Raw genomic sequence first — 57,671 nt, forward strand, 5'->3', positions numbered from 1 at the left:
GGCGGTGGAGGTTGCCTTCGCCGACCAGGGCTACAGCGGCGAGTCGGCGGCCCGGCAGGCAGAGGCGCATGGCATCCAGCTGGAAGTGATCAAGCACACGGAAGCGAAGAAGGGCTTCATCCTGCTGCCCCGGCGCTGGGTGGTCGAGCGCAGCTTCGGCTGGATGGCCCGCTTTCGAAGACTGAGTCGGGATTACGAGCGCCTGGCCTCGACGCTGGCGGACTTTCACTTCATAGCCTTTGTTTGCCTGATGTTGCCGACTGCTCTCAAGGCCTTGGCAACACTCGGCTGATCAAGAAACGAACGGGTTAATAACAGGCTCTAGAGCGACCAAGCCATGATGTGATCCGACGCAATTTGCCGTTACGCCAGTCGGGCAGCGATGCGCCGGATTTCCCGCATGAACCAGTGAATCAATTCGGGTATATCAGGACTATCAGCCGCTGGATAGTTTTTTGGGGAGCCAGGGTGTTGGCCTGAGGCCACACTCAGGCCAACAGGGCAAAGGCCAGTATCACCTGCGACACATGGCGATGCCAGCCATGCCAGGAACAAGTCTCGCTGTAATTCAAGCCAGTTCGCCTTTGACTGCTTCAAAAGCGCTCTCGATCGACCAGCGATGACCCTCTACCCAGGCCAGCCTCTCCAAAAAGGTCCCAGCCGGTGCCCAAATGGTGAAATAGGCCAGTTCTCTATCAACCCGAGCGACAGATCAGCAGGCCCCATGCCCAGAACCCATTACAGATAAGGTCATAGTCACTGACCTCCAGACCCACCAGCCCCAGTCAGGCCCACTCATCTTGTGGGCACTGGAGTTGTCCAGCATCAAGAGCAATACCAAATCGGACTGCGCGGCTTGCTCAATGATGGCCAGGAAGTAGCGGAACTCAAGGCTGAGTGCCAGGCAATCACTCTGCCTTCAGAATAATCTTGGCAAAAGCCTTCTTACCCGCTTGACAGACATGCTCTGTACCTCGCTGAAACACGAAGCCCCGATCAACCACCCCACCATCCACTCGCACCCCTCCAGAACCGAGCAGATCACGTGCCATAGCAGCATTCTTGACCAAGCCTGACTTATTCAGCACAGCAGCGATTGGCATATCCTCTGTTGAGAGCAACTCAATCACAGGCAAATCCTCAGGCAGCTCGCCTGCTCGCATGCGGTTTCCAGCCGCACGATGAGCATTAGCAGCTGCCTCTTCGCCATGGAAGCGAGCAACTATTTCTTCCGCTAACTTGATTTTAATATCCCGCGGATTGCCCCCCGATCAATATCGGATCGAAAGGCATTGATCTCATCCATCGAGCGAAAACTCAGAAGCTCGAAATATCTCCACATCAAGGAATCGGGAATCGACACCAACTTGCCATACATAACACCAGGCGACTCCTGAATACCAACATAGTTACCCAATGACTTAGACATTTTCTTCACGCCATCCAACCCCTCAAGAAGAGGCATAGTGACTATGCATTGGGTCTTCTGGCCGTAGGCGCGCTGCAATTCACGCCCCATTAGCAAATTGAACTTCTGATCCGTACCACCCAATTCAACATCGGCATGCAAAGCGACCGAATCGTATCCCTGCATCAGCGGATAAAGAAACTCATGAATTGCAATTGACTGATTAGCCGCATAGCGCTTGCTAAAATCGTCACGCTCGAGCATACGAGCCACCGTGCAATGAGAAGTAAGCCGGACAAAGTCAGCAGGAGTTAACGTCTCAATCCAGGCAGAATTGAATACTACCTCCGTTTTTTCCGGATCAAGGATTTTAAAAACTTGTGACTTGTAAGTCTCAGCATTCTTCAACACTTGATCACGAGTCAGAGGCGGGCGAGTGGCGCTTTTACCACTGGGATCACCAATCATCCCAGTGAAGTCGCCAATGAGAAAAATTACTTGGTGACCTAGATCCTGAAACTGACGCAGTTTATTAATGAGTACGGTATGCCCGAGGTGCAGATCCGGAGCAGTAGGATCAAAACCAGCCTTAACCCGCAACGGCTGGCCGCTTTTGAGCTTCTCGACCAGCTCCGCTTCGACCAATACTTCCTCTGCACCGCGCTTGATCAGCGCCAACTGCTCTTCAATCGACCTCATGAGAACCCATCAGCCACAAAAGGAAAAGGTAGCAACATACAAGATTGCTCATGAATTACAAGGCTCAGCCAGTCCCTCTCCAGAAGGCCAACCCCAAAGCATATTATTTGACAGTTCGTGAATATCCCGCAGAGCCGTTCCCTTCCCTTACAAAGCACAAGGCCCGCACGAAGCGGGCCCTGCGTTGTCAACGGAGCGTGCGCACTGGTCAGTTGACCTTCGCCGCCAGCTCGCCCTTGGCATAGCGCTGGAACATGCCTTCTAAGGAGATCGGCTTGATCTTCGAGGCGTGGCCGGCAGTGCCGAAGGCTTCGTAGCGGGCGATACAGATGTCGCGCATGGCCTCGACGGTCTTGGCCAGGTACTTGCGCGGGTCGAACTCGCTGGGGTTCTGGCCCATGAAGCGGCGAATCGCGCCGGTGGAGGCCAGGCGCAGGTCGGTGTCGATGTTGACCTTGCGCACGCCGTACTTGATACCCTCGACGATTTCCTCGACCGGCACGCCGTAGGTTTCCTTGATGTCGCCGCCGTATTCGTTGATCACCTTCAGCCAGTCTTGCGGCACGGAGCTGGAGCCGTGCATCACCAGGTGGGTATCGGGAATGCGCTTGTGGATTTCCTTGATGCGCTCGATGGCGAGGATGTCACCGGTCGGCGGCTTGGTGAACTTGTAGGCGCCATGGCTGGTACCGATGGCGATGGCCAGGGCGTCGACCTGAGTTTCCTGGACGAAGCGCGCGGCCTCTTCCGGGTCGGTCAGCATCTGGCTGTGGTCCAGGGTACCCTCGGCGCCGACACCGTCTTCCTCGCCGGCCTGGCCGGTTTCCAGACTGCCCAGGCAGCCCAGCTCACCCTCCACGGACACGCCGCAGGCATGGGCGAAGGCGACGGTCTGCTTGGTCACTCGCACGTTGTACTCGTAGTCGGCCGGAGTCTTGCCGTCCTCACGCAGCGAGCCGTCCATCATCACCGAGCTGAAGCCCAGCTGGATGGAGCGCTGGCAGACATCCGGACTGGTCCCGTGGTCCTGGTGCATGCACACTGGGATATGCGGGAATTCCTCGATGGCGGCGAGGATCAAATGGCGCAGAAAGGGCGCACCGGCGTATTTGCGTGCGCCGGCAGAAGCCTGGACGATCACCGGCGAATCGGTCTTGTCGGCCGCTTCCATGATGGCGCGCATCTGCTCGAGGTTATTGACGTTGAAGGCCGGCACGCCATAGCCGAATTCGGCGGCGTGGTCCAGCAGCTGACGCATGCTGATAAGTGCCATCTTTGTACTCCCTAATGATGATCGTTTGATCGCTGCCCGGCTGACCGCAGGAACGGGCTGGGTTCAAGTGCCCGGAGCCGGGCGTAGGGTGGAAAACTCGCGCAGCGACTTTCCACCGTAGCCATGAGGTGGATAAGGCTGTGCCGTTCCCACCCTACGTTACTCAAGCCTTGGCGCGCTCTTCCAGCACCGCCACGGCCGGCAGCACCTTGCCCTCGACGAACTCGAGGAAAGCGCCACCACCAGTGGAAATGTAGGAGATCTTCTCGCCCACACCGTACTTGTCGATGGCCGCCAGGGTGTCGCCACCACCGGCGATGGAGAAGGCCGGGCTCGCGGCGATGGCCTGAGCCAGAACCTTGGTGCCATTGCCGAACTGATCGAACTCGAACACCCCGACCGGACCGTTCCACAGGATAGTCTTGGAAGATTTCAGCAGTTCGGCGAACTGCGCGGCGGTCTGCGGGCCGATGTCGAGGATCATATCGTCGTCGGCTACCTCGTCGATGGCCTTGATGATGGCCTCGGCGTCTTCGGCGAAGGCCTTGGCAACCACCACGTCCACCGGCAGCGGCACGCTGACCTTGGCGGCGATGGCCTTGGCAGTGTCGACCAGATCGGCCTCGTAGAGCGACTTGCCAACCTTGTGGCCGGCCGCGGCGAGGAAGGTGTTGGCGATGCCGCCACCGACGATCAGCTGGTCGCAGACCTGGCTCAGGGAGTTGAGCACGTCGAGCTTGGTGGACACCTTGGAACCAGCGACGATGGCAGCCATCGGGCGCTGCGGGTTGCCCAGCGCCTTGCCCAGCGCCTCCAGCTCGGCGGCCAGCAGCGGGCCGGCGCAGGCGACCTTGGCGAACTTGGCGACGCCGTGGGTCGAACCTTCCGCGCGATGGGCGGTGCCGAAGGCGTCCATCACGAACACGTCACAGAGGGCGGCGTACTTCTGCGCCAGCTCGTCGGCGTTCTTCTTCTCGCCCTTGTTGAAACGCACGTTCTCGAACAGCACCACCTGCCCCGACTGGATCTCCACGCCGTCGAGGTAGTCCTTGAGCAGCGGTACCTCGCGGCCGAGGGCCTTGCTCAGGTAGTCGGCGACCGGCTGCATGCTGTTCTCGGCGGAGAATTCGCCCTCGGTCGGCCGGCCCAGGTGCGAGCAGACCATCACCGCCGCGCCCTTCTCCAGCGCCAGCTTGATGGTCGGCAGCGAGGCGAGGATACGCGCGTCGCTCTTCACCACGCCGTCCTTCACCGGCACGTTGAGGTCTTCGCGAATGAGTACGCGCTTACCTTTGAGGTCGAGGTCGATCATCTTCAACACGGTCATGCAGTCGGTCCTTCCAGAGAGGCAGGGAGTTTATTGTCTTGCTGCAGCGACGCTCAGCCAGTGCGCGGCGACGTCGAGCATGCGGTTGGCGAAGCCCCACTCGTTGTCGAACCAGGCCAGCAGGTTGACCAGCCGGGGGCCGGAAACGCGGGTCTGGCTGCCATCGACGATGGCCGAATGGGGGTCATGGTTGAAATCGCAGCTGGCGTGGGGCAATTCGGTGTAGTCCAGCAATCCCTTGAGCGGACCCTGCTCGGCGGCCTGGCGCAGCACACGGTTGACTTCCTCGGCCGAGGTGTCGCGGGCGGTCTGCAGGGTGATGTCGAGACAGGAGACGTTGAGCGTCGGCACGCGCACCGCTTTGGCCTGGATGCGTCCGGAAAGTTCCGGCAGCAGGCGCTCGATGCCGCGGGCCAGGCCGGTCGACACCGGGATCACCGACTGGAAGGCCGAGCGCGTGCGGCGCAGATCCTCGTGGTGGTAGGCATCAATCACTGGCTGATCGTTCATCGCCGAATGGATGGTGGTGATGGAGATGTACTCCAGACCGATGGCCTCGTTCAGCAGCTTGAGCAGCGGCACGCTGCAGTTGGTGGTGCAGGAGGCGTTGGAAACCAGCAGCTCGCCGCCTTCGAGGCGCTGCTGGTTGACCCCATAGACGATGGTGGCGTCGACGTCGTGCTCGCTGGCCATCGGTTGGGAGAACAGCACCCGCGGCGCGCCGGCGCGCAGAAAGCGCTCGCCGTCGGCGCGGCTGTGATAGACGCCGGAACACTCCAGCACCAGATCGACGTCCAGCGCCCTCCAGTCGATCCCCTCTGGCGTCGAGACGCGCAGTACCTGCAGCCTGTCGCCGTTCAGACATAACCGGTCGCCCTCCACCCACACCTCGCCAGGGAAGCGGCCGTGGGTGGAGTCGAAGCGGGTCAGGTATTCGATGCTGGCCCGATCGGCCAGATCGTTGAGCGCGACGATGCGGAACTCCGACGACGCGCCCCGCTCATAGTGGGCACGCAAAACGCAGCGGCCAATGCGGCCATAGCCGTTGAGGGCGATTTTGTATGGACGGATGGACATGAGCGTTCTTTGCCGGGCTGGGCGAGTGGAAAACCGCCACGCGGGCTTTCCACACTGCGGAGAATCGGGCTGGCTGGGGTGGACGACCAAGTTCGTCCACCCTTGGTCTGCATCAGTCCTCGAGCAGTTCCCCGGCGACGGCCAGCACGTTGTCGAGGGTGAAACCGAAGTGCTCGAAGAGCGCGCCGGCCGGGGCGGACTCGCCGAAGCTGGTCATGCCGACGATGCGTCCATCCAGGCCGACGTACTTGTACCAGAAGTCGGTATGGGCGGCCTCGATGGCGATCCGCGCACCGACCTGGAGCGGCAGCACCTCCTGTTTCCAGGCGGCGTCCTGGCGGTCGAATACGCTGGTCGAGGGCATGGAGACGACGCGCACCCGATGGCCCTCGGCGCTCAGCCTGTCGAAGGCCTGTACGGCCAGGGCGACTTCCGAGCCGGTGGCGATGAGGATCAGCTCAGGCTCGCCGGCGCAGTCCTTGAGCACGTAGCCGCCGCGGGCGATGTCGGCCACTTGGCGGGCATCGCGCGCCTGGTGCGGCAGGTTCTGGCGACTGAACACCAGGGCGCTCGGGCCGTCCTGGCGCTCGATGGCGGCTTTCCAGGCCACCGCAGACTCCACCGCGTCGCATGGACGCCAGGTATCGAGGTTCGGCGTGCTGCGCAGACTGGCCAGTTGCTCGACCGGCTGGTGGGTCGGGCCATCCTCACCAAGGCCGATGGAGTCGTGGGTGTAAACGAACAGCACGCGCTGCTTCATCAGCGCGGCCATGCGCACGGCGTTGCAGGCGTATTCCATGAACACCAGGAAGGTGGCGCCGTAGGGAATGAAGCCGCCGTGCAGGGCGATGCCGTTCATGATCGCGCTCATGCCGAACTCGCGCACGCCGTAGTGCAGATAGTTGCCGGAGGCGTCGTCCGCCTTGAGCGCCTTGCAGCCCTTCCACAGGGTCAGGTTGGAGCCGGCCAGGTCCGCCGAGCCGCCCAGGAACTCCGGCAGCAACGGGCCGAAGGCGTTCAGTGCGTTCTGACTGGCTTTGCGGCTGGCGATGGTTTCGCCCTTGGCGGCGACTTCAGCGATGTATTCGGCAGCCCGCACGGCGAAGTCCTCCGGCAGCTCGCCGCGGCTGCGGCGCAGGAACTCCGCGGCCAGCTCCGGGTACTCGCCCTGGTAGGCGGCGAAGCGCTGGTTCCAGTCGGTCTCGCGGGCAGTGCCGGCAGCCTTGGCGTCCCACTCCGCGTAGATCTCGGCGGGAATCTCGAAGGGCGCATGGCTCCAGCCCAGCGCGGCACGGGTCAGGGCGACTTCCTCGGCGCCCAGTGCGGCGCCGTGGCACTCCTCCTTGCCCTGCTTGTTCGGCGAGCCGAAGCCGATCACCGTCTTGCAGCAGATCAGGGTCGGCCGCTCGCTCTTGCGCGCGGTCTCGATAGCAGTCCTGATCTCGGCGGGATCATGGCCGTCGACGTTGCGGATCACCAGCCAGCCGTAGGCCTCGAAGCGCGCCGGGGTGTCGTCGGTGAACCAGCCATGCACCTCGCCGTCGATGGAGATGCCGTTGTCGTCGTAGAAGGCGATCAGCTTGGAAAGGCCCAGGGTGCCGGCCAGCGAGCAGACCTCGTGGGAGATACCCTCCATCAGGCAGCCGTCGCCGAGGAACACGTAGGTGTAGTGATCGACGATGCGGTGCCCGGGCCGGTTGAACTGAGCGGCCAGCACCTTCTCCGCCACAGCCAGGCCGACGGCGTTGGCCAGCCCCTGGCCGAGCGGCCCGGTAGTGGTCTCGACGCCGGCGGTGTAGCCGTACTCCGGGTGGCCCGGGGTGCGACTGCCAAGCTGGCGGAAGTTCTTCAGGTCGTCGATGGAGAGGTCGTAGCCGGTCAGGTGCAGCAGCGAGTAGATCAGCATCGAGCCATGGCCGTTGGACAGCACGAAACGGTCGCGGTCGGCCCACAGCGGGTTGCCCGGGTTGTGGCGGAGATAGTCGCGCCACAGCACTTCGGCGATATCCGCCATGCCCATGGGGGCGCCGGGGTGGCCGCTGTTGGCTTTCTGCACGGCATCCATGCTGAGGGCACGAATGGCATTGGCACGCTCACGACGGCTGGGCATCGCTGAATCTCCTGCGGGGGGTACTGAATCGAAAAAGTCGGCTATTTTCGCCCAGCCGCACGGGCAGCGGCAATCGCAGATGGTCGAAGTGGCCATAACCCGCCAGATTAGCAGCCTGATTCAGCCCCGCCTGCCATCCTGCCCACGCGCCTGACGAACGCCCCCTTTTCCGTGAGCGCCGACTGCAATATCAAAACTTTTTGATACAGCCTTGCTGGACGAAAATCGACCGACTAGACTGCCTGCCCCATGAACCTGCGTGTCCCCACCCTCCGCCGCAACGACGACTGCGACGAGCTGGCCGCCCTCTGCAAAGCCGGCGGCGATGCGCTGCGCCTGAAGGTACTGCGCGTGCTGGCCAGCGACTCCTTCGGCGTGCTGGAACTGGCGCAGATCTTCGCCATCGGCCAGTCGGGCATCAGCCACCACCTCAAGGTGCTGGCCCAGGCCGGGCTGGTGGCGACGCGCCGCGAGGGCAACGCGATCTTCTACCGCCGCGCCCTGCCGGCCGCCGCCGGCTTCGGCGGCATGCTGCGCACGGCGCTGCTGGCGGAGGTCGACGCCCTGGAGCTGGAGGACGCCATCCGTGCGCGGATCGGCGAAGTGCATGCCCAGCGGGCCGCGATCAGCCGCGACTTCTTCAGCCGCATGGCGGACAAGTTCCAGGCCCAGCAGGACCTGATCGCCGGCCTGCCGCAGTACCGCGACAGCCTGCTGGCCCTGCTCGACGCCCTGGGCTTCGCCGACTCGGCCTGCGCGCTGGAGGTCGGCCCCGGCGACGGCGCCCTGCTGCCGGAGCTGGCGCGGCGCTTCGCGAAGGTGACGGCCCTGGACAACAGCCCGGCGATGCTCGAACTGGCGCGCCAGCGCTGCGCCCGGGACGGCCTGGAGAACGTCGAGCTGAAACTCGCCGATGCGCTGCAGGACGAACAGGAGCGTGCCGATTGCGTGGTGCTGAACATGGTGCTGCATCACTTCGCCGCGCCGGCCGAAGCGCTGAAGCGGCTCGCCGCACGGGTCAGGCCGGGCGGCAGCCTGCTGCTGACCGAGCTGTGCCGCCACGACCAGGCCTGGGCCCGGGAGGCCTGTGGCGACCTGTGGCTCGGCTTCGACCAGGAGGAGCTGGCGCGCTGGGCCGCGGAGGCCGGCCTGGAGCCCGGCGAAAGCCTGTACATCGGCCTGCGCAACGGTTTCCAGATCCAGATGCGGCACTTCGCCAAGCCTCCGACGGACGCCGACGAACGACAGCGCCCCCCATTGAACATTGCATGACACGGCCGCGAGGCCGACTCAGCCACCGGTAAACAACAGGAACCGATCGATGAGCGAATATTCCCTTTTCACCTCCGAGTCCGTGTCCGAAGGCCATCCGGACAAGATCGCCGACCAGATCTCCGATGCGGTGCTCGACGCCATCATCGCCGAGGACAAGCACGCCCGCGTGGCCTGCGAAACCCTGGTGAAGACCGGGGTGGCCATCGTCGCCGGCGAGATCACCACTTCCGCCTGGGTCGACCTCGAGCAGTTGGTGCGCGACGTGATCGTCGACATCGGCTATGACAGCTCCGACGTCGGCTTCGACGGCGCCACCTGCGGCATCGTCAACATCATCGGCAAGCAGTCGGTGGACATCAACCAAGGCGTCGACCGCGCCAAGCCGGAAGACCAGGGCGCTGGCGACCAGGGCCTGATGTTCGGCTACGCCAGCAACGAGACCGACGTGCTGATGCCGGCGCCGATCGTGCTGTCCCACCGCCTGGTCGAGCGCCAGGCCGAGGCGCGCAAGAGCGGCCTGCTGCCGTGGCTGCGCCCGGATGCCAAGTCGCAGGTCACCTGCCGCTACGAGCATGGCAAAGTGGTCGGCATCGACGCGGTGGTGCTGTCCACCCAGCACAACCCGGAGATCAGCCAGCGCGACCTGCAGGAAGCGGTGATGGAGCTGATCATCAAGCACACCTTGCCGGCCGAGCTGCTGCACAAAGACACCCAGTTCCACATCAACCCGACCGGCAAGTTCGTCATCGGCGGCCCGGTGGGCGACTGCGGCCTGACCGGCCGCAAGATCATCGTCGACTCCTACGGCGGCATGGCCCGCCACGGCGGCGGCGCCTTCTCCGGCAAGGACCCGTCCAAGGTCGACCGCTCGGCCGCCTACGCCGGCCGCTACGTGGCCAAGAACATCGTCGCCGCCGGCCTGGCCGAGCGCTGCGAGATCCAGGTGTCCTACGCCATCGGCGTGGCCCTACCGACCTCCATCTCGGTCAACACCTTCGGCACCGGCAAGATCAGCGACGAGCGCATCGTCCAACTGGTCCGCGAGCACTTCGACCTGCGTCCGTACGCGATCACCCGCATGCTCGACCTGCTGCACCCGATGTACCGTCCGACCGCGGCCTACGGCCACTTCGGCCGCACCCCGGTCGAGATGACCGTGGGCGACGACACCTTCACCGCCTTCACCTGGGAGCGCACCGACAAGGCCGAGGCGCTGCGCGCCGCCGCCGGCCTGTGACGCCCCGACGACCGCCGTCACACTGGCGGCGGTCGTTGCCTTCCCCCTCTGCAGCCGAGGGCTACAATCGGCTAAGATCGCCCATCGATGCCTCCAGCCCAGGCCGCCGTGTACGTCAAGCGACGAGCGCCCTGCGGAGATCGTGACTCGATCCTTGACGATCGCGTCAACATGGACATCCCAAATTCCGCTTCGGCGTGGCCGATCCGACAGGCCCGGACCCCGGACCGCACCACGGATCGGCAATCTGGCAGTGACCGGCCCCCAATTCCGGAGCCTGCAATTCTCTTGCGTGAGGAGTTTTCCGAGCTATGTCTCGCTTACCTGTCATCGTTGGTTTTGGTGGTTACAACTCAGCCGGTCGCAGCTCCTTCCACCACGGTTTCCGTCGCACCGTCATCGAGTCCCTCGCCCCCCAGACCCGCCAGGAGACCCTCGCCGGACTGGCCGTGATGATGAAGCTGGTGAGCGTGGTCGACGGCGAATACCGCGACAGCGATGGCTCGCCTCTCACCCCGGCGGAGATCGAGCACCGCCACGGCGAGCAGATCCTCGCCGCCACCCTGATCCGGCGCATCGAGAAGCAGCACTTCGACGTCGACGCCGCCCACTGGCACAAGAGCCTGACGCTGTCCGGCGAAGCCGAGCCGCTGCACTTCACCACCAGTGCCAAGCAGTTGCCGGAACCGCTGCCGGCCAACTGGAGCGTCGAGCCCCTCGAAGGCAGCCAGGTACGGGTGACCATCCAGGGCAGCTGCGAATTCAAGGTCGACAGCTACCGCGAGCTGCCGGTGAAATCCGCCGGCCAGCTGCCCACCGGCTTCGAGCCGGGAGAGCTTTACAACTCACGCTTCCACCCGCGCGGCCTGCAGCTGTCGGTGGTGGCCGCCACCGACGCACTGCGCTCCACCGGCCTCGACTGGCAGACCATCCTCGACCACGTGCAGCCCGACGAAGTGGCGGTGTTCTCCGGCAGCATCATGAGCCAGCTCGACGAGAACGGCTACGGCGGCCTTCTGCAGTCGCGCCTGAAGGGGCATCGCGTTTCCGCCAAGCAGCTGCCGCTGGGCTTCAACAGCATGCCCACCGACTTCATCAACGCCTACGTGCTGGGCAGCGTCGGTACCACCGGCAGCATCACCGGCGCCTGCGCCACCTTCCTCTACAACCTGCAGAAGGGCATCGACGTCATCACCTCCGGCCAGGCGCGGGTAGTCGTCGTCGGCAACGCCGAAGCGCCGATCACCCCGGAGATCGTCGAGGGCTACGCGGCCATGGGCGCCCTGGCCACCGAGGAAGGCCTGCGCCACATCGAAGGCCGCGACGAGGTGGATTTCCGCCGCGCCAGCCGACCCTTCGGCGCCAACTGCGGGTTCACGCTGGCCGAGGCGGCCCAGTACGTGGTGCTGATGGACGACGCCCTGGCCCTGGAGCTGGGTGCCGATATCCACGGCGCGGTGCCGGACGTGTTCGTCAATGCCGACGGTTTCAAGAAGTCCATCTCCGCCCCCGGCCCGGGCAACTACCTGACCGTCGCCAAGGCAGTGGCCAGCGCGATGCAACTGGTCGGCGAGGACGGCGTGCGCCAGCGCAGCTTCATCCATGCCCACGGCTCCAGCACGCCGGCCAACCGGGTCACCGAATCGGAGCTCCTGGACCGCGTCGCCGGAGCCTTCGGCATCGCCGACTGGCCGGTCGCCGCGGTCAAGGCCTATGTCGGCCACTCCCTGGCCACTGCCAGCGGCGACCAACTGATCTCCGCGCTCGGCACCTTCAAGTACGGCCTGCTGCCGGGCATCAAGACCGTCGACCGCTTCGCCGACGACATCCACGACGAGCACCTGCGCCTGTCCACCCGCGACGTGCCCCGTGACGACCTGGATGTCTGCTTCATCAACTCCAAGGGCTTCGGCGGCAACAACGCTACCGGCGTGCTGCTGTCGCCGCGGATCGCCGAGAGGATGCTGCGCAAGCGCCACGGCGAGGCGGCCTTCGCCGACTACTGCGCACGCCGCGAGGCCACCCGCGAAGCCGCCCGTCGCTACGACGAGCAGGTCCTGCAGGGGCGCTTCGACATCCTCTACAACTTCGGCCAGGACATGATCGACGACCACGCCATAGAACTGAGCGAGGAAGGGATCAAGGTACCCGGCTTCAGGCAGGCGATCCGCTTCAAAAAGGACGAACGCTTCAGCGACATGCTCGACTGAGGCACGCCTCACCCGGCGGGGTCCCGCGTCCCCGCCCTCCCCTCACTCCAGTGTCCGCGCCAGTTCGAGCAGCCCGCCGCGCCAGTCGGCCATCCGCGGCAGGGCCAGGAACGACGGGTTGAGGTAATCGGCGCGCGCCGCGTAGTCCAGCGCCCGGCCCTGCAGATCCAGCACTTCGCCGCCGGCGCCCTCGAGCACGCCTTGGGCGGCGGCGGTGTCCCACTGCGAGGTCGGTGCCAGGCGCGGGTAGAAGTCGGCACGCCCCTCGGCGAGCAAGCAGAACTTCAGCGAGCTGCCGACGCTGGTCAGCTGCAGGTTGCCGAAGCGCGTACCGAGCCCCTGTAACAGACGTTCCTGGGCCGGGCTGCTGTGCCGCCGGCTGGCGACCACGGTGAAGGCCTCGCCCGGTGCGCTGCGCACGCCGATCGGCCGCTGCAGGCCCGGCCCGTCGCTGCACCAGGCACCGAGCCCGGCGCCGCCGAAGTAGCAGCAACCGGTCGCCGGCACGCCGACCACGCCGAACAGCACCCGTCCCGCCTCGATCAGCGCCACGTTGACGGTGAACTCCTCGCTGCCGGCGATGAACTCCTTGGTACCGTCCAGCGGGTCGACCAGCCACCAGCGACGCCAGCCGGCGCGCTCGGTCAGGGGAATCGCGCAATCCTCTTCGGAAAGCACCGGGATCGCCGGTTCGAGCGCCTGCAATCCGGCGCAGAGGACCCGATGTGCGGCCAGGTCGGCGGCGGTCACCGGCGAGGCGTCATCCTTCTCGTGAACCTCGAGGCTCATGTGCCAGTACGGCAGGATGGCGGCACCGGCCTGGCGCACCAGATCGATCAGCGGGGCGAACGGGACGCCGCTCATAGGGCCAGGACTCCGCGCTGGACCAGCAGATCGCGTGCCAGATAGAGCGCGGCCAGGGCGCGGCCCTCGCTGAATTGCGGATGCCGGACCAGACCGGACAGCTCGCGCAGGTTGACCCGCTCGACCCGCATCGGCTCCGGCTCGTCGCCCGGCAGGCGCTTTTCGTACAGGTCGCGGGCCAACACCACCTGGATCTTCTGGGTCATGTAGCCGGGCGACAGGGACAGCTCGGTGAGGTACTCCAGGTAATGGGCGCCGTAGCCGGCCTCCTCCTTCAGTTCGCGGTTGGCCGCCACCAGAATGTCCTCACCCGGCTCGATCAGCCCCTTGGGCAGGGACAGCTGATAATCGTCGGTGCCGGCGCAGTATTCCTCGACCAGCAGGGCGTGCTGGTCGTCGATCAGCGCAACGACCATCACCGCGCCGTAGCCGCTGCCGGTACCCACCAGACGCTCATAGGTGCGCTCGACGCCATTGCTGAAGCGCAGCTGCAGTTCCTCGACGCGAAACAGGCGACTGGTCGCGACGATCGCTCGAGCGAGTACGGTGGGTTTCTGGCGCATAGTCATTCCTCGACTGGATGGGAGGCCCGATTGACGTTCTTCTGGAGCCCTGTGACTGGGTATCATACCCCGGCTTGCGGCGCGGCTCGTCCTTGGCCGATGGCGCGCAGGTCCCGTGCATGTCACGCTTCCCGAAGCCTTCACCCGACAAGAGCCGCCATGTCCCCATTCCCCTGGAGCGAACTCGATACCGTCCTGCTCGACATGGACGGCACCCTGCTCGACCTGCATTTCGACAACCATTTTTGGCTGGAACACCTGCCGCAGCGCTATGCCGAGCACCACGGCATCAGCCGCACCATGGCCGAAGCGGAGCTGCTGCCGCTGTTCCGCGAGCATGCCGGCCGGCTGACCTGGTATTGTCTGGACTTCTGGAGCGCCGAACTGCAGTTGCCGATAGTCGAACTCAAACGCGAAGTCGCCCACCTGATCGCCCTGCGCCCGGACGCCGACCGCTTCCTCGCCGCGCTGCGCACGGCCGGCAAGCGCGTCGCGCTGATCACCAACGCGCACCGCGACTCGCTGTCGCTGAAGCTGGAGCGGGTCGAACTGGCCCCCTGGTTCGACCGTCTGATCAGCGCCCACGACTACGGCTTTCCCAAGGAGGACCAGCAGTTCTGGTTCGCCCTGCAGCAGGACTTCGGCTTTGCCCCGGCGCGTACGCTGTTCATCGACGACAGCCTGCCGGTGCTGCGCAGCGCCCGGCGCTACGGCATCGCCTATTTGCTGGCCGTGCGCCAGCCGGACAGCCGGCAGGGGCCGAAGGACACCGAAGAGTTCATCGCCGTGGAAAGTTATCCGGCCTTGTGCGAAGGGCTTTGTTGAACGCCCGCCAAGGGGATGCACGGACGGGAGGACGGTGTTCGCGGGACACCGAAAAGAGCCCGTGAAGTCAATCCCTAGAATTAGATCGACCGTCCCGCTTGAAGAAAGTTCCCCTTAACAAACAACAGGTTACAAAGCAATAAAAATATCTGCAGATCGGCAGAAAATGCTTGCAAGACGCCTTCATGACAGCGAGGATCGCCTCGTCATCACCACTGAGGTTCTCCTCGTCATGAAGTACGCACCCATACTCCTGCTCTCTCTCGGCCTGGCCAGCGGCGCGGCATTCGCTGGCGGCAACACCGAGGCAGCTGTCGGCGGCGCACTGGGCGGTACACTGGGTTCGGTTGTCGGTGGCGCCCTGGGCGGCTCCACCGGCGCAGTAATCGGCTCGGGCGTCGGCGGTGCAGCCGGCGCCGGCATCGGCGCTGACCGCCGCAGCCGGACCGAAGCGGCCATCGGCGGCGCGCTCGGCGCGGCCGGCGGCAACGTCGTCGGCAACTCGGTCGGCGGCCGTACCGGCGGCGTGATCGGTGCTGCACTCGGCGGCGCCGGCGGCGGTGCCCTGGGTAACGCCTACGGCGACGATGACGACGACGACCACGGCGGTCGCGGTGGCCGCCGTTATGTCGAGCACCACCATCACCATCATGACAACGGCTACCACCGCGGCCATTACAAGCACAAGCATCACCGTCGCCATCGTGACTGAGCCGACGACCACCTGACGCAGAAAGAGCCCGCCCCATGGCGGGCTCTTTCGTATTCAGAGGATCGGCGAAATCAGTCGCGCCACCCGCATGCCGAGCCGCTTCAGCCGATGCGCCTGGCGACTCTCCTCCCTGTCCAGCTCTCGGGAGCGGCGGAAATCCTCCTGCAGCATGCCCTCCACCTCCCCAGCGAAGGCGGCATCGACGGTGAACAGGGTCAGCTCGAAATTCAGCCGGAACGAGCGATTGTCCAGGTTGGCGCTACCCACCGCCGCGGTATCGCCGTCGATCAGCAGTACCTTCTGGTGCATGAAGCCCGGCAGGTAGCGGAATACCCGGATACCCGCCTCGAGCGCCTCGAAGGCATACAGGCTGGAGGCGGCATAGACCACCCGATGATCGGCCCGCGCCGGCAGCAGAAGGCGCACCTCCAGCCCACGCAGCGCCGCCAGGCGCAGGGCCGCGAACACCGACTCGTCGGGCACGAAGTAGGGGCTGGCCAGCCAGATCCGCCGGCGCGCCGCATTGATCGCCGCGACGAATTGCAGCGAGCCGGTCTCCTGGGGATCGGCCGGGCCGCTGCCGACCAGTTGGCAGAGCACCCCGCCAGCCGGATAGCGCTCCGGCAGCAGCAACGGCGGCAACTGGCGAGTGGCCCAGAACCAGTCCTCAGCGAAAGACTCCTGCAGGCAGGCCAGCACGGGGCCGCTCAGCTCCACCTGGGTATCGCGCCAGGGCGAGAGGTGCGGATTGCGCCCGAGATAGTCGTCGCCGATGTTCATGCCGCCGAGAAAACCACGCTGTCCATCGACCAGCACCAGCTTGCGGTGGTTGCGGAAATTCAGCTGGAAACGGTTGAGCAAGCCGCTGTGTGCGGAGACCGAAAAGGCATGCATCGCCACTCCCCCCTCGCGCAGGCGCTGCACATAGTGGCGCGGCAGGGCGTGGCAGCCGATGCGGTCGTAGAGGAAAAACACCTGCACGCCGCTGGCCGCCAACTCCAGCAGCAGACGCTGCAGGCGCCGGCCGAGACGGTCGTCGCGGACGATGAAGAACTGCAGCAGGATCACCTGACGCGCCTGGGCGATGGCCTCGAAGATCGCTGCGAAGGCCTCCTCGCCATCGATCAGGAGGCGCACCCGGTTGTTCGCCAGGGGCGGCTGGCGGCCGAGGCGCGCCAACACCTTGAGGTTCTGGGCCGCCTCGCTGTCATGGGCCGTCAGGGCCTCCTCGACCCAGGGCCGCCAGTCCAGCTCGGCCATCGCCCGGTGCATCTGCAGGTCGGCTTGGCGCCTCGCCTCGATGTAGGCATCGAAACGGCTGCGACCGAATATCAGGTAGGGCAGCAGGGTGAGATAGGGCATGAACAGCAGGGAAATGGCCCAGGCGATGGCGCCCTGGGCGGTGCGCACGGTGAATACTGCATGGACGGCCGCAGCCACCCCAGCACCTGGATCAGCGCCAGCAAATAGCCCAAGAGCTGCAAGGCGCCCTGCTCCATGCCCATGCTTCACTCCATCGAGATACCGCTTCTGAGCATAACAGGCGAGCCTCGGGCAGGCGGCCATGAAAAAGCCGCCCGGAGGCGGCTTCTTCAGCAGACGCCGCAGCTTACAGCAGCGGGCCGGCGTCGCGGATGGCGTCGGAGACGTCGAACTTCTTGAAGTTCTCGATGAACTGCCTGGCCAGGGTACGCGCCGCCTCGTCGTAGGCGCTCTTGTCAGCCCAGGTGTTGCGCGGGTTGAGCAGCTCGGTGTCGACTCCCGGCACGACTTTCGGCACGTCCAGGTTGATGATCGGCAGGCGCTCGGTTTCGACGCCGATCAGTGCACCGCTCTGGATCGCCGCGATCACGCCGCGGGTGGTCGGGATGTTGAAGCGCTTGCCGATGCCGTAGCCGCCACCGGTCCAGCCGGTGTTGACTAGGTAGACCTTGGAGTCGTAGCCCTGGATGCGCTTGATCAGCAACTCGGCGTACTCGCCGGCCGGACGCGGGAAGAAGGGCGCGCCGAAGCAGGTGGAGAAGGTCGACTTGATGCCGCCGCCGGAACCCATTTCGGTGGAGCCGACCAGCGCGGTGTAGCCGGACAGGAAGTGGTAGGCCGCCTGCTCGTTGTCGAGAATGGACACCGGGGGCAGCACGCCGGTCAGGTCGCAGGTGAGGAATATCACCGCATTGGGCTCGCCGGCGCGGTTGTCCGCCACGCGCTTCTCGATCAGTTCGCGCGGATAGGCGGCGCGGGTGTTCTGGGTCAGGCTGCTGTCGGCGTAGTCGGGCTGGCGCGAACGCTCGTCGAGCACCACGTTCTCCAGCACGGCGCCGAACTGGATGGCCTTCCAGATCACCGGCTCGTTCTTCTCGGACAGGTCGATGCACTTGGCATAGCAGCCGCCCTCGATGTTGAACACGGTGCCCACGCCCCAGCCGTGCTCGTCGTCGCCGATCAGGTAGCGGCTCGGGTCGGCGGACAGGGTGGTCTTGCCGGTACCGGACAGGCCGAAGAACAGGGTCACGTCGCCCTCTTCGCCCATGTTGGCGGCGCAGTGCATCGGCAGCACGTCGACCTCCGGCAGCAGGAAGTTCTGCACGGAGAACATCGCCTTCTTCATCTCGCCGGCGTACTGCATGCCGGCCAGCAGGACCTTCTTGGCGGCGAAGTTGATGATCACGCAGCCGTCGGAATTGGTACCGTCGCGTTCCGGCACGCACTCGAAATAGGGCGCGTTGAGGATCTGCCACTCGCTCTTGCCGCTGGGGTTGAACTTGTCCGGATTGATGAACAGGCAGCGGCCGAACAGGTTGTGCCAGGCCGTTTCGGTGGTCATCTTGACCGCCAGGTAGTATTCGGGATCGGCACCTACATGGACGTGCGAAACGAAGCGATCACGCTCGGCGAGATAGGCTTCGACACGCTGCCAGAGGGCGTCGAACTTGTCGTTGGGAAAGGGACGGTTGATGCTGCCCCAGGCAATCTTGTGCTGGGTACCCGGCTCCTCGACGATGAAGCGGTCGCTCGGGGATCGCCCGGTGCGATGGCCGGTCCGAACCACCAGCGAACCGTTGGCGGCCAGCTCGCCTTCTCCGCGGCGGATGGCTTCTTCTACCAGTTGGGCAGCGCTGATGTCGGTAAACACGGCTTGAATGGCTTGCGTCATGTGCGTCCCATCGGCTTGTGGCCGATTCCTCCATACGTTTTTTGTAGCGCGACATCCGGTCGCGCTACAGAGAAAAAATAAAAAAAGTGCGTCGATCATACCAGAAAAGCCGACGACACAGTAGGAGCCGCTAGTCTGGCAAAGGTTCCATAAGCCACCGGCTCGACCGTGCCAATCCTTGCCGAGGGCCGGCACGGCCGGGATTTTTCGCGGGAAAGCTGCTCCCCGGCCTTGTCAGAGCAAGCCCTTCGCGGAAAATTCCTTGTATCCAGGCCGCCCGGTCGCAGGCGGCCGGCCGCTCAATGCCGGGTAGCCGAAGGCCCTTCGCTGCCGCCGCCGGCGAACAGCTGGGCGATGTCGCTGGCATCGAACTCGTAGCGCTGGTTGCAGAACTGGCAGTCGACCACCACCAGGCCGCTGCGTTCGCGCAGCAGCTGCTCGGCGTCCGCATGCCCCAGGCTGGACAGGGCGTTCGCCGAACGCTCGCGCGAACAGCTGCAGCGGAAACGCAGCGGCAGCGGCTCGAACAGGCGCACCGCTTCCTGGTGGTAGAGCCGGCGCAGCAGGGTTTCGTTGTCCAGCCCGAGCAGCTCCTCGGCGGTCAGGGTGTCGGCCAGGGTGACTAGGTGCTCCCAGCTGGCCGCACGCGCCTCGGCGTCTTTCTGGCGATCGCCGGGCAGCTGCTGGAGCAGGAAACCGCGGGCGCGCCGGCCGTCGGCATTGAGCCAGAAACGCGTCGGCAGCTGTTCCGAATTGGCGAAATAACCGGACAGGCAGTCGGCCAGACTCTCGCCCTGCAGTTCGACGATGCCCTGGTAGCGCTGGCCCTGGGCGGGATCGATGGTCAGGGTCAAAAGGCCCTCGGACATCAGCTCGCGCAGCCCGGCGCCGGGCTCGATCTGCTCGGCGTGGTAGCGGGCGATGCCGCGCACCTCGCGGTCGCTGGAGCACTCGACCATGAGCAGGGGCACCGCGCCCGGGGAACGCGCCTGCAGCACCAGCAGGCCATCGAACTTGAGGGTGCCGACCAGCAGCGCGGCGGCGGCGAGCATCTCGCCGAGCAGCTGGGCGACCGGCTCGGGATAGGGGTGCTTGGCCAGCACCTCGGCATAGCTGCCGCGCAGATCGGCCAGTTCTCCGCGTACATCGGTGTCATCGAAGAGAAAACGTTGAGTGAAATCGAAATCGGGCATCTCGGCTGGCCATGGCAGGAAACAGAGCTGGCCTACAGCCAGTCCTCGGAGTCGGTAAAGGCGCCACAAGGGCTCGACTCGCAGGGAAATTCTAGGAAGAAAGCCGCAAATCTCCAAGTTTCCCGATTGTTTCCGCTTGGCTCGCGGCATACCGCCCGTCGGCTGAAATGATAATTTCCCGCTCCTAACCAATACTCCAACAGCCCAGAAAAATATAAGGAATTGAATAGGTTACAGGGGACAGGCGGCCACCATAATGCCATCTAAACAATGGCAAACAGATATCGCCCCACTTGCTTGACAGTGTCCTTGTGCGACCGCCTATACCTGTATCATTACCGCATTTCCCCTCAACAACGAGGCACGCCAAACATGGACGTGAGCGTTTTCGGTACCGGATACGTCGGCCTGGTGCAGGCTGCGGCCCTGGCCGACGTCGGCCACCGGGTTCTCTGTGTCGACATCGACGAGCTGAAGATCCAACAGCTGCAGCGGGCGGTTCCGCCCATCCAGGAACCCGGCCTGTCCGCCATGATCGATGACAACCTGCGCGAAGGCCGGCTGTCCTTCAGCACCCAGGCCAGCGATGCGGTGATCCACGGCCAGCTGATCTTCATCGCCGTCGGCACTCCGCCGGACGAGGACGGTTCCGCCGACCTGCGCCACGTGCTGGGGGTGACCCGCGAGATCGCCAGCCACATGCAGGCCGACCGCACCCTGGTGATCAAATCCACCGTGCCGGTGGGTACCGCCAGCCAGGTGGAGGCGGTCGCCCGCGACGAGCTCGACCGCCTGGGCAAGGGCCATCTGGCGGTCCGCGTGGTCTCCAACCCGGAATTCCTCAAGGAGGGCAGCGCGGTCAACGACTGCATCCGCCCCGACCGCATCATCGTCGGCAGCGAGGACGAGCAGGCCCGCGCCCAGCTCGCCGAGCTCTACGCGCCCTTCTGCCGCAGCCGCGACAAGCTGATCTTCATGGACAACCGCAGCGCGGAGCTGACCAAGTACGCCGCCAATGCCATGCTGGCCACGCGCATCAGCCTGATGAACGAGCTGGCCAACCTGGCCGAAACCCTGGGCGCCGACATCGAGGCGGTGCGCAAGGGCATCGGCTCCGACCCGCGCATCGGCTACCACTTCATCTACCCGGGCTGCGGCTTCGGCGGCTCCTGCTTTCCCAAGGACCTGCGCGCCCTGCTGCACACCGCCAGCAGCACCGGCCAGCCGCTGCGCCTGCTGCAGAGCGTCCAGGAGGTCAACGAGACGCAGCGCCTGGTACTGTTCCACAAGCTGCAGAAGCTCTATCCCGAGGGACTGTCCGGCAAGTCCATCGCCCTCTGGGGCCTGGCCTTCAAGCCGAACACCGACGACATGCGCGAGGCGCCCAGCCGCTACCTGATGGAGGCGCTGTGGCGCGAGGGCGCGACGGTGCGCGCCTTCGACCCCGAGGCGATGTCCGAATGCCGGCGCCTGTACGGCTACCGCGACGACCTGGTGCTCTGCGCCACCCGCGACGACACCCTGCAGGACGCCGACGCGCTGGTCATCTGTACCGAGTGGAAGGCTTTCCGGGTGGTCGACTTCGAGATGCTCGCGCACAAGCTGCGCGACCGCCTGGTCGTCGACGGGCGCAACCTCTACAGCCCCAGCAGGCGGCGGCCGCCGGCCTGCGCTACCTGGGCATCGGCCTGCCGCAGGTCGACCCGCAGGGAGAAGCGCAATGAAGGTCCTGGTCACCGGCGCGGCCGGCTTCATCGGCGCCCACTGCGTGCGCCGGCTGCTGCTCGACGGCCACGAGGTCATCGGCCTGGACAACTTCAACGACTACTACGACCCGGCCCTGAAAGAGGACCGGGTGCACTGGGTGTGCCGGGAGGCCGGCGACTTCCCGCTCTGGCGGCTGGATCTCGGCGACGCCGCCGGCGTCGCCGAACTCTTCGCCAGCCAGCGCCCGGACGTGGTGGTGCATCTGGCCGCCCAGGCCGGCGTGCGCCACTCGCTGAGCCATCCGCACGCCTACGTGCAGAGCAACCTGAACGGCTTCCTGAACATTCTCGAAGGCTGCCGCCAGCACCCGGTGCAGCACCTGGTCTACGCCTCGTCCAGCTCGGTGTACGGCGCCAACCAGCACACCCCCTATTCCGTGCAGGACAACGCCGACCACCCGCTGTCGCTGTACGCCGCGACCAAGAAGGCCAACGAGCTGATGGCGCACAGCTACAGCCACCTGTTCGGCATTCCCGCCACCGGCCTGCGCTTCTTCACCGTCTACGGCCCCTGGGGCCGGCCGGACATGTCGCCGATCCAGTTCGCCCGCGCCATCGTCGACGGGCAGCCGGTGCGCCTGTTCAACCACGGCCAGCACCGGCGCGACTTCACCTACATCGACGACATCATCGAAGGTCTGGTGCGACTGCTGCCGCAGCCGCCCCAACCCGACCCGCACTGGGACCGCGAGCGGCCCCGGGCGGACAGCAGCATGGCGCCCTGGCGCCTGTACAACATCGGCGGGCATCGACCGATCGCCCTCACCGACTACATCGATACCTTGGAAAGGCATCTGGGCCGCAAGGCCCTACGAGAATTGCTGCCTTTGCAGCCCGGGGACGTGCTCGACACTTATGCCGACGTCTCGGAATTGCAACGGGACACCGGCTTTCAGCCCCAGGTAAGTCTCGAAGAAGGTCTCGCCCGCTTCGTATCCTGGTTTTGCCACTACTACAGGATCGGCAGCCCCGATGCCGCGGCGACTTCATCCGCCGCCAGGGACGGGGGACTGCCGCATGAGGTAATGCGCAATGAATGCCCCGGGAAACTCGTTCCAACAACCCAGCTTCGCTAAGGACAGCCACCCCTACAGGCTCCAGGAAAAACGCACCGACCCCACGCAGCGCGAGAAGATCGAGAACGCGCTCTGGGTCCACAACCACGGCTGGTTCAGCGGCCGCCAGGGCGGCCGCCCCTGGACCCTGTCGCGCACCAAGCGCTATGCCGAAGCGCTCGCCGCCCTCCTGCTCCTGCTCCTGCTCTCCCCCCTGCTGCTCGGCATCGCCCTGCTGATCAAGCTGGGTAGCCCGGGGCCCGTACTGTTCGTCCAGCAGCGTACCGGCTTTCGCGGGCGCCGCTTCGGCATGTACAAGTTCCGCAGCATGGTGGCCAATGCCGAGGCCCTGAAGGAGTCGCTGCGCCACCTCAACAAGCACGGCCCCGACGCCATCGACTTCAAGATCGACGCCGACCCGCGGGTGACCCCGATCGGCCGCTGGCTGCGCCGCACCAGCCTGGACGAGCTGCCCAACCTGCTCAACGTGGTGCGCGGCGAGATGCGCCTGGTCGGACCGCGGCCCACCTCGTTCAACGCCAGCCGCTACCGCCAGCACCATCTCGGCCGGCTGAGCATCTACCCCGGCATGACCGGCCTCTGGCAGATCTCCGGACGCAGCGACGTCGGCTTCGACGACCGGGTCGAGCTCGACATGGCCTACATCCGCAGACAGGGCCCCCTGCTGGACCTCTGGATTCTCCTGAAAACCCCCTCGAAGTGTTCTACGGCCACGGCGCCAGCTGAACCTTCATTTCCTTCAGGCAGCACGCCTCAGGAGTCAGCCCATGACCATGCTCCGTTCCGAGCAAACCGCGCTCTTGCTGGAACAGGACCAGCGCGTCCTCAATCCCAGCGAAGTCAACCTGGCGGCCACTCTACTCGACCAGACCTGCCGGACCCTGCTGATGATTGCCCCGACCAGCGGCTGCGGCACCACCACCAGTGCCCTGAGCATGGCCCGGCAACTGGCCCAGTCGGCCAAGGGCAAGCTCCTGCTGGTCGACGCCAGCCCCTCGGCCACCGGCCTCAGCTCGCGCCTGGGCATGGCCGCCGACCCGGGCCTGTTCGAACTGCTGCACAGCCAGAACCCCGAAGGCGAGCTGCGCCACTGCATCCAGCAGCACCCCGAGCTGCCCTTCGACCTGCTGCCGCTCGGCCAGCCCTCGCCGGCGGCCGGCCGCTTCACCGCCGAGGACCTGCAGGACCTGCTGGGCTGCCTGGCCAGCCGCTACCGCTTCGTGGTGATCGACGCCGAGGCCGTCTACAGCGGCAACAGCGGCCTGACCCTGGCGGCCATGGCCGATGCCGTGGTGCTGGTGGTGCGCGCCGAGGAAACCCGCTGGGAAGTCGCCCAGGCCGCCGTGCAACGCCTGCGCCAGGCCAACGCCAAGCTGCTCGGCAGCGTGTTCAACGCCCGCCGGCTCTACATGCCGAACTGGCTCTACAAGTTGCTCTGACCAAGGATCGCCCCCACAGGACGGACGCCACCATGCACAAGCCCATACTCCCCCTGCTCGCCTTCCTGGCCCTGGCCGGGTGCAGCAACCAGCGCTCGATTCCTGCCTACATCCTCACCGCCCCCGAGGAGCAGGCCAAGCAGAGCGAGCTGATCCGGTGACCCAGGTGCTGCGCCCGCAGGACGTGCTCGACGTGATCTTCCACATCGAGATGGACTCGCCCAACGCCTACCGCATCCAGCCCGGCGACCAGCTGGAAATCCAGTTCGTCACCGCCAAGGGCCTGAGCGGCAGCAAGACGGTGATGCCCGACGGCACCGTCAACCTGGAGTACGTCGGCAGCCTAAAGGTCGCCGGGCTGACCGTCGAGGAAGCCCAGGCGCAGATGGTCGAGCGCTACCGGGAAACCCTGCGCACGCCGCTGATCACCGTTTCCGTGGCCAAGGCGCAGACCCGCGCCCAGCACCTGCGCGACACCCTGTTCAACCCCAACAGCGGGATGAGCCGGGACATCACCATCGGCGCCGACGGCCGCGCCACCTTCCCGATGCTCGGCAGCATCCGCCTCAGCGGCATGAGCCGCGACGAACTCGAGAAGCTGCTGAACGACCGCTACCGCGAGGAGGTCGGGCCGATCCAGGTCGACGTGCTGCTCAAGGCCACCGCCGCCAACGAGGTCTACGTGCTCGGCGAGGTCGGCCAGCCCGGCGCCTATCCGGTGCGCCGGCCGATTTCGGTGCTCGAGGCGCTGACCATGGCGCGCGGCCACAACCCGGTCACCGCCGACCTGGACTCGGTGCTGGTCCTGCACCGCCAGGGCGACAAGGTGGTGTCGCGCACCTACGACATCGAGGAGCTGCTCGACAACGACGCCGACAGCATGGCCTACCTGCAGCCGGACGACCTGCTCTTCGTGCCGCGCAGCGGCCTGACCGGCGCCGGCGACACCATGCGCCAGCTGGCCGACGTGATGCTCTTCAGCGGCTTCAACTTCGGCTTCTCCTATCAGGTCGACAACAAGGACGACGAGAACTAGCGATGAATATTCTCAAGTACGAAAACCCGCTCTATCCCTTCTTCTACATGCTGTGCGCCAACCGGCGACTGATCAAACGGGTGTTCCTGGCCTTCGCCGCCCTCGCCCTGCTGCTGCCGTTCCTGCTCAGTCCGGCGTACGACATCACCGCGGAAGTCCTGGTGCAATCGAAGAAGCTCGCCCAGACCGAGGTCAACAGCACCCTGCAGCAGGAAACCGACAAGTTCCTGCCGCCGACCCTGGCCGACATGGAAACCGAGAGCAGCATCCTGCGCTCGCCCGAGCTGGTCCGCGAGACCCTCGACAAGCTGCGCCAGGAAGGCCATTTCGCCGACGAGGAGGGCCTGCTCGAGCAGTGGCTGCTCAACCCGTTGCGCGACTACCTGATCGTGCCGCTGCAAGAGCGAGTGCTCGATCCGCTGCTCGGCGCCCTCGGCTTCGAGGCCGAAACGCCCCGCGACAGCCGCCTGGACAACCTGACCCTGGCCACCCTGGAGGACCTCGAGATCGTCCCGCTGCCCGGCTCCAACGTCATCGCCGTGCACTACCGCGCCGCCGACCCGGCCCTCGGCACCCTGTTCGTCAACCGCCTGCTCGACACCTACCTGATGCGCCGCCACGCGCTGCACTCCAACGACCTGCCGGAAGCCTTCTACGAACAGAAGAAGACCCAGTACCAGAACCAGCTGGACGACCTCGAAGGCCAGCGCCTGGCCCTGCTCGAGCGGATCAACGCGGCCAACCCCGAGGAGGAGATCACCTTCCGCCTCAACGCCATCAACCAGGAAGAGCAGGCCCTCAACCAGTACCGCGACCGCCTGCTGGAGAATCAGCGCTGGGTCGACTACCTGCAGAGCAGCCTGGCCGTGGCGCGCAAGGCCAAGCTGACCGACTACGGCTTCCCCTACACCTTCGCCAGCACCATCGACAAGGTCGCCTTCGAGGACCGCGAGATCCGCCAGCTGGGCGACCGGCTGATCGAGCAGATCGGCCAGTACGGCGCCGAAACCGACGTCTACAACCCCAACAGCGAGCCGATGAAGAACCTCTACGCGCAGATCAGCCGGACCCGCCAGCAGTTCCTCCAGGTGATCGGCAACCGCATCAGCGAGCGTAGCAAGGAGCTGGAAGTCATCTCCGGCGTGATCGCCCAGAAGACTGCGCGGATCGAGGAATACCAAGGCCGCATCCGCGAGCTGCAGGACGCACAGAGCGGCCTGCGCCAGCTCAACACCGAGATCGAGGCCCTGCACCAGGCCTTCTTCACCTACACCCAGCGCTACGAGGAAAGCCGAAGCCGTGCCCTGCTCGACGGCGGCCTGTCCAACGCCAAGGTCCTCAGCCGGCCCTTCGAGCCCACCGCGGAGAGCTTTCCCAAGCCGTTGCTGATCGTCCCCCTCGGCCTGCTCACCGCCGCGCTGCTGGCCATCGCCGTGGGCTACATCCGCGAGCTCTTCGACCATCGCTTCAAGCATCCCGAGCAGTTGCTGAACCAGCTCGGCCTGCCGGTGCTGATGACCATCAACGCCGCGCAGGCCGCCCTGCCCAACCCCCACAAACCCGGGAGCCTGCCATGGATTCGACACTGGGCCAGCGACTGAGCGCCCACCCGCAGGAGGCGCCGCTGCGGATCGTCCACCTGCTCAGCAGCGGCGGCTTCTACGGCCTCGAACGGATGCTCCTGGAGCACTGCCAGTACGCTCCCGGCCAGCACCGGTGTTCCTGCTCGACGGCCCGGAGCCGCTGGCTCAGCGCTTTCGCGAGGCCGGCGTGGAACTGACCCGCTGCAGCGGCCTGGGCAACCTGCTGCGCCAGCTGGGCCGAGCGGGCGCGCGGCCGACGCTGCTCAACGGCCACGGCTTCAAGGGCCTGGTCTACGGCTGGCTGAGCGCGCTCTGCCTCGGCCTGCCGCTGATCGTCACCCAGCACGGCTTCACCCCGCGCAGCCGCAAGCAGCGCTTCTACGCCTGGCTCAGCCTGCGCCTGTGCCGCACCGCCCAGGTGCGCGCGGTGGTCTGCGTGGCCGACAGCATCGCCCGCCTGCACCGCCAGGCCGGAGTGCGCGCCAACAAGCTGCATGTGCTGCCCAATGGCCTGCCGCCGGCGCCCGCGGTCACCTACCTGCGTCCGCCGGCGGCCCCCGCTGCCCCGCTGATCGGCTTCATCGGCCGCCTCAGCGCGGAGAAGGGTCCGGACCTGTTCGTCGAGCTGGCCATCGCGCTGTGCAACCGCGACGCCCGCCTGCATGCCGTGCTGCTCGGCGAGGGGCCGCAGCAGCAGGCCCTGCAGCAGAGCGTCGACGACGCCGGACTGCACGGGCGCATCCTCCTGCCCGGCTACCGCAAGGACCTGCCGGCCTGGCTGCGCGCCCTCGACGTGCTGGTGATCAGCTCGCGCACCGAGGGCACGCCGATGGTCCTGCTGGAAGCCATGCAGGCCGGCGTGCCGGTGGCCGCCTTCGGCGTGGGCGGCATTCCCGACGTACTCGACCACGAGGTCACCGGCCTGCTCGTCCCGCCCGGCGAGGTCGAGGCGCTGGCCCGCCAGGCGGCGCGCCTGCTGCTCGACAAGGCGCTGTGCCGAACGCTGACCGAACAGGCCCGGCTCGCCCAGCTGCGCCATTACCACCTGCCCGCCCAGGCCGAGCGCTGGCGGCAGCTGTACCGCACTGCGGTCGGAGGCTGATGCGATGGTCCTGACGTTGCCCCTGGCACTGCTGCTCGGCCTGGCCTGCCTGTTGTTGCTGGCCAGCCCCTGGCCCTATCTGGCGCCGCTGGCGTTTCCCGCTCTCGCCGCCCTCGCCGTGCTCTACCGCAAGCCGGTGTGGGGTCTGCTGGCGATGCTCGCCCTGGTGCCCTTCGAGGGGCTGTTCTCCGCCGCCGACGCCGCCGACGGCGGCGGTGGTGGCGGCGGCAGCTTCACCCTGAACAAGCTGCTCGGGCTCGCGCTGATCGCCATCGCCGCCCTGCAGCTGCTGCTGCGCCAACTGCCGGCGCAACGTCTGCGCAGCAACCTGTGGCCGCTGCTCGCGGCCTTCCTCGCCACCTACCTGCTCAGCCTGGCGTTCAGCAGCCACCTCGGCCTGTCGCTGCAGCAGCTGCGCCAGCTCGCCGTCGGCCTGGTGCTGTTCAGCCTCGCCGTGCTGTTCGGCCGCGACCTCGATCTGCCGGCCCTGGCCCGCGTGCTGGTGCTGTCGGTGACCGCCACCTGCGTGGTCGCCCTGCTCTCCACCAGCACCCAGCCCGACAGCCGGGCCATCGGCCTGCTCGCCGACGCCAACTACTTCGCCCTGTTGATCAGCATCGCCCTGCCGCTGGTGCTGCTCCTGGTGGTGCGCGCGCCGCGCTGGCCGCAGCGGCTGTTCTGGCTGGCGCCACTGCTGTTGCTGCTTGCCGCCCTCGGCCGTACCGGCTCGCGCTCCGGCCTGCTGGTGGTGCTGCTTACCGCCGCCATCGCCGCCTGGCACTACCGCGCGCGCCTGAAACACCTGCTGACCCATCACCTCGGCGGGCTGATCCTCGCCGGGGCGATCGCCGTGCCGCTCGTCCCGGCGCTGCTGCCGGACAGCTTCATCCAGCGCTTGGAGGTCCTCGCCAGCCTGAAGTCCGGGGTCAAGGCCTACGCCGACCCCTCGCTGGCCCGGCGCAGCGCCTATCTGCTGGTGGGCAGCCAGATCATCGCCGAACACCCGCTGCTCGGCAGCGGCCCCGGCACCTTTCCCCTGGAATTCGCCAAGACCGGCTACGCCATCGCCTTCGCCAACCGACCGCATCCCAACGACCTCTACCGCGAGGCGCACAACACCTACCTGGGCATGTTCAGCGAGGTCGGCGTGCCGGGCGGCCTGCTGTTCGCCGGCCTGATCCTGCTCAGCCTGCGCAACTGCCAGCTCGCCCGCCGCCACTGGCTGAGCCGCGGCGACCCCGAGCGGGCGGCGCTGGCCACCCATTTCGGGCTGTCCTGCCTGGCGCTGGGCTGTTTCCTGTTCTTCCTCAGCGTGCCGAGCCACAAGTACCTCTGGGCGATGCTCGGGATCGCCAGCCTGCTGCGCCTGCAGGCCGACGAGGACGCTGCCGGAGCCGGACCATGAAGCGCATCTCCATCATCGTGCCGACCCTCGACGAGGTCGAGCGCCTCGGCCGCACCCTGGAAGCCGCGCGGCGCGCCGCCGAGCAGGCCGGCCTCGACTACGAGCTGATCGTCCCCGACAACGGCTCCCGCGACGGCAGCCAGGCGCTGGCCCGGCGCCTCGGCGCGCAGGTGCTGGACTGCCCCGGGCTGAGCATCGGCGCCCTGCGCAACCGCGGCGCCGCGGCGGCCAGCGGCGACTGCCTGGCCTTCCTCGATGCCGACATGGAGATGCCCGCGGACTGGCTGACCACCTGGCGCGCGGTGCGCGCCGAGGACCGCGCCGACGTGCTCGGCCTGCTTCACCAGGCGCCGCCCGAGGCGCCCTGGTACGCCCGCGCCTGGCTGCAGCGGCTGGCCGCCGAGCGCGACCGCCCGGCGCTGCTGGACTGGCTGCCGACCGCCAACCTGTGCCTGGAGCGCGCCTGGTTCGAGCGCGTCGGCGGCTTCGACGAACGCCTGCGCAGCGGCGAGGACAAGGACCTCGGCCTGCGCCTCGGCCAGGCCGGCGCACGCCTGCTCAGCCTGCCGCGGCCGACGGTGCTGAACTGGGGTTTCGAGGAGAGCTGGAGCGAATGGCTGGGCAAGGAACTCTGGCGGCAGAGCAGCCAGGCCCAGCTGCTGCGCAAGGGGCGCGCCAGCCTGCGCCTGCTGCGCTTCCCGCTGCTGGCGGCCGGGCACTGGGCGCTCGACGCGCTGGCGCTGCTCTGCCTGCTGCTCGGCCAGCCGGCCGCCGCCCTCGGCGCCTTCGCCCTGGGCTGGGTGCCGGCCGGCCTGCTCAGCCTGCGCCACCGCTACACCCGCCAGCGCCCGCTGCTGGCGGCACGCCTGGCACTGTTGCACTGGCTGCGCCTGCATGTCGCCGGTATCGCCCTGCTGATGGGCCTGACCAACCTGAACGCTCGGAGACCTTCCCGTGGCTGAAGCGATCTTCTGGCTGTGCCTGCTGCTGCCCGTCTACGCCTACCTGGGCTATCCGCTACTGGTCGCCCTGCTCGCCATGGCGTCGCGCCCTCGTCCTGCCCCGGCGCCTCCGGAGCCGCCTACGGTCAGCGTGATCGTCGCCGCGCACAACGAGGCCGAGCACATCGGCGCCAAACTGCGCACCCTGCTCGGCCAGGACTATCCGGGCGAGCACCTGCAGGTCCTCGTCGCCAGCGACGGCTCGACCGACGCCACCGTGGCCGAAGCCCGGGCCGTCGACGATCCGCGCATCGAGGTGCTCGAGCTGCCGCGTCAGGGCAAGGCCGCGGCGCTGAACGCCGCGGCGGTGCGCGCCAAGGGCGAGATCCTGGTGTTCACCGACGCCGACAACCGCTGGATGCCGGACTGCCTGGACGAACTGATGCAAGCCTTCGCCGACCCCCAGGTGGGAGCGGCCGGCGGGCACATCGAGATCGCCGACGGCGGCCCACACCTGGGGATCGGCGACCAGCTCTATCGCCGCTACGAAACCTGGCTGCGCCGCGCCGAGAGCCGCGCCGGCTGCCTGGTCGCGGTGGACGGCGCCTTGCTCGCGCTGCGCCGCGAGCTGTTCCGTCCGGTGCCGGCGGAGGCCAATGACGACTTCTTCCTCAGCACCTGCGCGCCAGCGGCCGGCCGGCGCATCCAATTCGCCGAGCGGGCCCGGGTACTCGACCGCGGCGTCGACGAGGCCGGCAAGCAGTTCCGCCGCCGCCTGCGGGTCACCGTCGGCGGGCTGCAGAGCCTGGCCTGCCGGCGCGCCCTGATGAATCCCCTGCACCACGGGCGCTACGCCATCGCCCTGCTCAGCCACAAGCTGCTGCGCCGGCTGGCGCCGCTGCTGCTGATCCCGCTGCTGGCCAGCAACCTTTGGCTGTGGGACGCCGGCGCCTTCTACCGGGTGCTGCTGCTCGCCCAGCTGGGCGGCTACGCCCTGGCCCTGGCCGGCCTGCTCGACCGCGGCCGGCGACTGCCCAGACCGTTTCGCCTGGCCGCCTTCCTGCTGGTGACCCTGGCCGGCATGACCCTGGGGCTCTGGCAGTTCCTTCGCGGACAGCGCTACAGCCTGTGGACGCCACAACAGAACCGCTAAGGAGGTCTCGTGCCCTTCACGCAGCTGATCAAGGCCGCTACCGGCTGGCTCTGCCTCGACACCCCCGCGGGACGCCGCCTGCTGCGCGGGACCGGCACCATCCTGATGCTGCACCGGGTGCTCGCCGAGGATGCGCAGGCGGCCCTGCCGCACCGTAACGCCCTGTGCGTCGGCAAACCGGCCTTCGCCAACCTGCTGGACTGGCTCGAACGCCACTTCGACTGCGTGCCGCTGGAGGCGCTGCTCGACCCGGACGGCCCGGCGGACGGGCCGCCGCGCCTGGCCCTGACCTTCGACGACGGCTGGCGCGACAACGCCCTGCACGCCTTCCCGCTGCTGCAGGAGCGCGGCCTGCCGGCGAGCATCTTCCTGTCCACCGACTTCATCGGCAGCCCGCGGCGCTTCTGGTGGGAAGCCATCGGCGAAACCCTCTGGGGCAGCTTCGGCGAGGAGGCCCGCCAAGAGATCGGCGCCCGCCTGAGCCGGCACCTGAGCCTGCCGGAAGAGCTGCGCACGACGCACCCCGAGCGACGCCGCAGCCTGGCCCTCGCGCAGCTCCTCGAGCGTCTGAAGGACCTGCCGGCGACCACCCTGCAGGCGCTCGCCGACAGCTGCCCGAGCCCGCACGAGCCGCACGCCCTCGACTGGCTGCAGGTGCAGGCGCTGGAGGACTCCGGGCTGGTACGCTTTGGTCCCCACGGCGCCAGCCATGCGATCCTCACCGGGCTCGACGCCGCCGGCCTGGAAGCCGACCTGCGCCGCTCCCACGAGGCCCTCGCCACGCACTGCCGCCGGCCGCTGCCGGTCTATTGCTACCCCAACGGCGACCACGACGCGCGGGTCCGCGTCGCACTTGGACGGCTGGGCTATGCCCAGGCGCTGACCACCCGGCCCGGCCTGCAGCGCAGCCGGCAGGCGGCCTCGCTGTCGCTGCCGCGCATTGACGTCAGCCATCGGGTCGCCTGCCGGCCCGCCCTGCTCGGCTGGCGCATTCTGCAGGGAATCCGCCACCAGGGTGCCGGGCAGGCAGCACAGGCCGTCGGCCTGCAGGAATTTCAGAATGAAGTCCAGTGACTACATCCGCCATCTGCTGCTCAGCATCGGCACCAACCTGGCGATGCTGGCTCTGCGCCTTTTGCGCAACATCCTGCTGGCACGCCTCCTCGGCCCCGCCGACCGCGGCCTGTTCGCCCTGCTCAGCACCCTGCCGGAGCTGATCGGAGCGGTCACCAGCGGCGGGCTGAACACTGCCGTTGGCTACCAAGCGGCGCGACAGCATCCGATGGGGCTGCTGCTGACCCTGATTCTGCTCTACGGCTGCCTGATCTCGGCGCTGGCCACCCTGCTCGGCCTGCAGGTGCTGGACGTCTTCGCCCAGGAGCTGGCCATCACCCAGCAGCTCGCTCCCTTCGCCGGGGTGCTGCTGCTGGCCGTGCCGCTGTACGTGTTGAAAAGCACCCTGCTCACCCTGCACAACGCCGACGGCCGGGTCGGCACCTTCAACGGCCTGCGTCTGCTGGAGTCTTTGACGCCGCTGCTGCTGCTCCTCGCCCTGCTCTGGATGTGGCCACACGCCGCGCTGAACGCCGCGCTGGTCAGTTGGATCGGCAGCCTGGCCCTGGTGGTGGCGGTCGGCCTCTGCCTGCTCGCCCGCTACCACAGCATCCGCCTGCGCTGGGACCCGGCCAGCCACGGCGAGCTGCTGCGCTTCGGCGGCCGCAGCCATCCCGACGTGCTGTTCCAGCAGGTGCTGATGCGCGCCGACTACCTGCTCATCGGCCTTTTCCTCGACAGCAAGGCGCTGGGCTACTACGCCATGGCCACCGCCGCCGCCGAGCTGCTGTTCATCGTCCCCGAGGCAGTCACCACGCCGCTGATGAAGCGCCTGCTGCAGCAGGGCGAGGGCATCGAGCGGCTCACCCCGCTGGCGCTGCGCCTGACCGGCACCGCGATGCTCGCCGCCTGCCTGGGCATGGCGCTGATCGGCGAGTGGCTGATCGTGCTGCTGTTCGGCGATGCCTTCCGCCCGGCCTACCCGGCCCTGCTGGCCTTGCTGCCCGGCATATTCAGCCTGTGCTACTCGAGCATCCTGCGCCTGGACCTGCTCGGCAAGGAACGGCCCGGCAGCCTGTCCATCCTCGCCGGCGGCGCCGCGGCGCTGAATCTGCTGCTGGCGCTGCTGCTGATTCCGCACTGGGGCATCGTCGGCGCCTCGGTCGCCTCGTCGATCGCCTACAGCGCCCTGGCCCTGGCCATGCTGCTGCTCTACTGGCGGGTCAGCGGCGTCGGCATACGCCAGACCCTGCTGATCCTGCCCAGCGACCTGCGCCTGCTGCGCGCACAAATGGGGGCGGCAACATGAACGGACGACGCGCGTTGCTCGGCGGCCTGCTGTTCGCCGTACTGCTACCCGGCGCACGGGCCCAGGAATGGCCCGGTATCCGCGACGGCGCCCTGTACCTGCGCGCCCCGCAGGGCGACAGCCTGCAGGTCGAGTGGCAGCCGGCCTGGCAGGCCGAGGCCAACGCCGAGCGTCTTTACCTGCAGGCCGGCGACGGGCGCCTGCTGGCCCGCCGCGACATCGCCGCCGAGGAAGTCCGCGGCCGCCAGCGCTGGGCGCTGCGCCCCGAGGACGGCGACCTGCGCCTGGAGATCCCCGGCTACAGCTTCCGCCGCTACCGGGTCCGGCATGCCGACGACACCGCCGCGCTATTCGAACCGGTCAAGCTGCACTTCTGCGCCGAACTGCCGGCCGGCACGCGCCTGTACTTCCGCGTGCGCGGCGGCGAGCGCGCAGTGCTCGCCGGCAAGTACCACGGCGGCGTCGACGGCCTGTACACCGAACGCCTGAGCGACGGCCACAGCCTGTACCTGCCGCTGTCGCGCGATCTCCACTACACCCAGAGCGACCGCGTCGACCTGCCGGTGTCCGCCGAGAACCAGATCTGGAGCCTGCGCCTGCGCGGCGCGGCAAGGCCGCCTTCTGGCTGGACGGCAGCGCCAACCTGTTCGCCCAGCGACCCGAGCACCTGTTCGAGCCCGCCCTGCCTCCCGGCCAAGTCGGGCTGGCCCTGCACGACGAGGTCCTCGGTCCGACGCCGAAGCTCGGCGTGGCCCTGCCCTACACGCCGCCGGAAGCGCCCGCGCTGCTCGCCAGGCTGGCGCCGCGCGCCGCCAACCACTACAGCTTCGTCGATGTCATGGCGCGCAACCCCCGGCACGAGCGCAGATTCCGGCCGCTGTACCTGCACGACTACGGCATCCGCACCGACAGCACCCTGCTGGCGCAGACGGGACGACGCGCGGTGCTCGCCGACGACGACATGAACCGGACCGGGATCGCGGCCTGGATCGAGGGTGTCCGCGAACTCGGCAGCAGCGGCACCCACTACATCGCCTTCGCCGACGAGCCCAATCTCAACTATCCCGACTACGCCAGCTTTGCCGCCCATTTCGCCCGCCAAGCCTCGCTGGTACGCGCCCATCCGGGCGCCCGCGAGGCCGGAGTGCGCATCGCCGCCCCCTCCTCCTCGCGGCTGGTCAATGGCCCGACCGCCGAGAACTCCGGCACCCGGCGCGGCCTGGACTGGGCACAGCGCCTGCTGACCGAGCACGGCGACTGGATCGACGCGCTGTCCTGGCACGAGTGGATGGTCCGCGACCTGCGCGACACTGGCACCTACCGCGACAACGTGCGCCAGGCCGCGCAGCTGGTCGGCCTGGACGAGCGCGGCCGGCCGCGCAAGGCGTTGCTGCTGGAACAGACCAACCTGTCCAGCGGCAACGACGTCAGTCCCTACGAGCAGGAAACCGGGTTCGCCGCCCTCTGGTGGGCCTCAGTGGCGGTCAACGCGGCCCGGGATGGTCTGCTGGAGATGCTCAATTGGTTTCTCGCCACCGACGACGAAGGGCACTTCAAGGGCATGATCGGCCGGGCCGGCGACGGCCGCTATGCGCTCAAGCCGGTCGGCAAGGCCATGGCCTTCATGCAGCAGCATTGGCAGGAAAAGGTCCTGCGCCTGGACAACGACGCCTTCGAGGTGGATGTCCTGGCCATGCGTTCCGGCCCGCGGATCGTGCTGTTCGGCGTGAACAAGACGCCGCGCCATCAGGAAGTACGGCTACGCGGCGAGCCGCTGACCTGCCGCGGTCACGATCCGCCCCGCCTGCACCTGCTAAGCGCGACGGCGGAGCCCGGCGAGGGCCGCCTCGACTGCGCACAGCAACCCTGGCGCTTCAGCCTGCCGGGCGAAACCCTCTTCGTCCTCGAGTGGGAGGAGCCATGAGTCCCTGGAATCTGAAGGCCAAGGTACGGCGCAAGGGCCTGTCCGGCATCCTGCGCCATCTCTGCACACGCTATCTGTACGTCCAGCGGCGCCTGCTCTGGATGGAGCGCGACCTGAGCCTGGAGCCGCCGAAACTGCAACGCCCGCACCAGTGGCGCTACCCGTCGATCGACTGCGCGCTGCTGCCAGCCTTCGAGCGCCACTTTTCCCAGCATGGTCAGGTGATCGACGATCTGCTCGCAGAGGCCGGCGTGCAGGGCCTGGCCGCCCTCGACGACGAAGGCCATGTCTGCGCCTTCGTCTGGTACAGCGACCGCGACTACTACGACCGCCACTACTACCGCTGCTGGTTTCCGGTCAGCGCGCCGGGCGTCTACCTGTTCGCCGTGGAGGTCGCCCCCGGCCACCGCGGCAGCGCGCTGATCCTCGGCGGCCAGGAACTCCTCTGGGAACGCCTGCGCGCGGCCGGCCACCTGCATGCCCGGGCGGTGGTCGATGCGCGCAACGCGCGGGCCCACAAGCTGCTCGCGCACCTGGGCTTCCAGCCGCTGGGCTGGCAGACCCGGGTGTTCACCCTGTTCGGCTGCCTGCGCTTCTGCCATCAGCCGCCGGCCGTGCGCGACCAGCTCGCCAGCCGCTCGGGCCGCCCGACGGCTGCTACGCTGCCTTAGGAGCAGGCCACCCACCGAGAACGGACCTCACCATGGACTATCGCTTGCAATGGACGACCAGCCTCTGCGCCGCCGACTTTCCCTATGAGGCCTACGCCAGACTCCAGGCCCAGGTGCCGCAGGCCACCCCGTTCAACCACCTCGGCTGGCTGCAGGCCGCCGAACGCGCCCTCGCGGCGGACCAGCGGCTGCAGGTGCTGCTGGCCTGGGCCGGCTCCGAGCTGCGCCTGTGCCTGCCGCTGGTCAGTGCCCGCGAACGGCGCTTCGGCCTGCGCTGGACGGTGCTGCGCCACCTCGGCCATCCGCTCAGCGACCGCATCGCCCTGCTCTGCCGGCTCGACGCCGACGGCCGCCGCCAGGTACACGAGGCCATCCACCGGCGCCTGCCGCACGCCCTCCTGCAACTGCACGAGCTGGTCGAGGGCGGCGAGCAGGAGGCCCTGCTCGCGGACTGGGCCGCGGCCAGCTCGACCCACGAGCGGCGCCCGAGCTGCCGGGTGCCGGTGCACGCGCTCGACGAGAACGACCGCTACGAGCCGTCCGGCGACCTGCGCTACAAGCTGCGCCGGGCGCGCAAGCGCGCCGCCGCCTGCGATGCCCGGATACGTCGCCTGAGCCCGGACGGCGCGAGCATCGGCGCCGCACTGGAGGCCATCGCCGCGGTCGAGCAGGCCAGCTGGAAGGGCGAGCAGAGCGTCGGCATCTTCTCCGGCGAGCGGCGCCGGCAGTGGATGCGCGAGGCCTTCGGCGCGCTGGCCGCGGCCGGCCTGGTGCGCATCGTGCTGCTCGAACACCAGGGACGCTGCATCAGCTACCGCCTCGGACTCTTGGAGCGCGGCCGACTGTACGACTACAACCTGGCCTTCCTGCCGGACTACGCCGAACTCGGCAGCGGCCGCCTGCTGCTGGACGAGTGGATCCGCTGGGGCCTGGAGGACGGCTGGCAGTACGTCGACGCCTCGCGGGTCAGCCTGCACGGCTCCAGCCATCAGTTGCACGAGCGCATGACCGGCGAGGTCCTGCAGCTGCGCTGGAGCCTCTATTCCCGGCGTCCCGAGGGCATCGCCCTGGGCCTGGCCCATCGTCTCTGGCGCGCCGTCAAGGCACGCCGCCAGGCCGGCACCGCCCAACCCTCGCCCAGCGCCGGAGAACGCCCATGCCCAGCCGAGTGATCATCAATGCCGACGATTTCGGCCTGAACCGCGAAGAGAACGCCGTCATCGTCCGCGCCTTCCGCCGCGGCCTGATCAGCTCCGCCACCCTGATGGCGAACATGCCGGCGTTCGCCCACGCCTGCGCGCTGATCCACGCCGAAGGCCTGCACGGCCGGGTCGGCCTGCACGTCAACCTCACCTACGGCCGCCCGCTGAGCAGCGCCATCACCGCCCAGCGCCGCTTCTGCAACGAAGCCGGCGAATTCGAACTGCACCTGCCGCGCCATCGCCTGTGGCTGGACGGCGCCGCCCGCGCGGCGATCGACGACGAACTGCAGGCGCAGTGGCAACGCTGCCTGGACCACGGGGTACGGCCCAGCCATCTGGACTCCCACCAGCACGTGCACAACATCTGGCCGGTCGGCGAGCAGCTGGCGCGCTTCGCCGCCGCCCAGGGCGTGCCGCTGCGCCTGGCGCGCAACCTGGGCGGCAACCTCGGCCCGGCCCGGCGGCTGTTCAAGGCACTGCTCAACCGCCGCCTGCGCCGGCTGACCGGATGCGGCGTCGAGTACGTCTGCACCCCGGCCGACCTGCGCGACCAGCCCCTGCCGGCGCAGGGCACCCTGGAGGTGATCAGCCACCCCTGCAATCTGGGCGAAGACTTCGGCGACGCCTGCCTGGCGCCCAGCGAGTCCCTGGCCGTCCTGCTCGAACGCCGCCTCGGCGGCATCCCGCGGATCGCCTACGATGCCGTGCCGGCCTGTCCGACCGACGCCCGCTGAGCACCGGTCAATGCTCGTCGCGGAACTGGAACAGCTGCCGGCGCTGCTTCTTGCTCGGCCGCCCGGCGGTTTCCAGACCGAGGGCGCCGGCCTTGCGCAGGGCCGCGGCCTCCTCGCGGCGGGCCCGGCTCTCGGCGGTCTCCTCGTAGAGCAGCTGGGCCTCGGGCGCGCCGCGGCGCACCGCGCTGAGCGCGCGGATCACCACGGTGCGCTCGTCGAAACCGGTGCGGATGGTCAGCTCGTCGCCGACCTTCGGCTCCTTGGAAGGCTTGCAGCGCTCGCCGCGGCAATGCACCTTGCCGCCCTCGATGGCCTCCTTGGCCAGCGCCCGGGTCTTGTAGAAACGCGCCGCCCAGAGCCATTTGTCCAGGCGAACCTTGTCGTCATCTTTCTCGTTCATGATTGCAGGTCACTTCTCCCATGCCGATTCGGCCGACCGCCAGAGGTCGGCGCAGACAGGTGCGGTTGACGGTCGTGCCGATTAGAATGCCTGACACCGACTGTGGAGCGCCGCCTTCTTGAAGACATTCGACCATCTTTCGGTGATCGGCTTGCGCGAATGGATCGATCTGCCCGACCTGGGCGTCGCCGGGCTGCGGGCGAAGATCGACACCGGCGCCAGCACCTCGACCCTGCATGCCACCGAAGTGGTGCAGTTCGAACGCAACGGCAAGCCCTGGGTGCGCTTCACCGCCCACCTCGGCACGTTGGTGCAGCTGCGCCACCGCCACTGCCAGGCGCCCCTGGTGGCCGTGAAGACCATCAAAAGCTCCAATGGCCAGACCCAGACCCGCTACGTCATCCTCACCACCCTGGCCCTCGGCGACCGTACCTGGCCGGTGGAATTCACCCTGACCTGCCGCAAGGCCATGCGCTACCGCGTGCTGCTCGGCTCGAAAGCGCTGATCGATGGGCAGCTGGTGGTCAACCCGGCGCAGACCTACGTGCAGGACAAACCCCTTCTCCTCAAGCTTCGTGGTGCCCAATGAGAATCGCCGTGCTGTCGCGCAACCCACGCCTCTACTCGACCCGCCGCCTGGTGGAAGCCGGGGAGCAGCGTGGCCATCAGGTCGTCGTGATCGACACCCTGCGCGCCTACATGAACATCGCCAGCCACAAGCCGCAGATCCACTACCGCGGCCGCCCGCTGGAGGGCTTCGACGCGGTGATCCCGCGCATCGGCGCCTCGGTGACCTTCTATGGCTGCGCCGTGCTGCGCCAGTTCGAGATGATGGGCGTGTTCCCGCTCAACGAATCGGTGGCGATCAGCCGCTCGCGGGACAAGCTGCGCTCGCTGCAGCTGCTCTCGCGCAAGGGCATCGGCCTGCCGGTGACCGGCTTCGCCCACTCCCCGGACGACATCCCCGACCTGATCGCCATGGTCGGCGGCGCGCCACTGGTGATCAAGCTGCTGGAAGGCACCCAGGGCATCGGCGTGGTGCTCTGCGAGACGCAGAAGGCCGCCGAGTCGGTGATCGAGGCCTTCATGGGCATGGCGCAGAACATCATGGTCCAGGAGTACATCCAGGAGGCCGGCGGCGCCGACATCCGCTGCTTCGTGGTCGGCGAGAAGGTCATCGCCTCGATGAAGCGCCAGGCCAAGCCCGGCGAGTTCCGCTCCAACCTGCACCGCGGCGGCACCGCCAGCCTGGTCAAGATCACCCCGGAGGAGCGCTCCACCGCCATCCGCGCGGCCAAGATCATGGGCCTCAGCGTCGCCGGCGTGGACATCCTGCGCTCCAATCACGGCCCGCTGGTGATGGAGGTGAACTCCTCGCCCGGCCTGGAAGGCATCGAGACCACCACCGGCAAGGACGTCGCGGGGATGATCATCGAGTACCTGGAGAAGAACGCCGAACACGGCCTGACGCGCACCCGCGGCAAGGGCTGAGCCAGAAACCGGCAACGCATTGCGTTGCCCTGGCGACCCCGCTCCGCGTTACTCCTCACACCGCGTCGCGCGGCAGCATCAGCCCCAGCGGCAGGCAGACCCGCGCCTCCAGGCCGCCGCCCGGGCGGTTGCGCAGCTCGACGCTGCCGCCGTGCTGGGCGGCGATGCGCTTGACGATGGCCAGCCCCAGGCCGGTCCCGGTGCCGCCGCGGGCGCGGTCGCCGCGGGTGAAGGGATTGAAGATCTCGCCCATCTCGGCCGGATCGATGCCCATGCCGCGGTCGAGCACGCTGAGCACCACGTAGGGCGCGCCCTGGTCGCCGGCCACGTAGGCGGCCACCTCGACCTGTTCGCCGCCGTGGCGCAGGGCGTTCTGCACCAGATTGCCGAGCAGCCGCTTGATCGACACCCGGCGCAGCGGGAACGGCGGAATCGGCTGCAGGGACACGCTCACCTTCTCGTCCTTCTGGTTGAACGGCGTCACCACCTCCTGCACCAGCTCGCCCAGATCGAGCTGCTCCACCGGCTCGTCGCGGCCATCGCGGATGAAGGCGAGGAACTGGTCGAGGATGGCGTTCATGTCCTCGATGTCGCGCACCATGTCCTCGGTCAGCTCGGAGTCGTTGCCGAGCAGCTCCAGGGACAGGCGCAGGCGGGTCAGCGGGGTGCGCAGGTCGTGGGACACCCCGGCCAGCATCAGCTCGCGCTCGCTGCTGGCCTGCTCGACGTCGGCGGCCATCTGGTTGAAGGCGCGGTACAGCTCGGTCATCTCGCTTGGCGTGTCGCTGACCGGCAGACGCACGCTGCGCCCCTGGCCGATCTGCCGGGCGGCGCCGACCAGCACCTTGAGCGGCGCGCTGAGCTGGCGGACGAAGATCCAGGCAGCCGCGGTGGAGAGCAGGCCGATGCCGAAGAACCAGCCGAGTACGCTCCAGATCCGCTGGCCGCGCAGCGGGTGCGGGTACATGGGGATGCGCACCCAGTCCTGGCCCAGGTTGGGCGCATGGACCCAGAGCGCCAGGTTCGGCTGGGCGCGCATGCGCACCTGGGTTTCCGGGCCCAGCTCGTCCTGCATCTGGCGCTGGAAAATCTCGCTGTACGGCCAGTGGTGCTCGCCGAGCGGCACGCTCTCCGGCGCGCCGCGCACCAGGCCGGCCGCCTCGGCGATGCGCGGCTGGTCGCGCTCGTCCGCCGCCCAGTAGGCGCGCAGGGTCAGTGCGGCGCCATGGCTGTACTGGCGATCCACCAGCACATCCTCGTTCATCATCAGGTAGACCAGGGTCAGCGCCTTGGAGAACAGCACCGCGATCAGCACCAGCCAGAGGGTGCGGGCGAAGAAGCTTTGCGGGAACCACAGCGGGGTTTTCATCGGGATACCACCAGCGGAGCGCTCGAACGGGGGCGGCTCGGCTCGTCGTCCGCCGACCGGCCGGAAGCCGGTGCCGCCTGGGGAAAGCCGGCCGCCCGGGCGGCCGGCAGGGCGGAAACGCTCAGGACTTGTTGCCGTCCGGAACGAACACGTAGCCGACGCCCCAGACGGTCTGGATGTAGCGCGGCTTGGAGGGGTCCGGCTCGATCAGCCGGCGCAGGCGCGAGATCTGCACGTCGATGGAGCGCTCCAGGGCGTCCCATTCGCGGCCGCGGGCGAGGTTCATCAGCTTGTCGCGGGTCAAGGGCTCGCGGGCGTGCTGGACCAGCGCCTTGAGCACGGCGAACTCGCCGGTGGTGAGCATCTGCACCTGGTCGCCCTTCATCAGCTCGCGGGTGGCCAGCGACAGCCGGTAGTCGCCGAAGCTGACGATCTCGTCCTCGCTGGCCGGCGCGCCCGGCACCACCGGCGCCTGGCGGCGCAGCACGGCCTTGATCCGCGCCAGCAGCTCGCGGGGTTGAACGGCTTGGCCAGGTAGTCGTCGGCGCCCTGCTCCAGGCCCTGGATGCGGCTGCTCTCGTCGCCCTTGGCGGTGAGCATGATGATCGGCACCGGGTTGTCGCTCGCGCGCAGGCGCCGGCAGGCGGACAGGCCGTCCTCGCCGGGCAGCATCAGGTCGAGCACCACCAGGTTGAAGAGTTCGCGGCCGAGCAGGCGGTCCATCTGCTCGACGTTCTCCACCGCCCGCACGCGGTAGCCCTGCTCGCTGAGAAAGCGCTCCAGCAGATGCCGCAGGCGGGGGTCGTCGTCGACGACGAGGATCTTTTCGCCTTCCGGCGTGGCGCTGGCTGTGCTGTTCATCGGGACTCCTGGCGACGGTCGAGCGCCATTATGACGCAGCCCGCGAGGCCGGGCGGCCGACCATTGTTAGCAGATTTTACCCATTGCCGGCGAACCCGCCAGCCAGCCGCCGGCCCGGCGCCTCAGCGCTCGCGCAGAGCCTCGGCGCGGGCACGCAGGATCGGCTTGAGCAGGTAGCTGAGGACGCTCTTCTGGCCGGTGATGATGTCCACCGAGGCGACCATGCCGGGAATGATCAGCAGCGGCTTGTCGTCGCTGCCCAGGTGGCTCTTCTCGGTGCGCAGGTGGATGAGGTAGAAGCTGTTGCCCTCCTCGTCGGTGATGCTGTCGGCGCTGATGTGCTCCAGCCGGGCCTTGAGGCCGCCGTAGATGGTGTAGTCGTAGGCGGTGAACTTGACCATCGCCTCCTGGCCGGGGTGCAGGAAGGCGATGTCCTGCGGACGCACCTGGGCCTCGACCAGCAGGGTGTCGTCCAGCGGCACCACCTCGAGGATGTCGCTGCCCGGCTGGATCACCCCGCCGATGGTGTTGACCAGCAGTTGCTTGACCACCCCGCGTACCGGCGAGGTGACCAGGGTGCGGCGCACCCGGTCCTCCAGCGCCTTGCCGGTGGAGGCCAGCTTGGCCAGCTCGGTGCGCGCCTCGTTGAGCTGGGTCAGCGCCTCGCTGCGAAAGCGCCCGCGGGTCTCGCCGATCTTGCTCTCGATCTCCTTGATCGCCGCCTCCGCCCGTGGGATCGCCAGGGTGGTGGCGTCCAGCTGGCCGCGGCTCTCCACCTCGGCGCGCTTGAGGCGCAGGACCTCGACCTGGGAGATCGCCCCGGAGGCCACCAGCGGCTCGGACATGTTGATCTCCTGGCGCAGCAGGCCCAGGCTGTTGCGGAACTGCGCCTGCTTGGAGGTCAGCTCGCGGCGTTCCTGGCGGCGCTGGGCGAGCTGTTCCTCGAGGCCGGCGATCTCGTCGCCGAGCTGCTGCTGGCGGCTGCGAAACAGCGCCAGTTCGCTGTCCCCCAGGCCCGGCGCCTTGTCGCGGATCTCCGCCGGCACCTCCAGGGGGCGGCCGTCGACCTCGGCGGAGAGACGCTCGACGCGCATGCTCAGGGCCAGGCGCTCGGCTTCGCTCTCGCCGACGTTGGAGGTGAAGCGGGTGTCGTCCAGGCGCAGCAGCGGGTCGCCGGCGTTCACCACCTGGCCCTCGCGGACGAACAGCTCGGCGACGATGCCGCCTTCCAGGTTCTGGATCTTCTGCAGGCGCGTGGAGGGAATCGCCTTGCCCTCGCCGCGGGTCACCTCGTCGATGATCGCGAAATGCGCCCAGGCCAGGCAGAACAGCACGAAGCCGAGGATGCCCCAGATGGTCAGGCGCACCAGCCGCGGCGCGTCCTCGACCAGCGCCCGGCCGACCTCCGGCAGCGGCGCCTCGGATTGTCCGAAGAGGCCGCCGGCAAAGCCGGTGCGCTCCACCGCGGGTACGCTCGTCGATTGCTCAGCTGACACGGATCTGCCCCTTCTTCAGCGCTTCCATGATGACCGCCTTCGGCCCGTCGGCGACGATCTGCCCGCGATCGACGATCAGCAGGCGGTCGACCAGGGCGAGCATGGAGGTGCGGTGGGTGACCAGCAGCAGCGTCTTGTCGCCGAGCACCCCGGCCAGCCGCTGGCGCAGGCGCTCCTCGCTGGTGTTGTCCATCGCGCTGGTCGGCTCGTCGAGCAGCAGGATCGGCGGGTCGAGCAGCAGGGCCCGGGCCAGGGCCACGCACTGGCGCTGCCCGCCGGACAGGTTCTGCCCGCGCTCGCCGACCTGCAGCGCATAGCCCTGCGGATGCAGGCGGGCGAACTCGTGCACGCCGGCCAGTTCGGCGGCCTGCAGGACCAGTTCGTCCTCGACGTAGCGCGCGCCCATGGTCAGGTTGTCGCGCAGGGTGCCGGAGAACAGCTGGATATCCTGGGCGACGTAGCCGATGTTGTGGCGCAGGTCGGCGATGTCCAGCTGGCGCACGTCGATGCCGTCGACCAGCAGGCTGCCGGCGTCGGGCTGGTGCAGGCCGACGACGAGCCGGGCCAGGGAGCTCTTGCCCGAGCCGCTGCGGCCGATGATGCCGACCTTCTCCCCCGGCTTGATCAGCAGGTCGATGCCGGTCAGCGCGGCCTGCTGCTGGCCCGGGTAGTGGAAGTCCACCGCGCGGAATTCGAGGGCGCCCTGCAGCGTCTGGCGCTTGAGCGGCTGCTCCCCGTCGCTGCGCTCCTGCGGCAGGGCCAGCAGCTCGTTCACCGAGCGCAGCGTGACCCGCGCCTGCTGGTAGCGGATCAAGAGGCCGGAGAGCATGCCCAGCGGCGCCAGGGCCCGGCTGCCGAGCATGTAACAGGCGATCAGCCCGCCCATGCTGAGCTGGCCGGCGATGATCTGGTAGACCCCGGCGACGATCAGCGCCACGCCGCTGAGCTGCTGCAGCAGGGCGGTGCCGTTCAGCGCCAGGCCGGAGAGCATGCGCGCGCGCAGCTCCAGCCGGCCCAGGGCGCCGATGGTCTGCTCCCACAGGTACTGGCGCTCGCTCTCGGCGTTGCCGACCTTCACCGCATCGAGCCCGGCGAGGGTCTCGATCAGGCCCGACTGGCGCTCGGCGGACAGCGCCATGCTGCGCTCCAGGGTCTCGCCCAGCGGCCGCTGGACGAGCCAGCCGAGCAGCGCGGCGAGCGGGAAGGCGAGCAGCGGAATCCACACCAGATGCCCGCCGATCAGCGCGATGACGGCGAGGATCAGCAGGGTGAACGGCAGGTCGATCAGGCTGGCCAGGGTCAGCGAGGCGAGGAACTCGCGCAGGTTCTGGAATTCGTGGATGTGCTGGGCGAAGGTGCCGACCCGCGCCGGACGATGCTTCATGAGCATGCCGACGATCCGCTCGAACAGCGTGGCGGAGATGATCAGGTCGGTCTTCTTGCCCGCCAGGTCCAGGCAGAAGCCGCGCAGGGACTTCAGCAGCAGGTCGAAGCAGTAGGCGCCGGCCACGCCGATCGCCAGCACCCAGAGGGTGGCCTCGGCCTGGTTGGGCACCACCCGGTCGTACACGTTCATCACGAACAGCGGGGTGACCAGGCCGATCAGGCCGATCAGCAGGCTGGCGGCCAGGGCGTCGGCGTAGAGCCAGCGCGAACGCGCGAGGGTGTCGCGGAACCAGTGGCGGGTGCGCGGGATCAGCTCCCCGTGCTGGGATCGAGGCGGTGCTGGGGCTGGGCGAAGAACACCTGGCCGGCGTAGTCCTCCTCAAGCAGCGCGGCGTCGACCGCGACCTCGCCGCCCTCGCTCTCGCTCAGCAGCAGGCGCGCCCGCCCCTCGGCATCCCAGCCGAGCAGCAAGGCGCTGCGCCCCTCGCGCAGCAGCAGCAGGGCCGGCAGGGCCAGTTTCGGGATCTGCCGCAGGCGGCGGCGCAGCCAGCGTCCGCGCAGGCCGGCGAGCGGCAGGCCGGCGCTCAGCATGGCCCGGCTGGCCGGCTTCTGATGCAGGCGACAGAGCGTCAGCAGACTGTCGAGCAGGGGATCGTCCCAGCGATCGCGGGGATCGCCCTGAATCTGCGGCTGACCGGCGTCGAGCGCCTCCTCGGACTGGCTCATGGCGTGCCCCTGCGCGGCTGTCTCAATCAATGCTCGGCAAGGCCACCCGGGCCCGCACGTCGTCCATCGGCGCCGCGGCCAGGGGCGCGACCACGCCCTGGCTCTGGATCAGCGAGCCCATCACCGCCTTGACCCGGTACTGGCTGTACATCGAGGTGAAGCGGATGTCCTCGCGCCGGCGCGAGGAGGTGAAGAGTTCGTTCTCGCTGTCGAGCAGGTCGAGCAGGGTCCGCTCGCCGATGGTGAACTGCTGCTGGTAGGCGTCGCGCACGCGGCGCGCGCGCTCGGCGTACTGCTCGGAGATCGGGAACTGCTGCTGGGCGTTGCGCATGGCGTTCCAGGCCAGACCGATCTCCTCGTTCAGCACGCGCAGGGTGTTGTTGCGGATGTCCTTGGCCTCGTCGATCTGGTGGGCCTTGGACTGGATGTCGGCCTTGTCGCTGCCGCCGTGGAACAGGTTGTAGCGCATGCGCAGCATGGCCTGCCAGGAGTTGTCGTGGCCGTTGGTGCCGTCCAGGTCGTCGTTGTAGCCGTTGGCCAGCTCCACGTCGAAACGCGGGTAATAGGTGGACCTGGCGGCCCGGTACTGGGCATCGGCGGCCTCCACGTCGGCCTCGGAAGAACGCAGGAAGGGGTTGTTCTGCACCATCTCCTGACGCGCCGCCTGCAGGTCGCCCGGCAGCAGTCCGGCCAGCCCGTCCGGCGCGGCGAGCCCTTCGGCCGGCCGGCCGACCACGCTGAAGTAGTTGACCTGGGCGTCCGCCAGGTTGGTCTGCTCGGTGATGAGGTTGTTGCGTGCCTGCGCCAGGCGCGCCTCGGCCTGCTCCTGGTCGGCCATGCGGCCGACGCCGCGGGCGCTGCGCTGGGTGATCTGCTCGTAGACCCGCTCGTGGCTGCGCAGGTTGTACTCGGCCAGGCGCACGAACTCCTGGCGACGGAGCACGTCCAGGTAGACCTCGGCGGTCTTCAGCGCGGTGCGCTGGGAGATCCCCATCAGCTCCAGCGCCCGCGAGTTCACCGTGGCCCGCTGGCGCGCCACCTCGCTTTTGGTGGCGAAGCCGTCGAACAGCATCTGCTGCAGGCTCAGGTTCGACTCACCGCGGGTCATGGTCTTGTCGTGGTCGCCGCGCTCGCGCGTGCTGGGTTGTCGGAACCCTCCCAGCCGTAGCCCATCAGCAGGTCGACCTTGGGCAGGTACCCCCCTTCGCCGCCTTCAGGCTCTCGTCCCCCGACAACCGGGAATTGACCGCCGCCTGCACTTCCGGGTGGTACTCCAGCGCGCTGCGCATGGCTTCCTGCAAGGTCTGTCCGCTGGCCGGAAGGGATACGGCCAAGGCCAGGGGGAGAAGGGCTGTGAAACGCTTCATGCTCGGACTTCCTTTCAAGCGACCGACTGATTTCGCCCGACAGGACAACGGAGGCGAAACGCCGGGCGAAACCGGCACGCGTTGGGGTCCTGCGGCAGTGCCAATATCGTTTTGATTGCAAAACGATATTGCAGTGACATGTTAGCCCCTATTGTTTAGGATCGCCTTCGCCATGGTCAATACTTTGGCAATATCAATTCGCCAGACCGCAACGCGTCATTTTATTGACTTGCCTTTGCAATGAAAGACGTCGGTTCTCCAGCGGACAGGCCATTCCAGCAAGCGCATGGAGCATCGGTATGAGCAGTGCAGTCGCCGTCGTCAAAAGTGTCACGGGGCAGGTTTTCGTCATCACCACTGAGGGCATCAAGCGGCCGCTCTTCGAAGGGGAACGACTGCTGCCGGGCGAGCAGATCCTCACCGGAGCCGATGGCTCGGTGGTGCTGGAGCTGACCAACGGCGACATCGTCCGGCTCGACAGCTCCAGCACCTGGCAGGCCGTGGCTCAGGGCAACGAAGACACCGAGCGGCCGACCGACGAGCCCGTCTCCGACCTGGAGCGGGCGATCGCCGAGGGCTTCGACCCGACTACCGGACTCGCCCCCACTGCCGCCGGCCCGGGCGCCACGGGTGGCACCAACGCTTCGGGGGGCGGACACACCTTCGTTGTGCTGAACGAAACGGGCTTGCAAGTGGCTCCGGTCATCGGCTACCCGACGCAGGGAATCGACAACGGCTTCGCCGGAGCAACCGAGCGGGACCTGCTCGACCAGCCAGACGAGGATGAAACCCTGCCCGTACCCGGCAACAACGCGCCCCTCGCCGTCCCCGACAGCTTCACCGTCGCCGAAGACGGCAACGTCGTCATTGACGTGCGCGCCAACGACAGCGATCCGGACGGCGACGCACTGACCGTCACTGCCGTCGACGGCCAGGCCATCGCCGAAGGCCAGACCATCGCGGTCGACAACGGCCGCGTCACCCTCAGCAACGGCCAGCTGCTGTTCACCCCGAATCCCGACTACAACGGCCCGGCGTCCTTCGCCTACACCGTCAGCGACGGCGCCGCCACCGCCAGCGCCACGGTCAGCGGCAGCGTCACGCCGGTGAACGATGGGCCGCTCGCCGTCCCCGACAGCTTCACCGTCGCCGAGGACGGCAGCGTCGTCATCGACGTGCGCGCCAACGACTCCGACCCGGACGGCGACGCACTGACCGTCACCGCCGTCGACGGCCAGGCCATCGCCGAAGGCCAGACCGTCGCGGTCGACAACGGCCGCGTCACCCTCAGCAACGGCCAGCTGCTGTTCACCCCGAACCCCGACTACAACGGCCCGGCGGCGTTCGCCTACACCGTCAGCGACGGCACCGCCACCGCCACCGCCACCGCCACGGTCAGCGGCAGCGTCACGCCGCTGAACGATGCGCCCGAAACCCTCGACACCGCCGCCAGCGGCAGCGAGGACAGCGAGGTTCCGGTCACCCTGTCCGGCTCCGACCCCGACGGCAGCATCGCTTCCTTCGTCATCCAGTCGCTGCCGGAAAACGGCACGCTGATGCTCGGCACCACCGTACTGGCCATCGGCAGCGTGGTGCCGGCCTTCGGCAATACCGCCACCCTCACCTTCATGCCGAATGCCGACTGGAACGGCACCACCGGCTTCACCTATGCCGCCATCGACAACGACAGCCTGACGGACGCATCCCCGGCCACGGCCAGCATCACCGTCGAGGCCGTTGGCGAACCCGGCATTGAGGTGCCCGATGCCAACGGTGCCCTCGCCGGCGACGCCAGCATCGCCGAAGACGCCGCCGCGCCGCTCACCGGCAGCTTCAGCCTCGCCGGCGAGGCCGGCATCGCCAGCCTGCAGATCGGCACCACCCTCCTGAGCCTCGCCCAGCTGCAGGCCCTGGCCGGCAGCCCGGTGACGATCGACACCGCCAAGGGCCAGCTGACCCTGACCGGCTTCGACGGCACGACCGTCAGCTACCGTTACGCCGTGGACGGCGCCCAGGATCACAGCGCCGGCGACGCCAGCGTGCTCGACGCCTTCGCCCTGCTGCTCACCGATGCCAACGGCCAGACCGCCAGCGACAGCCTGGACATCCTGATCACCGACACCGTGCCCGTGGCCGAAGGCGAAAGCCACAGCCTGGTCGAGGACGGCGGCAGCTACGAAGCCGCCGGTAACGCCCTGAGCAACGACACGGCCTTCGACGGCCCGGTGAGCTTCGTCGGCTGGAGCGCCGGCAACGCCGCCCAGTACGGCAGCGTCACCCTCAATGCCGACGGCAGCTACCGCTACGTGCTGAACAACGCCCATCCGGCGGTCAATGCCCTGAACGACGGCCAGACCCTCACCGAGACCTTCGCCTACACGGTGCGCGACGCCGACGGCGACGAGGCCAGCGCCAGCGTGACGATCACCATCAGTGGACGCAGCGACGCCCCGCCGCTCGTCTCGGTACCCGACGCCAACGGCGCCCTCGCCGGCGACGCCAGCATCGCCGAGGACGCCGCCGCGCCGATCACCGGCAGCTTCGCCGTCTCCAGCGAGGCCGGCATCGCCAGCCTGCAGATCGGCACCACCCTCCTGAGCCTCGCCCAGCTGCAGGCCCTGGCCGGCAGCCCGGTGACGATCGACACCGCCAAGGGCCAGCTGACCCTGACCGGCTTCGACGGCGCGACCGTCAGCTACCGTTACGCCGTGGACGGCGCCCAGGACCACAGCGCCGGCGATGCCAGCGTGCTCGACGCCTTCGCCCTGCTGCTCACCGATGCCAACGGCCAGACCGCCAGCGACAGCCTGGACATCCTGATCACCGACACCGTGCCCGTGGCCGAAGGCGAGAGCCACAGCCTGGTCGAGGACGGCGGCAGCTACGAAGCCGCCGGTAACGCCCTGAGCAACGACACGGCCTTCGACGGCCCGGTGAGCTTCGTCGGCTGGAGCGCCGGCAACGCCGCCCAGTACGGCAGCGTCACCCTCAATGCCGACGGCAGCTACCGCTACGTGCTGAACAACGCCCATCCGGCGGTCAATGCCCTGAACGACGGCCAGACCCTCACCGAGACCTTCGCCTACACGGTGCGCGACGCCGACGGCGACGAGGCCAGCGCCAGCGTGACGATCACCATCAGTGGACGCAGCGACGCCCCGCCGCTCGTCTCGGTACCCGACGCCAACGGCGCCCTCGCCGGCGACGCCAGCATCGCCGAGGACGCCGCCGCGCCGATCACCGGCAGCTTCGCCGTCTCCAGCGAGGCCGGCATCGCCAGCCTGCAGATCGGCACCACCCTCCTGAGCCTCGCCCAGCTGCAGGCCCTGGCCGGCAGCCCGGTGACGATCGACACCGCCAAGGGCCAGCTGACCCTGACCGGCTTCGACGGCGCGACCGTCAGCTACCGTTACGCCGTGGACGGCGCCCAGGACCACAGCGCCGGCGATGCCAGCGTGCTCGACGCCTTCGCCCTGCTGCTCACCGATGCCAACGGCCAGACCGCCAGCGACAGCCTGGACATCCTGATCACCGACACCGTGCCCGTGGCCGAAGGCGAGAGCCACAGCCTGGTCGAGGACGGCGGCAGCTACGAAGCCGCCGGTAACGCCCTGAGCAACGACACGGCCTTCGACGGCCCGGTGAGCTTCGTCGGCTGGAGCGCCGGCAACGCCGCCCAGTACGGCAGCGTCACCCTCAATGCCGACGGCAGCTACCGCTACGTGCTGAACAACGCCCATCCGGCGGTCAATGCCCTGAACGACGGCCAGACCCTGACCGAGACCTTCGCCTACACGGTGCGCGACGCCGACGGCGACGAGGCCAGCGCCAGCGTGACGATCACCATCAGTGGACGCAGCGACGCCTCGCCGCTCGTCTCGGTACCCGACGCCAACGGCGCCCTCGCCGGCGACGCCAGCATCGCCGAGGACGCCGCCGCGCCGATCACCGGCAGCTTCGCCGTCTCCAGCGAGGCCGGCATCGCCAGCCTGCAGATCGGCACCACCCTCCTGAGCCTCGCCCAGCTGCAGGCCCTGGCCGGCAGCCCGGTGACGATCGACACCGCCAAGGGCCAGCTGACCCTGACCGGCTTCGACGGCAGCACCGTCAGCTACAGCTACCAGGTGGACGGCGCCCAGGATCACAGCGCCGGCGATGCCAGCGTGCTCGACGCCTTCGCCCTGCTGCTCACCGACGCCAACGGCCAGACCGCCAGCGACAGCCTGGACATCCTGATCACCGACACCGTGCCCGTGGCCGAAGGCGAGAGCCACAGCCTGGTCGAGGACGGCGGCAGCTACGAAGCCGCCGGTAACGCCCTGAGCAACGACACGGCCTTCGACGGCCCGGTGAGCTTCGTCGGCTGGAGCGCCGGCAACGCCGCCCAGTACGGCAGCGTCACCCTCAATGCCGACGGCAGCTACCGCTACGTGCTGAACAACGCCCATCCGGCGGTCAATGCCCTGAACGACGGCCAGACCCTCACCGAGACCTTCGCCTACACGGTGCGCGACGCCGACGGCGACGAGGCCAGCGCCAGCGTGACGATCACCATCAGTGGACGCAGCGACGCCCCGCCGCTCGTCTCGGTACCCGACGCCAACGGCGCCCTCGCCGGCGACGCCAGCATCGCCGAGGACGCCGCCGCGCCGATCACCGGCAGCTTCGCCGTCTCCAGCGAGGCCGGCATCGCCAGCCTGCAGATCGGCACCACCCTCCTGAGCCTCGCCCAGCTGCAGGCCCTGGCCGGCAGCCCGGTGACGATCGACACCGCCAAGGGCCAGCTGACCCTGACCGGCTTCGACGGCGCGACCGTCAGCTACCGTTACGCCGTGGACGGCGCCCAGGACCACAGCGCCGGCGATGCCAGCGTGCTCGACGCCTTCGCCCTGCTGCTCACCGACGCCAACGGCCAGACCGCCAGCGACAGCCTGGACATCCTGATCACCGACACCGTGCCCGTGGCCGAAGGCGAAAGCCACAGCCTGGTCGAGGACGGCGGCAGCTACGAAGCCGCCGGTAACGCCCTGAGCAACGACACGGCCTTCGACGGCCCGGTGAGCTTCGTCGGCTGGAGCGCCGGCAACGCCGCCCAGTACGGCAGCGTCACCCTCAATGCCGACGGCAGCTACCGCTACGTGCTGAACAACGCCCATCCGGCGGTCAATGCCCTGAACGACGGCCAGACCCTGACCGAGACCTTCGCCTACACGGTGCGCGACGCCGACGGCGACGAGGCCAGCGCCAGCGTGACGATCACCATCAGTGGACGCAGCGACGCCCCGCCGCTCGTCTCGGTACCCGACGCCAACGGCGCCCTCGCCGGCGACGCCAGCATCGCCGAGGACGCCGCCGCGCCGATCACCGGCAGCTTCGCCGTCTCCAGCGAGGCCGGCATCGCCAGCCTGCAGATCGGCACCACCCTCCTGAGCCTCGCCCAGCTGCAGGCCCTGGCCGGCAGCCCGGTGACGATCGACACCGCCAAGGGCCAGCTGACCCTGACCGGCTTCGACGGCAGCACCGTCAGCTACAGCTACCAGGTGGACGGCGCCCAGGATCACAGCGCCGGCGATGCCAGCGTGCTCGACGCCTTCGCCCTGCTGCTCACCGACGCCAACGGCCAGACCGCCAGCGACAGCCTGGACATCCTGATCACCGACACCGTGCCCGTGGCCGAAGGCGAGAGCCACAGCCTGGTCGAGGACGGCGGCAGCTACGAAGCCGCCGGTAACGCCCTGAGCAACGACACGGCCTTCGACGGCCCGGTGAGCTTCGTCGGCTGGAGCGCCGGCAACGCCGCCCAGTACGGCAGCGTCACCCTCAATGCCGACGGCAGCTACCGCTACGTGCTGAACAACGCCCATCCGGCGGTCAATGCCCTGAACGACGGCCAGACCCTCACCGAGACCTTCGCCTACACGGTGCGCGACGCCGACGGCGACGAGGCCAGCGCCAGCGTGACGATCACCATCAGTGGACGCAGCGACGCCCCGCCGCTCGTCTCGGTACCCGACGCCAACGGCGCCCTCGCCGGCGACGCCAGCATCGCCGAGGACGCCGCCGCGCCGATCACCGGCAGCTTCGCCGTCTCCAGCGAGGCCGGCATCGCCAGCCTGCAGATCGGCACCACCCTCCTGAGCCTCGCCCAGCTGCAGGCCCTGGCCGGCAGCCCGGTGACGATCGACACCGCCAAGGGCCAGCTGACCCTGACCGGCTTCGACGGCGCGACCGTCAGCTACCGTTACGCCGTGGACGGCGCCCAGGACCACAGCGCCGGCGATGCCAGCGTGCTCGACGCCTTCGCCCTGCTGCTCACCGACGCCAACGGCCAGACCGCCAGCGACAGCCTGGACATCCTGATCACCGACACCGTGCCCGTGGCCGAAGGCGAAAGCCACAGCCTGGTCGAGGACGGCGGCAGCTACGAAGCCGCCGGTAACGCCCTGAGCAACGACACGGCCTTCGACGGCCCGGTGAGCTTCGTCGGCTGGAGCGCCGGCAACGCCGCCCAGTACGGCAGCGTCACCCTCAATGCCGACGGCAGCTACCGCTACGTGCTGAACAACGCCCATCCGGCGGTCAATGCCCTGAACGACGGCCAGACCCTGACCGAGACCTTCGCCTACACGGTGCGCGACGCCGACGGCGACGAGGCCAGCGCCAGCGTGACGATCACCATCAGTGGACGCAGCGACGCCCCGCCGCTCGTCTCGGTACCCGACGCCAACGGCGCCCTCGCCGGCGACGCCAGCATCGCCGAGGACGCCGCCGCGCCGATCACCGGCAGCTTCGCCGTCTCCAGCGAGGCCGGCATCGCCAGCCTGCAGATCGGCACCACCCTCCTGAGCCTCGCCCAGCTGCAGGCCCTGGCCGGCAGCCCGGTGACGATCGACACCGCCAAGGGCCAGCTGACCCTGACCGGCTTCGACGGCAGCACCGTCAGCTACAGCTACCAGGTGGACGGCGCCCAGGATCACAGCGCCGGCGATGCCAGCGTGCTCGACGCCTTCGCCCTGCTGCTCACCGACGCCAACGGCCAGACCGCCAGCGACAGCCTGGACATCCTGATCACCGATACCCAGCCGGCCGCCAGCGGCGAAAGCCACAGCCTGGTCGAGGACAGCGGCAGCTACGAAGCCGCCGGTAACGCCCTGAGCAACGACACGGCCTTCGACGGCCCGGTGAGCTTCGTCGGCTGGAGCGCCGGCAACATCGCCCAGTACGGCAGCGTCACCCTCAATGCCGACGGCAGCTACCGCTACGTGCTGAACAACGCCCATCCGGCGGTCAACGCCCTGAACGACGGCCAGACCCTCACCGAGACCTTCGCCTACACGGTGCGCGACGCCGACGGCGACGAGGCCAGCGCCAGCGTGACGATCACCATCGGCGGACGCACCGATGCGGCGCCCACCATCACAGTGGAGGACCGCAACGAGCAGCTGCCCGGCGACGCCAGCATCGCCGAAGACGCCGGCGTGCCGGTCACCGGCAGCTTCAGCCTCGCCGGCGAGGCCGGCATCGCCAGCCTGCAGATCGGCACCACCCTCCTGACCCTCGCCCAGCTGCAGGCCCTGGCCGGCAGCCCGGTGACGATCGACACCGCCAAGGGCCAGCTGACCCTGACCGGCTTCGACGGCACGACCGTCAGCTACCGTTACGCCGTGGACGGCGCCCAGGACCATAGCGCCGGCGACGCCAGCGTGCTCGACGCCTTCGCCCTGCTGCTCACCGATGCCAACGGCCAGACCGCCAGCGACAGCCTGGACATCCTGATCACCGACACCGTGCCCGTGGCCAAAGGCGAGAGCCATGCCCTGGCCGAGGACGGCGGCAGCTACGAAGCCGCCGGTAACGCCCTGAGCAACGACACGGCCTTCGACGGCCCGGTGAGCTTCGTCGGCTGGAGCGCCGGCAACGCCGCCCAGTACGGCAGCGTCACCCTCAATGCCGACGGCAGCTACCGCTACGTGCTGAACAACGCCCATCCGGCGGTCAATGCCCTGAATGCCGGCCAGACCCTGACCGAGACCTTCGCCTACACGGTGCGCGACGCCGACGGCGACGAGGCCAGCGCCAGCGTGACGATCACCATCGGCGGACGCACCGATGCGGCGCCCACCATCACAGTGGAGGACCGCAACGAGCAGCTGCCCGGCGACGCCAGCATCGCCGAAGACGCCGGCGTGCCGGTCACCGGCAGCTTCAGCCTCGCCGGCGAGGCCGGCATCGCCAGCCTGCAGATCGGCACCACCCTCCTGACCCTCGCCCAGCTGCAGGCCCTGGCCGGCAGCCCGGTGACGATCGACACCGCCAAGGGCCAGCTGACCCTGACCGGCTTCGACGGCACGACCGTCAGCTACCGTTACGCCGTGGACGGCGCCCAGGACCATAGCGCCGGCGACGCCAGCGTGCTCGACGCCTTCGCCCTGCTGCTCACCGATGCCAACGGCCAGACCGCCAGCGACAGCCTGGACATCCTGATCACCGACACCGTGCCCGTGGCCGAAGGCGAGAGCCACAGCCTGGTCGAGGACGGCGGCAGCTACGAAGCCGCCGGTAACGCCCTGAGCAACGACACGGCCTTCGACGGCCCGGTGAGCTTCGTCGGCTGGAGCGCCGGCAACGCCGCCCAGTACGGCAGCGTCACCCTCAATGCCGACGGCAGCTACCGCTACGTGCTGAACAACGCCCATCCGGCGGTCAATGCCCTGAACGACGGCCAGACCCTCACCGAGACCTTCGCCTACACGGTGCGCGACGCCGACGGCGACGAGGCCAGCGCCAGCGTGACGATCACCATCAGTGGACGCAGCGACGCCCCGCCGCTCGTCTCGGTACCCGACGCCAACGGCGCCCTCGCCGGCGACGCCAGCATCGCCGAGGACGCCGCCGCGCCGATCACCGGCAGCTTCGCCGTCTCCAGCGAGGCCGGCATCGCCAGCCTGCAGATCGGCACCACCCTCCTGAGCCTCGCCCAGCTGCAGGCCCTGGCCGGCAGCCCGGTGACGATCGACACCGCCAAGGGCCAGCTGACCCTGACCGGCTTCGACGGCGCGACCGTCAGCTACCGTTACGCCGTGGACGGCGCCCAGGACCACAGCGCCGGCGATGCCAGCGTGCTCGACGCCTTCGCCCTGCTGCTCACCGACGCCAACGGCCAGACCGCCAGCGACAGCCTGGACATCCTGATCACCGACACCGTGCCCGTGGCCAAAGGCGAGAGCCATGCCCTGGCCGAGGACGGCGGCAGCTACGAAGCCGCCGGTAACGCCCTGAGCAACGACACGGCCTTCGACGGCCCGGTGAGCTTCGTCGGCTGGAGCGCCGGCAACGCCGCCCAGTACGGCAGCGTCACCCTCAATGCCGACGGCAGCTACCGCTACGTGCTGAACAACGCCCATCCGGCGGTCAATGCCCTGAACGACGGCCAGACCCTGACCGAGACCTTCGCCTACACGGTGCGCGACGCCGACGGCGACGAGGCCAGCGCCAGCGTGACGATCACCATCAGTGGACGCAGCGACGCCCCGCCGCTCGTCTCGGTACCCGACGCCAACGGCGCCCTCGCCGGCGACGCCAGCATCGCCGAGGACGCCGCCGCGCCGATCACCGGCAGCTTCGCCGTCTCCAGCGAGGCCGGCATCGCCAGCCTGCAGATCGGCACCACCCTCCTGAGCCTCGCCCAGCTGCAGGCCCTGGCCGGCAGCCCGGTGACGATCGACACCGCCAAGGGCCAGCTGACCCTGACCGGCTTCGACGGCAGCACCGTCAGCTACAGCTACCAGGTGGACGGCGCCCAGGACCATAGCGCCGGCGATGCCAGCGTGCTCGACGCCTTCGCCCTGCTGCTCACCGACGCCAACGGCCAGACCGCCAGCGACAGCCTGGACATCCTGATCACCGACACCCAGCCGGTCCTCGGCAACCCGGCGCCGGCCGTGCTGAACCTGGGGGCGGGCACGACCGTTATCGGCGATCTCCACCTGCAGCCCATTTTCGATCTGGACGGCGCACGCATTACCCTCACCGGCAAGGTCGACGCCAACGGCCACATCCTCGCCAACATGCTGAACTCGGACGGCAGCACGACCTCGTCCTACCTGACCTACCAGGGCAACAAGCTCAGCTATGTCAGCAACCCGGATGGCTCGCTGACGGCCGTGGTCGCCGGCACGAGCACGGCAGTGTTCACAGCCTCGGCCGACCCGCAGACCGGCCGCTACACCATCGAGTTGCTCAAGGATCTGGACC

General features: G+C 68.2%; 31 protein-coding genes and 11 pseudogenes (2 of these 42 cut by a window edge). 25 read left to right on the top strand and 17 right to left on the bottom strand.

Features of this window, described 5'->3' with window-relative positions; translation table 11 throughout:
• Positions 1 to 292: the 3' end of an IS5 family transposase gene (locus Atro_RS10925; RefSeq protein ID WP_497927591.1), read on the top strand. Its footprint begins 524 nt before the window's first position; 292 of the gene's 816 nt are visible here — the last part of the coding sequence; the start codon falls outside the window, past its left edge; the stop codon is at positions 290 to 292.
• A 121-nt stretch (positions 293 to 413) separates the two neighbouring features.
• Here Atro_RS10925 and Atro_RS10930 read toward each other — a convergent pair.
• The 6 genes and pseudogenes from Atro_RS10930 to tkt form a co-directional block, all read right to left on the bottom strand.
• Positions 414 to 737, bottom strand: a pseudogene (locus Atro_RS10930) (IS701 family transposase); the annotation flags it as partial.
• 171 nt (positions 738 to 908) lie between these two features.
• Positions 909 to 2,107: pseudogene (gene tyrS / locus Atro_RS10935) on the bottom strand (tyrosine--tRNA ligase).
• Positions 2,108 to 2,315: 208 nt separating this feature from the next.
• Positions 2,316 to 3,380, bottom strand: a complete 1,065-nt coding sequence (gene fba / locus Atro_RS10940; protein ID WP_497927592.1) for a class II fructose-bisphosphate aldolase — start codon at positions 3,378 to 3,380, stop codon at positions 2,316 to 2,318.
• Positions 3,381 to 3,543: 163 nt separating this feature from the next.
• On the bottom strand, positions 3,544 to 4,707 hold the full coding sequence (locus tag Atro_RS10945) for a phosphoglycerate kinase (protein WP_497922237.1): 1,164 nt from the start codon (positions 4,705 to 4,707) through the stop codon (positions 3,544 to 3,546).
• Between the two features lie 30 nt (positions 4,708 to 4,737).
• A complete protein-coding gene (gene epd / locus Atro_RS10950; protein ID WP_497922239.1) occupies positions 4,738 to 5,784 on the bottom strand; it encodes an erythrose-4-phosphate dehydrogenase in 1,047 nt (348 codons plus the stop codon).
• Positions 5,785 to 5,896: 112 nt separating this feature from the next.
• Positions 5,897 to 7,894, bottom strand: a complete 1,998-nt coding sequence (gene tkt / locus Atro_RS10955) for a transketolase (RefSeq protein ID WP_497922241.1) — start codon at positions 7,892 to 7,894, stop codon at positions 5,897 to 5,899.
• Between the two features lie 249 nt (positions 7,895 to 8,143).
• On the opposite strand from tkt, the gene Atro_RS10960 reads away from it, so the two are divergent.
• The 3 genes from Atro_RS10960 to Atro_RS10970 all read left to right on the top strand — a co-directional run bounded on the left by Atro_RS10960 (position 8,144) and on the right by Atro_RS10970 (position 12,616).
• On the top strand, positions 8,144 to 9,166 hold the full coding sequence (locus tag Atro_RS10960; RefSeq protein WP_497922243.1) for an ArsR/SmtB family transcription factor: 1,023 nt from the start codon (positions 8,144 to 8,146) through the stop codon (positions 9,164 to 9,166).
• Between the two features lie 49 nt (positions 9,167 to 9,215).
• Positions 9,216 to 10,406, top strand: coding sequence for a methionine adenosyltransferase (gene metK / locus Atro_RS10965; RefSeq protein ID WP_497922245.1), 1,191 nt, complete (start codon positions 9,216 to 9,218; stop codon positions 10,404 to 10,406).
• Between the two features lie 311 nt (positions 10,407 to 10,717).
• Positions 10,718 to 12,616 carry a beta-ketoacyl synthase gene (locus tag Atro_RS10970; protein ID WP_497922246.1) on the top strand — a complete coding sequence of 633 codons (1,899 nt, stop codon included), beginning with the start codon at positions 10,718 to 10,720 and terminating at the stop codon, positions 12,614 to 12,616.
• Between the two features lie 42 nt (positions 12,617 to 12,658).
• Here Atro_RS10970 and cysQ read toward each other — a convergent pair whose 3' ends face one another.
• Complete coding sequence (gene cysQ, locus Atro_RS10975) at positions 12,659 to 13,480, bottom strand: 3'(2'),5'-bisphosphate nucleotidase CysQ (RefSeq protein ID WP_497922248.1); 822 nt, start codon at positions 13,478 to 13,480, stop codon at positions 12,659 to 12,661.
• Complete coding sequence (nudE, locus tag Atro_RS10980) at positions 13,477 to 14,043, bottom strand: ADP compounds hydrolase NudE (RefSeq protein ID WP_497922250.1); 567 nt, start codon at positions 14,041 to 14,043, stop codon at positions 13,477 to 13,479. The genes cysQ and nudE overlap by 4 nt, the downstream gene beginning before the upstream one ends.
• 159 nt (positions 14,044 to 14,202) lie before the next feature.
• On the opposite strand from nudE, the gene yrfG reads away from it, so the two are divergent.
• Both yrfG and Atro_RS10990 read left to right on the top strand, forming a co-directional pair.
• Complete coding sequence (yrfG, locus tag Atro_RS10985) at positions 14,203 to 14,868, top strand: GMP/IMP nucleotidase (RefSeq protein WP_497922251.1); 666 nt, start codon at positions 14,203 to 14,205, stop codon at positions 14,866 to 14,868.
• Between the two features lie 232 nt (positions 14,869 to 15,100).
• Positions 15,101 to 15,580, top strand: a complete 480-nt coding sequence (locus Atro_RS10990) for a glycine zipper domain-containing protein (RefSeq protein WP_497922253.1) — start codon at positions 15,101 to 15,103, stop codon at positions 15,578 to 15,580.
• Between the two features lie 54 nt (positions 15,581 to 15,634).
• Here Atro_RS10990 and cls read toward each other — a convergent pair.
• The 3 genes and pseudogenes from cls to hslO all read right to left on the bottom strand — a co-directional run bounded on the left by cls (position 15,635) and on the right by hslO (position 19,927).
• Positions 15,635 to 17,079: pseudogene (cls, locus tag Atro_RS10995) on the bottom strand (cardiolipin synthase).
• A 110-nt stretch (positions 17,080 to 17,189) separates the two neighbouring features.
• Positions 17,190 to 18,734 (bottom strand): phosphoenolpyruvate carboxykinase, encoded by a 1,545-nt coding sequence (locus tag Atro_RS11000; RefSeq protein WP_497922255.1) that lies wholly within the window; start codon positions 18,732 to 18,734, stop codon positions 17,190 to 17,192.
• Between the two features lie 299 nt (positions 18,735 to 19,033).
• Positions 19,034 to 19,927: an Hsp33 family molecular chaperone HslO gene (gene hslO, locus Atro_RS11005; RefSeq protein ID WP_497922256.1), complete on the bottom strand. Its 894-nt coding sequence runs from the start codon at positions 19,925 to 19,927 to the stop codon at positions 19,034 to 19,036.
• A 372-nt stretch (positions 19,928 to 20,299) separates the two neighbouring features.
• On the opposite strand from hslO, the pseudogene Atro_RS11010 reads away from it, so the two are divergent.
• The 16 genes and pseudogenes from Atro_RS11010 to Atro_RS11085 all read left to right on the top strand — a co-directional run bounded on the left by Atro_RS11010 (position 20,300) and on the right by Atro_RS11085 (position 38,321).
• Positions 20,300 to 21,651, top strand: a pseudogene (locus Atro_RS11010) (UDP-glucose dehydrogenase family protein).
• Positions 21,648 to 22,769, top strand: coding sequence for an NAD-dependent epimerase (locus Atro_RS11015; RefSeq protein WP_497922258.1), 1,122 nt, complete (start codon positions 21,648 to 21,650; stop codon positions 22,767 to 22,769). The pseudogene Atro_RS11010 and the gene Atro_RS11015 overlap by 4 nt, the downstream one beginning before the upstream one ends.
• Before the next feature lie 58 nt (positions 22,770 to 22,827).
• Positions 22,828 to 23,495: pseudogene (locus Atro_RS11020) on the top strand (sugar transferase).
• 41 nt (positions 23,496 to 23,536) lie between these two features.
• A complete protein-coding gene (locus Atro_RS11025; protein WP_497922260.1) occupies positions 23,537 to 24,208 on the top strand; it encodes a CpsD/CapB family tyrosine-protein kinase in 672 nt (223 codons plus the stop codon).
• Between the two features lie 32 nt (positions 24,209 to 24,240).
• Positions 24,241 to 25,244, top strand: a pseudogene (locus Atro_RS11030) (polysaccharide biosynthesis/export family protein).
• A 2-nt stretch (positions 25,245 to 25,246) separates the two neighbouring features.
• Complete coding sequence (locus Atro_RS11035) at positions 25,247 to 26,845, top strand: GumC family protein (RefSeq protein WP_497922262.1); 1,599 nt, start codon at positions 25,247 to 25,249, stop codon at positions 26,843 to 26,845.
• Positions 26,818 to 27,929: pseudogene (locus Atro_RS11040) on the top strand (glycosyltransferase family 4 protein). Before Atro_RS11035 ends, Atro_RS11040 begins: the two are co-directional and overlap by 28 nt.
• A 4-nt stretch (positions 27,930 to 27,933) precedes the next feature.
• Positions 27,934 to 29,334, top strand: coding sequence for an O-antigen ligase family protein (locus Atro_RS11045; RefSeq protein ID WP_497922264.1), 1,401 nt, complete (start codon positions 27,934 to 27,936; stop codon positions 29,332 to 29,334).
• On the top strand, positions 29,331 to 30,296 hold the full coding sequence (locus tag Atro_RS11050) for a glycosyltransferase (protein WP_497922266.1): 966 nt from the start codon (positions 29,331 to 29,333) through the stop codon (positions 30,294 to 30,296). The genes Atro_RS11045 and Atro_RS11050 overlap by 4 nt, the downstream gene beginning before the upstream one ends.
• Positions 30,289 to 31,428, top strand: coding sequence for a glycosyltransferase family 2 protein (locus tag Atro_RS11055; RefSeq protein WP_497922268.1), 1,140 nt, complete (start codon positions 30,289 to 30,291; stop codon positions 31,426 to 31,428). The genes Atro_RS11050 and Atro_RS11055 overlap by 8 nt, the downstream gene beginning before the upstream one ends.
• Before the next feature lie 9 nt (positions 31,429 to 31,437).
• Positions 31,438 to 32,502 carry a polysaccharide deacetylase family protein gene (locus tag Atro_RS11060; protein WP_497922270.1) on the top strand — a complete coding sequence of 355 codons (1,065 nt, stop codon included), beginning with the start codon at positions 31,438 to 31,440 and terminating at the stop codon, positions 32,500 to 32,502.
• Entirely contained in the window at positions 32,489 to 33,790 is a 1,302-nt protein-coding gene (locus tag Atro_RS11065) for a lipopolysaccharide biosynthesis protein (protein ID WP_497922271.1), read from the top strand. The genes Atro_RS11060 and Atro_RS11065 overlap by 14 nt, the downstream gene beginning before the upstream one ends.
• A pseudogene (locus Atro_RS11070) lies at positions 33,787 to 35,714 on the top strand (hypothetical protein). Before Atro_RS11065 ends, Atro_RS11070 begins: the two are co-directional and overlap by 4 nt.
• Positions 35,711 to 36,385: a GNAT family N-acetyltransferase gene (locus Atro_RS11075; RefSeq protein ID WP_497922273.1), complete on the top strand. Its 675-nt coding sequence runs from the start codon at positions 35,711 to 35,713 to the stop codon at positions 36,383 to 36,385. The pseudogene Atro_RS11070 and the gene Atro_RS11075 overlap by 4 nt, the downstream one beginning before the upstream one ends.
• Before the next feature lie 32 nt (positions 36,386 to 36,417).
• A complete protein-coding gene (locus tag Atro_RS11080; protein WP_497922275.1) occupies positions 36,418 to 37,557 on the top strand; it encodes a GNAT family N-acetyltransferase in 1,140 nt (379 codons plus the stop codon).
• Positions 37,542 to 38,321 (top strand): ChbG/HpnK family deacetylase, encoded by a 780-nt coding sequence (locus Atro_RS11085; RefSeq protein WP_497922277.1) that lies wholly within the window; start codon positions 37,542 to 37,544, stop codon positions 38,319 to 38,321. The genes Atro_RS11080 and Atro_RS11085 overlap by 16 nt, the downstream gene beginning before the upstream one ends.
• A gap of 7 nt (positions 38,322 to 38,328) precedes the next feature.
• Here Atro_RS11085 and hslR read toward each other — a convergent pair whose 3' ends face one another.
• Positions 38,329 to 38,721 (bottom strand): ribosome-associated heat shock protein Hsp15, encoded by a 393-nt coding sequence (gene hslR / locus Atro_RS11090; RefSeq protein ID WP_497922279.1) that lies wholly within the window; start codon positions 38,719 to 38,721, stop codon positions 38,329 to 38,331.
• 118 nt (positions 38,722 to 38,839) lie between these two features.
• Between hslR and rimB the strand changes: the two genes are divergently transcribed.
• Positions 38,840 to 39,310 (top strand): retropepsin-like aspartic endopeptidase RimB, encoded by a 471-nt coding sequence (rimB, locus tag Atro_RS11095; protein ID WP_497922281.1) that lies wholly within the window; start codon positions 38,840 to 38,842, stop codon positions 39,308 to 39,310.
• Positions 39,307 to 40,212, top strand: a complete 906-nt coding sequence (rimK, locus tag Atro_RS11100; RefSeq protein ID WP_497922283.1) for a 30S ribosomal protein S6--L-glutamate ligase — start codon at positions 39,307 to 39,309, stop codon at positions 40,210 to 40,212. The genes rimB and rimK overlap by 4 nt, the downstream gene beginning before the upstream one ends.
• 55 nt (positions 40,213 to 40,267) lie before the next feature.
• Here rimK and Atro_RS11105 read toward each other — a convergent pair whose 3' ends face one another.
• The 5 genes and pseudogenes from Atro_RS11105 to Atro_RS11125 all read right to left on the bottom strand — a co-directional run bounded on the left by Atro_RS11105 (position 40,268) and on the right by Atro_RS11125 (position 47,417).
• A complete protein-coding gene (locus tag Atro_RS11105; RefSeq protein WP_497922285.1) occupies positions 40,268 to 41,581 on the bottom strand; it encodes an ATP-binding protein in 1,314 nt (437 codons plus the stop codon).
• 121 nt (positions 41,582 to 41,702) lie between these two features.
• Positions 41,703 to 42,442: pseudogene (gene ompR, locus Atro_RS11110) on the bottom strand (osmolarity response regulator transcription factor OmpR).
• Between the two features lie 122 nt (positions 42,443 to 42,564).
• Complete coding sequence (locus tag Atro_RS11115) at positions 42,565 to 43,905, bottom strand: HlyD family type I secretion periplasmic adaptor subunit (RefSeq protein ID WP_497927664.1); 1,341 nt, start codon at positions 43,903 to 43,905, stop codon at positions 42,565 to 42,567.
• Between the two features lie 22 nt (positions 43,906 to 43,927).
• A pseudogene (locus Atro_RS11120) lies at positions 43,928 to 46,050 on the bottom strand (type I secretion system permease/ATPase).
• 22 nt (positions 46,051 to 46,072) lie between these two features.
• Positions 46,073 to 47,417, bottom strand: a pseudogene (locus tag Atro_RS11125) (TolC family outer membrane protein).
• A gap of 299 nt (positions 47,418 to 47,716) precedes the next feature.
• Between Atro_RS11125 and Atro_RS11130 the strand changes: the two are divergent.
• Positions 47,717 to 57,671, top strand: the 5' portion of a protein-coding gene (locus Atro_RS11130) for a retention module-containing protein (RefSeq protein ID WP_497922287.1). The gene runs 1,334 nt beyond the window's last position; 9,955 of the gene's 11,289 nt are visible here — the first part of the coding sequence; it begins with the start codon at positions 47,717 to 47,719; the stop codon falls past the right edge of the window.

It is taken from the genome of Azotobacter tropicalis (assembly GCF_059739045.1).

Excerpts from the sequence above, each read along its gene's own strand:
- fba (WP_497927592.1), bottom strand. The coding sequence starts at position 3,380 with ATGGCACTTATCAGCATGCGTCAGCTGCTGGACCACGCCGCCGAATTC.
- Atro_RS10945 (WP_497922237.1), bottom strand. The coding sequence starts at position 4,707 with ATGACCGTGTTGAAGATGATCGACCTCGACCTCAAAGGTAAGCGCGTA.
- epd (WP_497922239.1), bottom strand. The coding sequence starts at position 5,784 with ATGTCCATCCGTCCATACAAAATCGCCCTCAACGGCTATGGCCGCATT.
- tkt (WP_497922241.1), bottom strand. The coding sequence starts at position 7,894 with ATGCCCAGCCGTCGTGAGCGTGCCAATGCCATTCGTGCCCTCAGCATG.
- Atro_RS10960 (WP_497922243.1), top strand. The coding sequence starts at position 8,144 with ATGAACCTGCGTGTCCCCACCCTCCGCCGCAACGACGACTGCGACGAG.
- metK (WP_497922245.1), top strand. The coding sequence starts at position 9,216 with ATGAGCGAATATTCCCTTTTCACCTCCGAGTCCGTGTCCGAAGGCCAT.
- Atro_RS10970 (WP_497922246.1), top strand. The coding sequence starts at position 10,718 with ATGTCTCGCTTACCTGTCATCGTTGGTTTTGGTGGTTACAACTCAGCC.
- cysQ (WP_497922248.1), bottom strand. The coding sequence starts at position 13,480 with ATGAGCGGCGTCCCGTTCGCCCCGCTGATCGATCTGGTGCGCCAGGCC.
- nudE (WP_497922250.1), bottom strand. The coding sequence starts at position 14,043 with ATGCGCCAGAAACCCACCGTACTCGCTCGAGCGATCGTCGCGACCAGT.
- yrfG (WP_497922251.1), top strand. The coding sequence starts at position 14,203 with ATGTCCCCATTCCCCTGGAGCGAACTCGATACCGTCCTGCTCGACATG.
- Atro_RS10990 (WP_497922253.1), top strand. The coding sequence starts at position 15,101 with ATGAAGTACGCACCCATACTCCTGCTCTCTCTCGGCCTGGCCAGCGGC.
- Atro_RS11000 (WP_497922255.1), bottom strand. The coding sequence starts at position 18,734 with ATGACGCAAGCCATTCAAGCCGTGTTTACCGACATCAGCGCTGCCCAA.
- hslO (WP_497922256.1), bottom strand. The coding sequence starts at position 19,927 with ATGCCCGATTTCGATTTCACTCAACGTTTTCTCTTCGATGACACCGAT.
- Atro_RS11015 (WP_497922258.1), top strand. The coding sequence starts at position 21,648 with ATGAAGGTCCTGGTCACCGGCGCGGCCGGCTTCATCGGCGCCCACTGC.
- Atro_RS11025 (WP_497922260.1), top strand. The coding sequence starts at position 23,537 with ATGACCATGCTCCGTTCCGAGCAAACCGCGCTCTTGCTGGAACAGGAC.
- Atro_RS11035 (WP_497922262.1), top strand. The coding sequence starts at position 25,247 with ATGAATATTCTCAAGTACGAAAACCCGCTCTATCCCTTCTTCTACATG.
- Atro_RS11045 (WP_497922264.1), top strand. The coding sequence starts at position 27,934 with ATGGTCCTGACGTTGCCCCTGGCACTGCTGCTCGGCCTGGCCTGCCTG.
- Atro_RS11050 (WP_497922266.1), top strand. The coding sequence starts at position 29,331 with ATGAAGCGCATCTCCATCATCGTGCCGACCCTCGACGAGGTCGAGCGC.
- Atro_RS11065 (WP_497922271.1), top strand. The coding sequence starts at position 32,489 with ATGAAGTCCAGTGACTACATCCGCCATCTGCTGCTCAGCATCGGCACC.
- Atro_RS11075 (WP_497922273.1), top strand. The coding sequence starts at position 35,711 with ATGAGTCCCTGGAATCTGAAGGCCAAGGTACGGCGCAAGGGCCTGTCC.
- Atro_RS11080 (WP_497922275.1), top strand. The coding sequence starts at position 36,418 with ATGGACTATCGCTTGCAATGGACGACCAGCCTCTGCGCCGCCGACTTT.
- Atro_RS11085 (WP_497922277.1), top strand. The coding sequence starts at position 37,542 with ATGCCCAGCCGAGTGATCATCAATGCCGACGATTTCGGCCTGAACCGC.
- hslR (WP_497922279.1), bottom strand. The coding sequence starts at position 38,721 with ATGAACGAGAAAGATGACGACAAGGTTCGCCTGGACAAATGGCTCTGG.
- rimK (WP_497922283.1), top strand. The coding sequence starts at position 39,307 with ATGAGAATCGCCGTGCTGTCGCGCAACCCACGCCTCTACTCGACCCGC.
- Atro_RS11105 (WP_497922285.1), bottom strand. The coding sequence starts at position 41,581 with ATGAAAACCCCGCTGTGGTTCCCGCAAAGCTTCTTCGCCCGCACCCTC.